Consider the following 56890-nt stretch of genomic DNA (forward strand, 5'->3'; position numbering starts at 1 on the left):
GCTTTGCAAGGATTATTGATAAATTTTGGCCAAAATTTTTATCACTAAGGTTATGGAACTGGGATTATTATCCTGGAAGTGCATAACTACTGATAATATAGTAGTTTTAACTTTAGCCAGTTTAGATTATCCGTTTTACATTTTATTATAGCAAGAGCAATGAAATCGCACATGCGGACTGGGGCGGTGATTCTATGCAAAATAAAAGTGAAAATAATGTTACATTAAAAAATCCTAAGAAAACTATAACTCCCTTCGAAAAGCTTAAGAAGCGTATAACAAGCCAATTTCAAAAGAAAAAATTTATAGGGGATATACCCATTACTGACCAAGAATATGAAATGTTAATTGATTATTTTAAAACAAGATGCAAGGCATTAATAAGCTCAAAGAAGAGCATTGCAAATGATCCGATTTTTGCAATAGCTCTTGTTCAAATAGGAATTAAGTTTTATGATGGCAACTATTGGTCACATGTTTCAAAGATCTTAGGAACTGAAAAGATAAATCCAGTTGACCAGTGTCTGATTGGTAAGACGTTCATTAACACCCTTGCAGCTCATAATAAAATCATGCTAAACAAAAATGAGAGAGTTAATAATATTCTGATGCATGGTATTGTATCGGATTATTATGCTAATGAGCTCCTTGATTTCTTATTTAAGTATTACAACATTGATTTAGAAAGAGATTTACAACGTAACAATACTGAAATGATGAACAATCTGATTGAGGTTACTCAAAGAAGTGATAATACCGGCAGAACATATCTACTAGTAAAGCAGACGGCAAATGCTATTGGCATAAATATTCGAGGGGCAAAGATTAGGATAAGATATCTACTAAAGTTAATAGATAAATGTTTTTGGGAGCAGATTAGCCCAGAAAATTCTGGAAGTAGATTTGCCAAGCTATTTATTAAATGGCAGGAGAACTCTGAGGATTTTAAAGTCCAATATAATAAGTATCATAATTTACTTGGTGGTGGAAAAAAGAATTATGCCTCCCCATATTTAAGTTGTGGTTTTAAAGAAACAAACTTTAAACTAGTTTTGCCAACCCAGCTAATAAAAATGGACCATCAATCTGATTTACAATGGAATATATATTTTAATGGTAAGCATTTAAAGGATAATGCCGTTTCTTATCAAGCTGTAACAGGCTACAAAACCGAAGAATTAAAGGTAACTATAGATAAAGAAGATATCTTTAACGATTTTTTAATCGAACTAACATGCAATGAAAAGCGCCTCAAACTTTTCAAGATTAAAGCCAGCTGCATTAGATTTTTTGATAGAGATGGAGACTATTTAAATATTGATAGTAGCCTGCCAAAAGGTGAAGTATATGCATTTACTCCAGAAAATGAAACCATACGTTCTGAAGCACTAATTGAAAATGAGTTGGTTAATGGTTTAGTAAGGTGGTTTTTTGAATTTGAAGAAGGGGATATCATTAGGCTTCCAGATGGGAAAACTATAGCCATTGGGAAAAAACCAGAAGAAGGGTTGCTGCTAAGAAAGACGCTAAATGGAGCACGTGTCATCTATAATGGTAATAAGATTCCTATTTACTATGCCCCGCCAAGCATCTTACTTAAGTTGCTACCCAACAGAGCAACGGGTACAGTTCTAGACATTGATGGCATTAGATATCGATTATTTGATAAAGAAACAACAGTAATTAATTTAGATGATGGAAGCGGTGAAATGGGTTATATAGTAAATCTAGGGGATTATGGGTGCACCCATGATAATATATATACAGTCCTAGTGGATGTTCCCAATGACCGTACCAATCGTTATTGGCAATTTGCTCTTATCAATTCAATCAGCTTTCAATTTGAAGATGCTCCTTACATATTCAAATCAAAGGGAACAATTAGTTTTAATGAAGAACTAGACATATATCCTAGTGACAGTTTAGTGGAAAAAAATAACGATGAAAATTCATATAACTTTGAGATAAAACATGATGTTGATTACCTACAGTTTAAATATAAAACACCCAAGAATCTAGAGATAAACTTTGAATTCTACATTCCTGCACTAAAATGGAGGTTTGACAAAGGTCAATGGAATTTGCAGAGACCTCAAGACATTTGGCATAGTGATTTTCCAGCATTTATATATATAAAATACCACGAAAATAGAATCAAGCTTTCTTTGGATGAAACCCAGGAAGACTTTGATAATAGGTATGAACAAGGAATTACCTATGCTAAATCCAAATCAAAGGATATGTTTGAATGTGATACAACACGATTTAAATCATGGTTTGGTAGAGAAAAAGTCATAAGAAGGATTTATATAGATCTTCCTAAAAACAAAATTGAATTTATCAAAGTAATTACCCAGAGCACTATCAACAATCATATCTTCAAAACAGATTACGCGTCAGGAGAGCTAATTGGTGAGCTTGATATTACTGGAAACTCAAACTATTTCGTGGACGTAATACGGGTGGATACAAAAGAACTATTAGCAGAAAAAACACCAGTAATAGATGGTAAGTTTATAGTAGAAAGCCGCTTTGCGAGTGGCATATATCAAATTAGAGTTTTTGAAGACGAAGAAGATGAAACAGGTTTTGGAGCATCATATTATTTGCCCATAGGAAGATTTGAGCTTCAGCTAATAAATCCTTATAATTTAGAAGGGAAAAGCCTTTCAATTAAACAAATTAAAAAACATGAGAGTATATTCCAAGTTCAGCTAAGCCGCAAATATATCATTTACGACTTAAAGAGGCATGAAGATACTGATAAAAATAATTATACCGGACAACTATTAATTAAAAACATGTCTGGTTATAGTCTTATTGCTAACAATGTGAAAATAGAATTTATGAATTTAAATAAATTGCATTTAACTTATATATCATATTATGATGGGTATGATTATGTAGAATTCTTATATGACACCAGCCTAAACCAGATAGTAAAAGAAGAAGAAAAAGGTCTGAAAAGAGCTGTTAGATATCGTAGATATGATAGTCTTTTTCCAGAAGATTATGTATATATTGTTGAATTTACCGATGAATCGCCCATTATTAATGAAGCGAATTTACAATCTAATCCAGTAAATTATAATGATATAAAGAAAACCTCACGAAAAATAACAATTGAAGAAATGGGACTATCTGTGAAGGCCTATAATTGCCTAAAAAGAGCGGGTATTTATACTGCAGAAGAGATTAATAAGCGTAGTATAAAGGATCTCCAAAGAATTAGAAATATGGGCCGTAGTAGTCTAGAGGAAGTCGTTTTTAAAATGCAAGAACTTGGTTTTACTATTAAAGGTCTAGACATAAAGGATAAAGAGACATCCAAACCAAGTAATACTAATAGTTCAAAACCAAACCAGGAAGAGGTTCAAACTCAAAAGCAAGTATCAGTTAACAGAACCCCTGTAATGACGAAAAATATTAATGTGGAGGTAGAGGAGATAGAAAATACAGATCCACTAGACACACCACTATCAGAAATAGGTCTGTCAATGATGGTACTTAATTGCCTTAAAAAGGCCAATGTTCTAACAGTTAGAAATGCTGTAGAAAGAGGAACAAAGAGACTAACAGGAATACATGGTTTCAATAAAAAAATGTGTAAGGAATTAATAGACAAGCTGTATTGCTTTGGAGTTTCAATTAGGTAGGGGGAGAAAAAATGAGCTTTTCACCAGTAAATGCATCTAAGAACATTCTGGATAAGTATAAAAGGTATCTACAAACAACATTTAGTATTAATGATGAATATTATTCTAAACAGTTTAGCAAAGAGCTTAATAAGATAAACTTGCTTGCAAAAGGGCCATTTTTAGATGTTAATGACTCATTTGTAAAGGGAAGAAGTATTGAAGAGTTAATTAAAGGTGGCCTTCTAGCAAAGGGATTCCAAAAACTAAAAGTGCCATTAACCAGGCCATTATATAAACATCAAGAAGAGGCAGTTTCTAAAGTGCAAAATGAAAAAAATATTGTAGTCTCTACAGGAACTGGATCAGGTAAAACTGAAAGTTTTCTAATTCCTGTATTTAATTATTTATTCCGTCAACATGAAGAAAATAAACTAGATCCTGGAGTGCGTGCACTAATAATATATCCCATGAATGCACTTGCAAATGATCAAACTGAAAGACTGAGAGATCTTCTAGCAAACTATCCTGAAATAACCTATGGGAGCTATACTGGCCAGACAAAAGGAAAATTTAGCGATGCACTTGTAGAATACAAAAATCTTAACAACGGGGAAATGCCCATAAAAAATGAGCTAATTTCTAGAGAACAAATGAAAGATACTCCACCGCATATTTTAATAACAAATTACGCAATGCTGGAATATTTGATGCTAAGACCCGATGATAATGTTTTCTTTGATGGAGAGTATGCTGAGAACTGGAAGTTTATTATTCTGGATGAAGCACATGTATATAAGGGTTCAACAGGTATTGAGGTTGCAATGCTTTTAAGAAGATTAAAAGCTAAACTGTCAAAGGATAATTTAAGATACATCTTAACTAGTGCAACCCTTGGCGAAAAGCATGACAACCCTCAAGTTGCACAGTTTGCTCAACGCTTATGTAATAGTGATTTTTCAGAAGCTTGGAGTGCTCAGGCCTAGCTGGACACGCATAAAGTTCCCTTTTCTCTTTATTTCATACAAATGCTCTGTTTCTCTTTTTATCTATTTTGTGGGCTCTGCCCACACCCGCCCTCGCCGGTAGGCAGGTGGTCATGCTTTGCAAGACCACCTAACAATAGGGTATTGGCTTCGTGGCAGTAAAGGGTAAAGCTTCGCCCGGCTAAAGCCGGCCCTTGACTGCCTGCAATGTCTGTGGCTCTTTAAGCTACTAGTGACTGGGTCTCTCTGTGATATCTTTCATATTCCATGGGTGACATGTAGTCTAAGCTGCTGTGAGACCTTTTTGAATTATACCAAGTCTCTATATAGTTAATTATTGCTAATCTTGCTTCTTCTCGGGTCTTAAAACGCCTTCTATGAACCAGGTCTTTCTTTAATGTGGCAAAAAAGGATTCCATACAGGCATTATCATAGCAGTCTCCTTTTGCACTCATGCTTTGTCTTATGCCATTTTCTCTAAGCTTGTCCTGATAATCATAGGCTGCATACTGTGAGCCGCGATCTGAATGAAATATAAGTCCTTTTTGAGGCTTCTCTCTTTTTATTGCCATCTCTAGTGCACTAATTGTTAGCTGTTTTGTCATTCTGCTATCTAATGCCCAACCAACTATTTTTTTGTGGTATAGGTCTTCAATTGCAGCTAAGTAGAGCCAGCCTTCTTGAGTTGCTATAAAGGTAATATCTCCAACCCACTTTTGGTTAATTTTTTCAGCTTTAAAATCTTTGTTTAATAAGTTAGGAGCTACTGGATAGTTGTGATTTGAATTGGTAGTAGCTTTGTATCTAGATCTTAGAACACTAATTAACCCATATTCCTTCATAAGTCGTCTTACTCGCTGGTTGCTTGTTTTTATGCCTTTTTTTCTTAATTGTCTTTTTATTCTTCTGTGACCATAGGTGCTATCTGACTCATCAAATATTTCTTTTATGTGAGTAATCAGATCTCTGTCGTTTAATTCACGATGACTTATAGGCCTATTAAGCCACTCATAGTATGTGCTCCTACCTATTTCTAAGATTTGGCACATCTTCTTGACGGGAAATTCGGAGCTAAGTTCTTTTATTATTAAATACTTTATTTCACGTCTCTGCTGAAGATGGCCATGGCTTTTTTTAATATTGCATTTTCAACCTCTAAGTCTTTAATCTTTTTTTCTAATGCTTTTTGATCGGCATCAGCTGGCCGAAGATTTCCTTTGCCGGGAAAGGCGTCTTCTCCATGTTCACTATATTGCTTGACCCATCTTCTAACTGCTGTAGCACTTACTCCTATATCTTTGGCTACATCTACTGGCTTTTTACCTAATTCTGTAACAAGCTTTACTATATCTTTTTTATATTCTTCTGTAAATTTACTCATTGCCTTAACACGCCCTTTCTTATCTTTTATTATAGATCCTTTCTGCGTGTCCGGCAAACTCTCTACAGTCTAGCTGACATTGTCAGGGCAACGAGATTAAAACTACAGGTGCCAAAAGAACTAAATGAATTATCATCAGACTTTTATAATGAAATTGCAGATATGATTAATAATCTAGAAAATGAGAAAAAGATAGTGGAAGAAATCCAAAACAGCACTAGTCTTTGTTATAAAGGTAATCTTGAAGAAGTCTTATATGATGTACTGCTTCACGAAGGAAACTATTGGAACATAAGAAACTGCTTGCAGTCAACCAGAACCGTATCAGAATTGGCAGACTTAATGAACTGGTCACAACGGGACATTGAAAACTTTGTCACTGTTGCGTCAAAAGCTGAAAAAAACGGAGATAGATTATTTGATGCTCGTTATCACATGTTTTTAAGAGCCACTGAAAGCGTCTTTATAACCCTAAATCCAAGCAGAAAACTATTTTTAACAAGGAAGCACGTTCATTTTGAAAAAGACGAAGACTACAAAGTATTTGAAATAGCTACCTGCTCCTTTTGTCATGTCATTTATATAGTCGGCCAAATAGTAGATAATAGGGTTGAACAATCAAGTGTGGTTGATGAGGACAATATCAGGTCAGTATTTATGCTGGGCAATAGTATTTCTGACATAGATGAAGACCATTCTCTTGAAGATGAAAATATCAAAGCTGAAGAATATGAGCTTTGTTCTAGATGTGGCTTATTATGTAGACCTGGTACCCCTGACGAGAAACGCTGTGGGCACGAAATGAGCTATTTTGTTAATGTTTTTAAAATTAAGATCGAAAATACAAGCAAAGTATTAACCAAATGCTTATCTTGTGAAAATACCAATAACTTTGGCATACTGCGAATGTTTTTTTCAGGACACGAAGCTGCTACCAGCGTAATAGGCACAGCATTATTTGAACAGCTGCCGTCATATTCTATTAAGATTGAAACCATAGAAGAAGATGATGATACAGGATTTGTTGTTGGCAGTGGTAGTATAACAACCGAAACAAAATTAAATATGGCCAAACAATTTATTGCCTTTTCTGATAATAGACAGGCTGCAGCATTTTACTCCAGCTACTTAGACCAAACCTATAAAAATATTTTATACAAAAGACTTATTATTGAAACCTTAAAGGATAAATCATATTTATCCAGGGGAAAGGGCTTATCAGATTTTATTGAGGATCTAATCTATCAGTATGAGAAGTATAACATAGCTGTTAAATCAACTGATTTCACGCAAAAAGAGGCTTGGAAGGCTGCACTACATGAAATAGTTGATAATAATGGCAATACCTCATTATTTAGGATGGGTTTAGTAGGAATTTCATTAAATACAGAATTGATGCAGGGAAACAGTAAACTAAACCTCACAGCAGATGATGTTGCTACCATCTGTAATGTAATTGCATTGGGAATTATGTCAGATGCAGCAGTATCCTATGCCGCCAACCTAAACACTGCTGACAAGCAATATTTTACTCATAATGGAGTTGAATATAGCTATACCCTTTCAGACGCAGATCCTAAAGCCTATAAACGCTCATTTATTCCAACCAAAGCAAATATGACAAATAAAAGGCTTGATTATTTTATAAAGGTGTTAAAGAAGGCGGGCAATGATATAACTGAAGATGAGGCTAGGAACTTGTTAGAAAGGGGTATATGGAAGATCTTTTTAGCCATGAGGTATTTAAAAGCAGGCGATGGTAAGTACAAGATTGATGCAGAAAAAATAGTAATGTCTAGGCATGATGACTGGTATGTCTGTCCCAAATGCCAAAAAATTACAATTCATAATGCATTTAACGTATGTCCCTCCTTCAAATGTGATGGAGAACTTCAATCAATAGATGTTGAAAAAACTTTTAACAACAACCATTATTATAGAATATACCAAGAACTTGATATAAGAGAACTTAGAGTAGTAGAACATACCGCTCAACTTAATAAGGAAATGGCTTATGAATACCAGAAGAAGTTTAAACTTAAAGAAATTGATATTTTAAGCTGTTCCACAACCTTTGAAATGGGGGTTGATGTTGGCACCCTTGAAACAGTCTTTATGAGAAATATACCGCCTTCTCCGTCAAACTATGCACAAAGGGCAGGACGAGCAGGAAGAAATAAGCATTCGGCGGCTTATGCCATTACTTTTTGCAATAAGAGCTCGCATGATTTTTCTTTTTTTAAAAACCCGGAAAAAATGATTAAAGGAAGAATTGAGCCCCCTAAATTCAATGTGGAAAATGACAAGGTAGCCATTAGACATCTGTATGCATCAGCGTTGGGTTTCTTTTGGAAGGAATACCGGGATTATTTTGCAAAAACTTCAAATATGGTTGAGAGTCTAGAAGGCAAACCTAGTGGTTATGATTTATTTGAACAGTACCTAAAATCACACCCTGTTGGCCTAAAGAACTATTTGTCTGCATTTTTGTCGAATAGCTTAGCTAAAAGATTTGGTGTAGATAAATTTGCTTGGATAAATGGTCTACTGTCTAAGGAAAGTGGTGAAGAGGGTGTTTTTACAAAGGCTGTTCTAGAATATGAATATGAAGTTAGTATTCTAAAAGAAGCAATTGAGAGAGCCATGGCAGCCGAGCATGGAAGGATTGATAATTTAAGGCAGCGGTTAAAGGTATATAGAAACGAGGACGTATTATCATTTTTGTCTAGGAAAAACGTACTCCCCAAATATGGCTTTCCCGTGGACACAGTAGAAATGACTATAGTTGACAGAACAAATAAGACCAGGCTGGGTCTTCAGCTTCAAAGAGATTTATCAATGGCAATATCTGAATATGCACCGGATTCACAGATTGTTGCCAATGGCAATCTAATTACCAGTAGATACATAAGAAAAATACCTAATATGAGCTGGAAACAGTATGACTATATTTTGTGTGAGTGCAAAACCCTTAATATCGATCCTCACACAGAGGATGATGAGTTTTCCAACTTGGACAGCTACAAACAGTGTGGTAAGCTGCTAAACATAGCTTCAAGAAAAGTCTTCTTAATACCTCAGTTTGGCTTTGAAGCAGATGGCGATAGAATAACAAAACCTGGTCTTAAAAAGCCAGTAAGAACTTATAAGGGTGAAATAGCCTATGTAGGTTACAAAAATGATATAGCCATGAATAGATTTGAAATCAAAAAAGCAAGTATTGAGTTAGGACTTAGTAAAGCTGATGAGATGGCTGTACTCAACGAATCTAACTTTTATGTTTGTGAATACTGTGGTTATACAGTTTTAGATAATAAAGAGTTTAAGAAGACAAAGCGGGAAAAACATAGTGCACCTTCTGGGTATTCTTGTAGAAATGATGGATCAAACAGACTGAAACAATTTGCATTAGGATATAGATTTGAAACAGATGTAGTTCAAGTGAGGTTTTTAAACCCTGATTTAATGGATCGGGAAGTTGCATTGTCAGTTCTCCATGGTTTTTTAAGAGGCTTCAGCAGTTTTATGTATATTGAGCAAAATGACATTTTTGGCTGTTTAAATTACTTTTTTAATAATATAACCCACCGGCCTAATTATGCTCTGATTCTATATGATAAAACACCAGGTGGTGCAGGTCATGTTAGGCGTTTAGATAACGAAAAAACTATGGAAGGTGTATTACTAGAGACAGCTAGACTTATGGCCCAGTGTGATTGTGGTGGTGAAGACAAAGGTTCATCCTGCTATACATGCTTGCGGGGATATTATAATCAAAACTACCACGATAGATTAAAACGTAGCTATGTCATTGACTTTATTAATGATTTGTTTGAATGATTTACTAAACATCACATTTATACAGCAAATTATGAAAGCTGTGCAGAAATCTCTAGGTGTTGTCTAGCTTGACAGCTTTTTCAATTAGTTAAGAGAAAGAAGGACTATAGATTTTGCGAAATTGTTCAAATTGTTGACCAATGGTTTATTTCAAAACCTTTTTGTCAATACCTACGATACAAGCTAAAATATAATTTGAAATATAAACCCATAAATGAATTCTAAAATAAAGAGCATAGAGGGGGAGGAATATGGCCACTAAAGATGAAATATTAGGGTGTATCAATAAACTAGACTCCCACTATTATAAGCTTATCCTGTTGGTTGGCAAGACCGGAAGCGGTAAGACTAGAATGCTTAAAGCTTTAGCAGCAGCCACAGATGGGGCGGTAGCTGACCTGAATGTAGAATTATCTAAAATGCTAAAGAACCTTCCTAAAATGGAAAGATGCCATTATGTTCAGGACTTTTTAGATGTGGTTTTGCGACAGAGCAGTGGACAACCTTTATTCTTGGATAACACAGAAATATTATTTTCAAGTCACTTAAAAGTTGATCCAATAGGAATGTTAAAGAATGCTAGTAGGTATCAACCACTAGTTGTTACTATAAATGGAGTGATAGACAATAACAAGCTAACCTATGCAGAACCAAATCATCCTGACTTTATTGTTTATAAAGTAAGTGAATTAGGCTGCAGATACTACTCTTTTAGGGGGGAATAAATTGAAATACAAAGACTTAGTTCAGTTTGATCCTATTGAATCCATTGTAAAATTAAAAGATGCAGACCTCAAAGTGGAGGCAGAAAGGCTTGTCAAGACCTACGTGATGTCGCAGCACATGGCAGGCAGTCTGATTGATATTGTTTTACCACAGCTGCAGTTTGATCAAACCATAGATAATAAAGGTGTATTTATAGTAGGTAATTACGGCACAGGGAAATCTCACCTCATGTCAGTTGTTTCATCCATAGCAGAAGATGAAAGCATGCTGGAGTTTCTAAAAAATGAGGAATTTAAAGAATCTGTAAAAACAATAGCAGGCAGGTTTGAGGTTTTAAGATTTGAAATTGGCGCAAGCAGGATGACCTTAAGGGATATTGTTTTAAGTAATATTGAAAAGGACCTTAAAAACAGGGGAATAACCTATAAATTTCCTAAAGCAGAAGAAGTAACTGATAATAAACAGTCAATAATTGAGATGATGGGAGTATTTGAAGAGCAGTACTTAGACAAGGGTTACCTGATTGTAGTAGACGAGCTTTTAGACTACTTAGGTTCAAGGATGGAACTTGAGTTAAAATTTGATTTAAGCTTCTTAAGAGAAATGGGAGAAATAAGTAAACACTGCCGACTTCGCTTTGTTGCCGGGGTACAGGAGACTTTATTTGACAACCCTAACTTCTCCTTTGTTGCCAAGACCATGCTAAAGGTAAAAGACAGGTTTGAACAAATCATGATACATAGAGAAGATATATCCTTTGTGGTGTCTCAAAGACTGCTGCAAAAAACGGATGAGCAGAAAGCATGGATTAGAGAACATCTTCAGAAATTTAGCTTTCTATACAAAAACATGGCTGATAGACTTGAAGAATATGTAGATTTGTATCCTATTCATCCCCAGTATCTTGTAGCTTTTGAAAAGGTATACCTAGCTGAAAAACGAGAAGTATTAAAAACTATAACCACAACCATCAAGAACATTATTGAAAAGGAAGTTCCAGAGGATGAACCAGGTGTTATATCCTATGATACTTACTGGAGCTTTGTCAAAGAAAGCCCTTCAAAGAGAACTGTTGCCGATGTAAAAGAGGTAATTGATAAAAGCAGTATTCTTGAAGGCATAATAGAGCATTCATATACAAGGCCGCAGTATAAACCCATGGCCCTTAGGATTATTTATGCATTAAGTGTTCATAGATTAACTACAGGTGAGATCCATGCTCCTATTGGAATTACAATTGAAAATATGAAGGATGATTTGTGCCTATTTGACCCAATGCTGCCTGAAGTTGAAGAGGATTTTCTAATATCCCAAATTACCACCGTTATGAAAGAAATCTTTAACACAGTCTCCGGCCAATTTATTGAATACAATAAGGAGAATGAACAGTACTATCTAAACTTAAAAAAAGACGTGGATTTCAATGCAAAGATACAGCAAAAAGCTGATGTAATGGACGATATATCCTTAAATGCCTATTATCATAATCTAGTATTAAAGGCAATGGAGTTTGAAAGAACCCCATATTATCCAGACTTTAAAATCTGGGAATACGAACTGATATGGGAGAGCAAAAACATCGAAAGGGAAGGTTACTTGTTCTTAGGTGGGCCAAATGAAAGACCTACGGCACAGCCACCTAGAGATTTTTATCTTTACTTTATTCCACCATACGGGGCGTTTCAGTATGATGATTTAAAGGCCAATGATGAAGTGTTTGTAATGTTTGATGGCTCTAATGATGAAGTTAAAGAAAATATCAAGATGTATGCTGCTGCATTGTCCATGGCTGAAATTGCTTCAAAAGAAAGTAAGCCAGCGTATTTGACAAAGGCAGGTGAATACCAAAGGGAAGTTGCTAATTGGATTAGAAAAAACGCTAACCAATGCTTCACAGTTAAATACAAAGGTGAAGCAAAAACACTTCCAATGCTTCTAGCAGGCAAGAGATTATCTGACAAGAGCTTAAAAGATCAAATAGATATGGCAGCATCAGAATGCTTCAACATATATTTCAATGAAAAATACAAAGACTATCCTAAATTCAAATTAACAGTAACTAGGGCAAATCAAATTGAACTTTTCAAAAGTGCTCTAAATTATCTTGCAGGCAAAAAAACAGAGCAGGGTGCCAAAATATTAGATTCCCTTGGCTTATTTGATAATGAAAATATTAAACCTGAAAAATCCCTATACGCAAAATACTATATTGATATGATAAGCAACCTGGACCATGGTAAGGTAATCAATAAAGATGACATAATTGAAGAAATAAATGAAATTGAAGTTGATAAGAGGTTTAAGCTGGGAATTCATTGGATGCTGACAATACTAGCCTCCCTGGTTTACAGTGGAGATATTACATTGACTATTTCCGGCAAAAAATTTGATGCCACCATGTTAAAGGAATTGGCAGCTGAGAACACCTCTAACCTAATTGAGTTTGAACACTTTGAAAAGCCAAAAGACATTCCACTGAATGTACTAAAAAAGCTTTTTGAATTCTTAGAGATACCCCAGGGCACGATTGTCAATTCTCAAAAAAGAGAAGAAGCTGTTACAAAGATGCTGGTAGAATCTGAAAAAATGATTGGAAGCACCATCTTGGCACAACAGCAGTTAGGTGGTGATACCAGTATTTGGGGTAAAGACACTCTAGAAACCTTTAAGAAGGATAGTTATAAGAAGGAACTTAAGGAATTAAAGGAGTTTCTGGACAGCATAGGCAGATTTAATACTGTGGCGAAATTAAAAAATGTCAGCTTTACAATTGAAGAGATTGATAGACATCAAAAATCCAAAAGTATTATCAAAGAACTAAGCAGGATTAAGGAGTTAAAAGAAGCTGTAGACAGTAATGTTCAGTATTTATCTAACACTGAAATCGTTATGGATGATGAATATTGGAAAAACAAGCTGACAGCGACTAAGAAAAACTTAAATCTTGCTATAAGTGACCTAGATGCCATTGATAATGATTTTATCAGGAAATTCAACTTGGAACTGCAGGAATTAAAAGGTGAGTATATTGATTTATATTTAGAGCTTCATAAAAAACATAGATTATCTTTTAATGAAGACACACGCAAGAAGGACATTATGGCAGGCAAAAAGCTGGACAACCTTAAAAAACTTAGAGCTGTTGAGGGTATCCTGCCCATAAATAAGCTGGATGCTGTGTTAACTAAACTCGGTTCTTTAAAAACCTGCTATAACCTGACAAATAAAGATATGGAAACCAGTTTTGTTTGTCCCCACTGCCATTTCAAACCCAACGAAAAGGGAGATCCTGTCCACGGTGTAATTGACCATGTTGAAAATCAAATCGATAGTCTTGAAGGTGATTTCAAAGAGATTATTCTAGGCAGCATAGAGGACCCAATGATTAAGGATAATATTGCCTACTTAAAACCTGACCAACAGAGGCAAATTAATGACTTTCTAGAACACAGGCGTCTACCTGAAACAGTAGATAATAACTTTGTCATATCAGTTAACACATTATTAAAGGGCCTAGAAAAAATAGAGATTGAACTGGAAACATTACGTCAGGCTATCACAGGCGAGGGGCCGGTTACAGTAGATGATATGCATAAAAAATTCAAAAAGTACATGGATACAATTATTCAGGGTAAAGATGAAAGCAAGGTTAGAATTATACTTAAATAATGGGGGAAGAAGATGAAACTAACAAAAGAAATCTTAGACTCTGTAAGACATATAGAAGGCTTTCCTATTGGTAAGGATGAGGACATTATAGAGCTTTCAGATCCACCTCACTATACAGCATGTCCTAACCCTTTCATAAATGACTTTATAGAAAAGCATGGTACACCATATAATGAAGAAGAGGATTATTATGAAGTAGAACCTTACTCAGCTGATGTTTCAGAAGGGAAACAAAATCCCATTTATAATGCACATTCATATCATACAAAAATTCCACATAAGGCGATCATGAGGTTTATTCTTCACTATACTAATCCCGAAGATATTGTATTTGATGGTTTTTGTGGCACAGGGATGACAGGAGTTGGGGCACAAATGTGTAGCAACCCTGACAAAGATTTTAAGATGCAAATAGAAAATGAGATGCCAAAAGTAAAGTGGGGACCAAGAAAATCAATATTAAATGATCTTTCACCTGCTGCAACCTTTATTTCATATAACTATAATAGTCCCGTTCAGATAAAAGAATATAAAAAACTATTAAGCGAGATTATTGTTGATATAGAGAAAAAATTTGGATGGATGTACGAAACGCATCACACACTAGGCGAGGAAACACAATACGACAATAAAGGTAATATAATTAAGGGCAAAATAAGCTATATAGTATGGTCCGATGTTTTTATCTGCTCCAGTTGCAGTGAGGAAGTGGTTTTTTGGGATGTTGCAGTTAATAAAGAAAGCGGCAAAGTTTTGGAAAGCTTTAAATGTAGCAATTGTAGTGCAACTCTAACAAAAAAAACGGTTGAAAAAGGTATAGAAAACGCACATGACTATTCTTTGAAAAGGAATATAAAAGCTGTGAAGACTGTGCCCGTAATGATTAGCTATAATGTAGGAAAAATGAAGTATTATAAGAGGCCTGATGCTAACGACTTTGATGTATTAAGAAAAATTGATTCTATAAACATACCATTTTGGTATCCTATTGATTCAATGATGTTGATTGGAGAGAGATGGGGAGATAGTTGGAGAGCAGGGTATCACTTTGGGATGACTAATGTACATCATTTCTTTAGGAAGAGGACCCTTATAATATTAGCTAATTTTTATAATGAAGCTAAGAAGTTATCCATAGGTAATAAGTTATTATACGTCCTCACTGGTTCATTGCAAGGGCTAAGTAAACAACAACGTTACCGACTGTTTTCTTCTTTTCCCAATATGATTCTTAGCGGCACCTTATACATAGGATCATTACAGCGAGAATGGAATGCTACAGACTGGATGCTGGGTAAAATCAGAGGAATAGTCAATTCTAAAACAAATCATATGAGTGATGACAATTACATTGTAACCTCACAATCCACGTCTAATATGAGTAACATGAAAAGCAACTCCATTGACTACATATTTACAGATCCTCCATTTGGGGATAACTTAATGTACTCAGAGTTGAATTTTATCTGGGAGTCATGGCTTAAAGTATTCACAAATAATAAATCTGAAGCAATTATCAATAAGACGCAAGGAAAAAACTTATATGAATACCAGGCTCTTATGGAAAGATGCTTCAGTGAATATTACAGAGTACTAAAACCAGGTCGCTGGATGACAATAGTATTTCATAATTCAAGTAGTGGTGTCTGGAATGCAATACAAGAAGCTATCTTAAAAGCTGGCTTTGTAATTGCAAATGTAAGAATACTTGATAAGCAGCAAGGAAGCTTCAAACAAGTTACAACAACTTCAGCAGTTAAGCAGGATTTAGTCATATCTGCTTATAAACCCAAAGAATCCTTCGTCGAAAAGTTTTTAATGGAAGCTGGCACTGAAGAAGGGGCCTGGGCATTTGTTAGAGAACACCTTAAAAAGCTTCCTGTTGTCATTGAAAATAACGGTGTGCTTGATATTATTTCCGAAAGACAAAACTATCTGCTTTATGATGCTATGCTGGCTTTTCATATTCAAAAAGGTGCCTCTATACCAATGGGCGCAGCTGACTTTTATAAAGGTTTAAAGCAGCGTTTTTCTGAAAGAGATGGAATGTATTTTTTACCTGAACAGGTAAACAGATATGATGAAAAAAGGATTAGGATGGATATAGCCGGGCAGCTTTCTCTATACGTATTCGATGAGAAGACTACCATTCAATGGCTGTATAAGGAACTGGAAACACCTCAGACATATCAGGACATCCAACCCAAGTTTTTAAGAGAGCTTCATCAAATAAAACATGAAAAACTTCCTGAATTAAAAGATATACTCACAGAAAACTTTTTACAAAATGAGAAAGGTCAGTGGTATGCGCCAGACCTGAACAAGAGATCCGATCTTGAAAAATTAAGAGAAAAGAATTTACTCAAAGAATTTGAAGAGTATAGAATCGGCAAGGGTAAGCTGAAAATCTTTAGAACAGAAGCCGTCAGGACTGGATTTAAGAAGTGTTGGAGAGATAAAGATTATAAAACTATTGTAGCTGTTGGCAACAGACTTCCTGCCAATGTAATCCAAGAGGATAGTTCTTTATTAATGTATTATGACAATGCCTCCACAAGAATAGGTGATTAATTTGTACCAAACTGGCCAATGGGTTTTTGATAAAGACAACAACCGAAAAGTAAAGATACTTGATGTGAATGAATTATGGGACTACCGAACATTCCATGTGTATGAACCAATCCATAAATCTACTTATTATATATCGGAAGACTCCATTGGGGAGAGTATTGGCCATTATGACAATCTATTTTACTTAAAATACCTCCTTCTTGCAGCAAAAATAAAAAACGAACTGGCTGGGGGTATATTGTCTTCAGTTGGGGACAATATCATACCCCTGCCTCATCAAATTTATGCTTTAAACAGAGCCTTGGCAAATAATGAGGTTCGTTATCTAATTGCAGACGAGGTTGGTTTAGGAAAGACGATTGAAGCCGGATTAATTATCAAAGAGTTAAAAACAAGAGGATTAATACGCAAGGTATTGATCGTAGCACCCAAAGGTTTAATAACCCAGTGGCATCACGAGATGAAGACCAAGTTTAACGAAGATTTTAAGGTGCTGCTTCCAGAAGACTATGATACCATAAAAAGACTCTATGGAAACCTTAATCCATGGGACAATTTTGCACAGGTGATATGTTCAATGGATTCTATCAAGCCTCTTGAAAAGAGGCTTGGCTGGGATGCAGATAAAATTGCTGCCTATAACAAGGATAGAATAGAATCTCTGCTCAAAGTTGACTGGGACATGATTATCATTGATGAGGCCCATAGGGTAGGGGGAAGCAGTAGTGATGTGGCAAGATACAAAATGGCCAGAGCCTTAGCTGAAGTCAGCCCTTATTTATTGCTGTTAACAGCCACACCTCACCAGGGAAAGACAGAGCCTTTTTTACGGCTGATAAGACTTCTTGATAAAGATGCGTTTCCTGGTGAACAAGCAATTGTTCGGAGTCAAGTTGCCCCATATGTTATAAGAACAGAAAAAAGAGAAGCAGTCGATGCTGAAGGTAACAAGCTTTTTAAAAACCGTAAAATAAATACGTTAAACATTGGCTGGGAACTAAGACATGATTTACAAAAGCAGCTCTATGAGGAAGTCACCCAATATGTGGCAACAGGTTATGACAAGGCAAGAAAGGAAAAGAAGTACTACCTAGGCTTTCTAATGATACTCATGCAGCGTTTGGTCAGCAGCAGCACCAGGGCTATTAGAGAGTATTTAGACAGAAGATGGAGCATTCTTGAAGCACAAGAGGCGGAACTAACTGGATATAATGAGGATGATTTCTATGATAATGAAGCTGAAGAAGCCATTGAAGAGTTGATTAAGGCAAAGTCGCTAAATATAAAAAAAGAAAAGATGGAAATACAGGATCTACTAGCCATAGCACGCTTAGCAGAAAACCAGTATCTTGATGCCAAGGCAGAAAGCTTGCTTGACACCATATTTAAAATAAATATAGATGAGCAAAAGTTTAAACTGCTGATCTTCACCGAGTTTATAGCCACACAAAATTACCTTAAAGATGTATTAGAACAGAAAGGCTTTAATGTAACCACATTAAATGGTTCTATGAATTTAGAAGAAAGAAGTGTGGTTTTAAAAGATTTTAAAGAAAAGGCTCAGATCCTTGTATCTACTGATGCCGGAGGAGAAGGCCTTAACCTCCAATTTTGCAATACAGTAGTCAACTATGACCTGCCATGGAACCCAATGAAGATAGAGCAGCGTATAGGTAGAATTGATAGAATTGGCCAGACAGAAGATGTTCAAGTGTTTAATTATATGCTCAAAGATACTGTTGAGTATCGTGTCAAAGAAGTCTTAGAGCAAAAACTGGCCACTATCCTAGAACAATTTGGTGTAGATAAAATGGGAGACATTCTTGATACAACTCAATCTGAAGTTGATTTCACTAGTGTCTATATGGAGAGCATTAATAATCCAAAAGGAATAAATCTCTATACTGGCAACTTAGAAAAAGAGATTAAAGAAAAGACAGAAAAGATTACTGAAGTTAAGGATTTATTAATGGATGAAAAGGTATTAGACAAAAGTTTGGCAGCAAAAATAAATAAACTTCCCATTGACCACTGGATAAGGTCAATGTATCAAAACTATCATCTGTCACTGGGTAGAGAAGTTGGGCTGTTTGAAATAGCGGAGTTAGATTTCAACAACAGTAGTGTTCAAGAGATGTTAAATAGAAATGAAAGCTGGATATATACAAATACAATTCCCGTATTAAGAATTGATGGACTAAACTATGATAATGGCTGCTGGTCTCTCTGGGAAATCGGTATAAATGAAAATGAAAAGGAAAGAAGATATTTTCCAATATTTCTAAACGAGAATTTGGTTTTTAGAGGACCTTCCTCTAAAATCTTATGGGATGCACTAATAAATGACCAGAGTAAAATCGAGGCGCTGTTACCAAGGCCTTTTAGTGAAGACCAGTTTAAAATTGTTTTAGACAAGGCTAAAGACGTTGCATATGGCCATTTTCAGGAGATTAAATCTAGCTATGAAAACAAATTGGACAAACAGAGGGGAAAACATGAATTAGCCTTTAAGCTCCGCAAGGAAGCAATTGACAGGATCGGACTTAGCCATGTTAAGAACTTCAGGAAGAAACAACTGGAGCAGGAAGAACTGGTTTGGAAAGAAGAGCTGGCAAAGAAAGAAAGGATTATTCCAATCCTAAAGCCAATCTACATTGTTTATTTGGAGAGGTAAAGATGTTAATGGAATTATTAAGCAGGCTTCCTTTAAAGGACTGCGATAGAATACTAGTCTATGATATAGATAATCTCTTTCAAGATGAGATGATTATTCAGGAGGTAATGGATAATGGTTTTGACATTATCCATTATGAAGACCCTGAAGTCTTTCGTTATTCTTATGAGAAAGATATCAAAAACCATGAAAACATGAGTAAATACATGGTCTTAGTAAAGAGTGAGATTTATGTTCCCTACGATATACTAGAACAGTTCTATCATGAAAGGGTTTCCCTGAGAGATATTTTTCCAAAACTAAGTTACACAGTAGTAAAAGAAATTTATGTAGACTGCATAGATCGTCTCTACAAAGTGTATCAAAGTTATAGCGGTCAAGAACTTGGTGATAATGGTACCAGGGACTATGTCCTAAAATCTGTTTATGGTATCTATGTTGAATTAATTGAAGACTTTATGACACTAGTAAAGCAGCTTACATCTATCTACTATCAAGGGCTGTCCATACCTCATGTTATTGGTAAGCATCTTATAGAAGAATTAGAGGAAGACCACAGAATTAGAGAATATCCATTACACAAATTAATAGATGGACCGCATAGCTTTTTCCAGTTTGTTCAAAGTCAATGGAATCTATATGTGGAGAGCATTAAAAATCCTGTTTGTAAAGAGAAGTTAGTAATTGATTTTGAAAGTCATGAAATAAGAGTATATATGGATAATTTGTTCCAGGAGGATTATTTATACCCAGTAAAAGTTAATGAAGCCTATGATGTCCCTGTGTGGATGGAAGCTGGTGTTCAATATGACACAGCCCAGGGACTAAGGAATACCATGCAGGATAAGCTGCTGATTACCGAGAGTAAGCTTCACAGAGCCCAAAGTTACAAGGATTGGTTTGTCATTAGCCAATTATGGAGTGACATTCTAGTTTTATTCCATGATCATAACCTGGATTATTATTTTGCAGCAGATTTCAGTAAACTGAAGAAAAAGCTGGTATCTGGATTTAAAGAATGGATGGCGGCAAATTATAACAAGCTTCACTCTCTGTCCTACATAAAGACCCCTGTAGTAGTAAATAAAATTCCCTGGCATCTAGAAAGTCAGATTAGGCGAAAAGGCCTTAACAAAATTGCGTTAATTGTAATGGACGGCATGTCCTTGGATGACTGGAAGGTTATGAAGTCTACAATGGCAGATGGATTAAGTTTTAATGAAAATTTAACCTTTGCCTGGGTACCAACAGTGACTTCTTTTTCTAGACAGGCCATTTTTTCAGGGGAAATTCCAGCTCACTTTGAAGATACTGTATTTTCAACAAACTACGATGAGAAGCATTGGAAAAAGTTTTGGATTGAAAAGGGGTACAGGGATAATAGTATTGCATATATAAGAAACATTAGAACACTAAAGGAGGACGGATTAACTAACCTAGTAGAAAACGACAGGTTGAAAATACTTGCAGTTGTCATTAATGCCGTGGATAATATCCTGCATAATGCACAGCTTTCCACAAAGGAAACATACAACAGCATAAAGTTTTGGGCTCAAACAGTTGGTTTTGAAGGCCTGCTAAAAAAGCTGCTGGATAAAGATTATGAGGTTTTCATTGCCTCTGATCATGGTAATATTGAAAGCACGGGAATTGGTACTCCCAAGGAAGGTTTAGCCGTAGATACCGCAGGCCAAAGGGTAAGGGTGTATGACTATGCCTTTAACAGTGATAAAATTATGAAGGACTACGATACATATCTATGGAAGGGAATGGGCCTGCCAAAAAAGTATCACTATTTCCTATGTAGTGAAAGCTTTTCATTCACAAAAAAAGAAGAGAAGATAATGTCCCATGGTGGTATATCAATTGAGGAAGTAATTGTACCGTTTATTCACATCAGAAAGGAAGATTAGCTTGCTAAAAAGGGTAGGATTTGATAGACAGATAAAAAGAGAATGGCTGGATAAAACAGTAGAACTATTGATAAACAAAGAAGATTCTAAGGACATCAAAAATATTTTGGACGGAATAGTTAAAGAAGATATAGCCAGTAATGATAATCGTAGAAAAGCCATAAGCATATTAATGCACAGCTGGATTAACGTAGAGACAGACCACATAGCCATAAGGAGTAAAGCATTAAAGCTCTGGGAAACGGGCAACAGCACTGAACGATTAGCTATCCATTGGTGCATGCTTTCACTGGCATATCCCCTCTTTTTTAATATTAGTGAAATTATAGGAAAACTGATTAACCTGCAGGATGAGTTTTCTTTAAATATGGTACGAAGAAGGGTCTATGATGTATGGGGAGAAAGAAGCACCTTGGACTATGCTATTAACCGTGTAGTATGGTCTATGAAAGACTGGGGAACTATTGGGCAAAATGGAAAGGTTGGCGAATACAAAAAGATTGAAAGAATTGTTATTGAAGATAAGGAAGTTCAGCTTTTGCTGCTGGAAGCCTATTTTATAGCATCGCAAAGGAGTAATATTCCATGTGCTGAATTAGAAATGATTAATGCCTTATTCCCTTTTAAAACAGATATTACTATAAATGACTTACAGTCAAATCATCGCTTTAAAATAAACAACATGGGGAATAATTTGGTAGTTAGTTTATAACTTTAACTTTTGGGAACTATCTGTTTGCTTCTATGTAATACTAAGTGCCTTGGGGGAGTTTGTTATGGACGAAAAGCTTTTTCAACAACTAATTGAAGTAAATTATCTTACTACAGAAAATGCTTGGCGCTATCGGTCTATTCTGCGGTTTTTTTATGAACAACATGAAAGGTTGCGCCATTATTTATTCCCTGAGGAAGTCTATGTGCATTTAAAGAAAAATCCGTATTTTCATAAATATACTATGGAACAGCTCCAGCAGGATTTAAATCAACTGGTCGAGTGGAAAAATCTGATTCCTCGTCAGGACATGGGACGAGTTACTACAATTGAAGAGTTTAAGAGGAAAAAGTTTCGTTACCAGTGCACCCCTTACACAGTTGAGATTGAAAGAATGGTTGTTTCCCTTGAGGACAAAGGTGATGCGTTTGGAGGATCCTTGGAAAAGACCCTTTTTGATCGCCTGCTTAACTCGTTAATGAAAATTACTTCAAAAGAGGCAGTCAAGGATTTGCCTTTGGAAAACCTATTTAGTTTATGGGAAGAGATGTATGACAATTTTCGCAAGTTAGCAGAAAATGCTACAGATTATTTAGCACATTTAGAAAGTGAAAAAGTAGAAGAAATAATGATGACAGAAGCCTTTTTGGTATATAAAGACTCTGTTGCCAATTATCTGCGCAATTTCATGACTTCTTTACAGAGAACAGCTTTTCGAATAGAATCCTTGATTGCAGAAACCCAACAGGATTCTATTAAAGAAGTGGCACAAAAGTTGGCCGAATATTATCTAAGCATACCTCGTTTAGAGGAAAAGGTAAGCAAAGAGATTCTGGTAGAGAAGTATCTAAACCAGTGGCAGAGTATATCAGCATGGTTTATGACCCAAGAAAGGCAGGAAAGTGACATGGCTTATTTACAGAAAGCCACTAATGAGACTATTCGGCGCATGACCCGTTTCGCCCAACGATTAGGAGAAAAACACCATAATTTTAAAAGCAGGCGTAAGGACTACCTTCACCTGGCAAATTGGTTTTACCGATGTAATACCATAAAAGAAGCTCACCTACTATCCTCTTATGTATTTGGATCTTTTCACACCCGACATTTGTATGCTGATGTCAAGAAAACTGAAGACATATATGCAGAAGTCTGGGACGAGCCACCTATCAAAGTGACCCTTAAACCACGCATCCGGAACTATAGAGAAAAGACACGAACAGGCGCAATTATTAGTCGTAAAAAGGAAAAGGAAGAAACAATGGAAGTATTTATGCAAGAAAGGGAGGCAGAGCAAAGGTTAATTGACCAAGTGGTCAATAACGATAAGATAGATTTAAAGAATATTACTTCTAAAGATCCTTATATACGTAAAACACTACTGAATTGGATCGGAAAGTGCATGGGAAGTAAGGATATGATGGCTAAAACAGAAAATGGCCGCACAATTAAACTGGTACAGGTAAGTTGTAAAGAAGTCACTCTAGAATGGAATGATGGGGTTATTAAAATACCAGATTTTCAGATAGAATTTCTATAGGTTTGAACCTATAAAGTTGGTGAGTTAATGAAGCAGGAAAATAGACGACAAGAATTTGATGAAACTGCCAAGGAGGCATCTCAGTATCTGTTGGAACAGTTTTGGATTCTGAGAGATGAACAACCAGAAATATATCAGATGGTACGTGAAAGAGAGCATGCTCTTCGAGCCTATTTTATGGACAAATTAGGTCTTCATTTAATTGTTCATAGATATTTTGCTAAACTGGAGAAGATTCCAGCTGAACCTGAGGTATGGATGGGTATTGATGCTTTTAAGGAAGTAAAAGACTACAGCATACTATGCTGTCTCTTGGCTTTTCTAGAAGGTAAAAATGTTGATGAGCAATTCCTTTTATCTGATTTATGTGAAGAACTCCAAAGCCTATTTCCTGGGGAAGAAGGTCTTGATTGGACTCATTATGAACATCGGAAGTCATTGGTTAGGGTGTTACAACTGGCTGCAGATTTGGGTGTAGTAAAGCTTGTAGATGGTGATATTTCTGGATTCAGTTATGCCGAAACTTATGAGGTTTTATATGAGGTCCCTGTGGTTAGTCGTTATTTTATGCGATCTTATCCAAAGGACTTACATAGGCTAAATAGCAAAGAAGAGTTATTTAAATCAGAATGGGATGGAAACGACGAAAATTCTGGTGTAAGTAGACGACATAGGGTCTACCGCCAGCTTTTTCTTTCCCCTGTTATGTATTCTGCGGGCTCAAATGACCAGGACTTTATTTATTTGCGAAACTTTCGTAATCGTATTTTGGAAGACCTTGAAAAACATACTGATTTCCAATTTGAGCTCTATCGTAATACGGCATTATTATCTATGCCAGAGAGAAAGGCTAGATTGACACTTTTCCCTGAGAATAAAGCAATAGCAGATATTGCTCTACAGTTTGGGGGGTATGTTAGGGAGCGCCAGCAAATAGATGAAATACCACTCCAATATGATGGATCCTTTTATATAATGCCAGCAGATTATGAAAAATGGATAGTAGTTTTAAAAGAACGTTTTGGAAAAGGGTGGAGTAAGCAGTATAGAGAGGCTTTGATATCAGAAATAGCTAAAGATCTTTTAGAATACATGGTTAGCTGGAAAATGGCGTCTAAGGATAAAGAGACCAAGGTTATTTCTTTACACCCATTACTGGTGCGTATTGTAGGAGTTTATCCTGAGGACTTTGATGAGGCAGGTGCTTGCAATGGTTAATAACGAAATGAGATGGCAGCTGAACAGAGCTGGACTTGTAAACTTTTGGTATTACGATGAGGAGGATTTCTATTTTTCCGATGGAAAGCTGCTTCTTAGGGGCAGCAACGGTTCTGGTAAATCTGTCACAATGCAGAGTCTCATTCCTGTTCTATTAGATGGTCGTAAAGCACCTGATAGGTTAGATCCCTTCGGTTCCAGATCCAGAAAAATGGAGGATTATCTGTTAGGTGAGAAAGATGTTGTAAATAGAGACGAACGGACTGGTTACCTATATTTAGAATACAAGCGCAAGGGGCTTGAGCAGTTTATTACAACAGGTATAGGATTACGAGCTAAGCGCCACAGCCCTATGGATTTCTGGGGTTTTATTATACAGGATAACAGAAGAATTGGCCATCAGCTGCAGCTTTACAATATTGAATATAGTGGGGAAGATGGCAAGGAAGTAAAAGTTCCATTATCTCGTCAGGAATTAGAAAACCGAATAGGCCAGGGAGGACGATTAGTTCGCGGACAAGGGGAATACATGGAACTAGTTAACAAATACATATTTGGTTTTGAATCAATTGAGGCTTATGAGGAACTAATCAAGCTTTTGATTCAATTGAGGAGCCCCAAACTTTCTAAGGACTTTAGGCCTACAGTAATTTATGATATCCTAAATGAATCTTTGCCCGCCCTTTCTGATGAAGAACTTAGACCTTTGTCCGATACCATAGAGAATATGGATCAGACAAAGCAGCAGTTGGACCAGCTTCAAAGAGACCAACAGTCATTAAAAAGATTGTGCCGCCAGTATGATAAATATAACCAGGTTGTGCTTGCTGAAAAGGCTGACGGCTTTATTAAGACAGATAGAGATTTGCGTAAAATTCAGAAGGAAAAAGAAAAACTCGCTACAGAACTATCTGAGCACGAACGTCAACATGAAAAATGTGACAATAAACTAAAAGAACTTGATATAGAAAAGCAAGCATTAGAAGCAGAAGCCAATGCTCTGAACAAGCATGCTGTCTTTGATGCTGAAAAAGAACGAATTAGTTTGGAAGAAGTTATTTCACAGATGGAAGAACAACGGCAGCAGAAAGATAATACCCTTACACATAAGCTATCCAAGGAAACTGAGCTGCGAAAAAGAATCGACAAGGAAGAAGAAAGCACTGCTGGTTTTGAAAAGGAAATAAATGACATTCTCATAGATCTAGAACATGAAGGGGAGGAAGCAAAATTTCAGGAACATGAAACGGCAGCTACTGAGTTTAAGGAGAACTACAAACAAGAATTTTACTTTGAACTTTGGAAAAAGGAAAGCAAGGAGTATCTTAGGAAGCTAGAGACTGTCTTGAAAGTTCTTCAGGAAGAGACTAGGGCGATGAATAGGTACCAGGATACAGACAGAGAAGTTGGGGAAGCCCAAAAAGAGTTAGATAGGCTGCGACAGGAAGAAAAGAAATGGTATAACTATTTCGAAGAAGAAAGAGAAAAGCTCCTAGCAAACATTCACCAATGGTTAAAGGCAAATAAGGAACTTATAATGACTGATGAGGAAATTTTAAAACTCATTCGAGCCTTTACTAATCTGTATGAAGAATACTCTTTTGAAGAAGCACGGAGTCCTATGTTTCAAGCCAAACAGCGCAGTTTAAACAGTATTGAGAAGGAAAAAATTGAGCTAAGTCATAAGATCGGAGAGAAAGAAAAGGAAAAAGGCAGAATTGAAAATGAAATAAGTGAATGGAAAAACAAGAAAGATCCAGAGCCAGAACGTCATTTGGATACTATGAAATATAGGATTCAGCTTGAAGAAGCAAAAGTTCCTTATCTACCGTTTTTTGCAGCTGTGGAATTTAAGGCGGATGTTCCCTTGGAAATTAGAGAACGTCTTGAAGGTGCTATTGCCTGTATGGGATTATTAGATACATTAATTATACCTGAAAAATACACCAAGAGACTAGTTGAACATGATAAGGTTTTCAAACCAAAACCCCATATACTTGCTCATACTTTGGCAGACTACCTATATCCCACTCCTATGGAGGGTGATAACAGAGTAACAGCTGAAGATATTGACGGTGTACTTAGGAGCATTTTAGTAGGGGAAGCACAAGGTGAAGCAACTGCTGCAGCATTGGATAAAAATGGTCACTATTGTATATCTTTGCTAAAGGGACATGCACCACGAGAGGAACAGGCAATTTACATTGGTAAGGAAGCAAGACTTCGTTATCGAAGGCAGGTTATAGCTCGTTTGACAGATGAGCTAGCAATGGTGATGAGAGAGCTTGATGCTTTAGGCATAAATCAAAATGTTTTAAAAGTTCGAGAAATGAAGCTGGAGGATGAATATTCATCCTTTCCAATGGATACGGATACCAGATATGCATTTAATACATATCTGGACTTAAAGCGGAATGTAAAAAATCAAATTGGTGTAGTAGAGAAAGTGAATGAAAAGCTAAAGCAGGATTTAGATAAGCTTAATGAAATTAAGGAAATATTACGTAATTTGGTCATTGGCATGCCCTTGTCACCGAAGGAAGAAGTATATGTAGATGCGTTGGAACATATGAAAGAATACTTATCCTATCTCCAAAGCCTTGAGATTTCCTATCAAAAATATTTAAATGGTGTCAAACTTTTAGCCCAGTCTAGAGAAAATCTGAATGGTATAGAATTGGATGTTGATGAGCTTAAAGGTGAGCTTAATATTCTGCAAGGTAAATTAGAGATTAATAATAGGCAGCTTGGAGAAGTATTTAAAAAGCTCCAGGAGCTAGGTGCAGAAGAGATTAGAGAAGAAATCAACAGGGTGGAAAAGCGACTTAAGGAAATACCCAAAGAAATGATTGAAATGACAGAAAAAAAGACCAATGCTTACAATGCAATCGGAACTCTTAATAAAGATATAGGGGATAAAGACCATAGAATTCAAATAATAAAAGAACTACATCAGATTTGGGAAAAGGTGTTTTTAGAAGAAGTAAGTTTAAATCTAATAAAAGATAAGAATCTTCTTTTCACCGAGAAGGAGGACAATCCTTTAAAATATGCCGGCAGATTATTACAAAAAGTTGGCCATTTACTGCAGGAATCAGATAGAGAAAAGGTTTCCGATAGCTTGCATAAAACTTTTCATCAAGAACATGGAATTTTGGTGGAATATCGTCCATCCCAGGATGTGATTTGTGAATTAAAGATTAATACTGACGAGCTTTCATGGCAAACAGATGATGATACCATACAACTGAAGTTTAAGCAGCTTGCTCAGACGTCACGTCGATTTCAACTGATGTTAGAATATGCTGGGAAAAGGGTAAGCCCATACTTTGTACTTGAAGAAATGAATAATGATATAGAGCTGCAAGAGACTATCCTTAGCAAAAAGGATCGGGAACTCTATGAAGAGATTATTTTGCACAGTGTTGGTAGGATAATTCGTTCACGCATCTACAGGGCAGAAAAATGGGTTAGTCAGATTGATGATCTAATGGCAATAAGAGATACATCAAACGGCTTAACCTTTTCACTGAAATGGAAGCCAAGAACGGCAGAAAGAGAAGAAGAATTGGATACCTTAGAACTGGTTGAAATCCTAAGGAGAGATTCTCGGCTTCTTGGGGGGAATGATATTGACCGGGTCACCAGGCATTTTCGTTCGCAGATTGAGAGAGCCAAAGAGTCTATGATTGAGAAGGGGTTTGGTGAAACGTTACACCAGGTCATAAAAGAGATGTTGGATTATAGACGTTGGTTTTCCTTTACCCTCTACTATAAGAAAGCAGGGGAGACAAAGAAAGAACTTACAAATCATGTTTTTTTCACCTTTAGTGGTGGTGAAAAGGCTATGGCAATGTATATACCACTTTTTTCAGCTGCTTATTCCCGTTACTTGGAGGCTAAAGATGATGCCCCATTTATTATCTCCTTAGATGAAGCTTTTGCAGGAGTGGATGAGCAGAATATTCGGGATATGTTTGACTTGGCAGAGAGTCTCGGCTTTAACTATATTATTAACTCTCAATCACTTTGGGGCGATTATGATACAGTACCTGCCTTATCAATTAATGAACTTGTTCGACCTCAAAATGCCCCTTATGTCACAGTAATTAGATACTATTGGAATGGCAAAGTTAGGCGAATATTGAGACCGCAAGAGGAATTACCTACAGATTAGTCTTGTATAAGATGTTGTGGAGGTCATTATGAGTAAATTACTTATGGAAGCGGTAATGTTTTTTCGCAGTGAAGAGGGCTTTAAAAGGCTTATGGATAGTTTTGTTAAGAATTATATTAGTTTAGGTAGAATTGGAGGAACTGTCAAGCTCACTAAAACAAGCATGGAGGAGAGAGAAGCTTTATCAGGGATTATGGGAAAAGACTATAGTAATCAGGAAGATATTTCTATTTCTCTGGCTGATTTTCAAAAAGCCTTGAATAATACAAAGTTTGCCAACCTGGACTTAAAAGACCTTCTTATCGCTTTTACAGGTGGTAATTTGCTAACACGTATGCAGAAAGAAGAGAAATATGGCCAGGAAAAAGAATCTTTTTTCGCTGAATTAAAACAAATTCACAAAGGTAATAATAGCAGACTAATTTTAGATTACATACAAAGCAAAGGTTCCAGCACCAGGGGAGTTCACCAGATTTATGATAAGGACCATTCATTTCTAAAAGCTCTGCTTGACACGGTTTTAAATGCGGTGGAAGAATTGCCGGAGGGATACGAAAGATTACCTGTCTTTGCAAGCCGAATAACAAAGGATCCCCATGCTTTTGACCTGAGTTCAGATAGGGGACGTTTACTTGTTCTAGCTTTACAAATTATATTATCAAACAGAGAAAAATCATATAGAATTATTTCTACTCCCAGTGCAGAACAGGTGACGGAGATTTTGGGTAATTTTAATATTATTCGGGATGATCTCCTTAATTTTGTAACCTGTGCAGGTCTTTTGGGGCATAAAGATGGATTGGTTATTCCTATGTGGCAGGAGGCTATAAAGGATAAAATTGTATTAAACGTTCCATTAAGAGAAATAGTCAGGATTGCCTCCTTTGTTCCAGTCACTTATGGAAACTGTGCTGCTATTCGTAGTGAGCAGACTGGAACCAGTAGTGAGAAAGCAGTATTTATTGTTGAAAACTCTGGTGTTTTTTCTGAAATTGTTGATTGGTTTATTGATAAAAATGGAAATCTACCGCCCATAATATGCACACATGGGCAATTTAAGTTAGCAGCTCTATTGTTAATGGATAAGCTAGTTAAAAACGGAATCGACCTTTATTATTCAGGTGACTTTGACCCAGAAGGGCTGCAAATGGCCCAGCGACTTATAGAGAGATATCCCACAGCTCTAAAACTATGGCGCTATACAGTTGACGATTATGAACGCTGTCTTTCTGATATCGCGCTAACGCAATCACGGGTGAATAAATTAAAAGCTATTAATTCACCTAATTTAATTAGTTTAAAAGAAAGAATGGTAGCAAACTGCAGAGCAGGCTACCAGGAACATTTACTTCCATTATTAATAAGCGATTTGGACTGCTTCAAAGTGTAAACAGATTAATGGGTAATACGAATGGAGGGAGAAAGATGGACAAAGAATTTCATTATTATATAACTTATTTAGTAGCATTAAGAGCTGGTTTTAGTTCAACGAATTCATATTTGTTAGCCTACTCAAGTCAGTATGTAGATGACAATGACATTATTTTTGAGATTAACATTGGGTCCCCTAATTACTACAGTAATTATATTAGTCAAACAATCAATATTCTCAAACCAAAAAACAGACTGTTCAGAATTTATCCTCTTTTTCACTTTATACCTGGAGAACCTTTGGAAGACAATGCTAGACGAAAGGACGGTAAACTTCATACACTAAATACGACTCCTGATAGCAATAACGCTAGAAAAATTCTGGAACTAGCATTCAATAGTAGAAATATTTATAGAATTGGTATAGCCAGCCATGCTTTTGTAGATACATGGGCCCATCAAAATTTTACAGGATATTATGATGAATTTAATGCAATGAAGAATTTACTACAAAAACCACTTCCTAGAATCGGACATGCTGGTGCTGGACATAAACCAGACCGACCCGCCATTACCTGGGAGGACTGCAGACTAGTTAATTCTTTAGAAATAAGAAATAACAAGGATCTCTTTTTAAAAGCTGCTGGACGTTTATTCGAAGAACTCCGTTTATATGTCAAACCAGAATGCCGAAAAGATTTGATAACTGAAGACAGAGATGAATTAGTTAGAGATATTAGTGAAGCAATTGGGGAAGCAGATCAAATAAATAAATATAGAGATGCTAGAATTGAGAGATACAAAAAGATTGCTTTAAGTAATGAGTATGGAAGGATAAAATTAAAAGAATATGATCCGGATGATTGGATGGATGAGGCAGTAAACGAGAATATCAAAGGGTTCCGAATGAGGGGGAAAAAGGCAGTTTTTAGATTTATTAAGAGTTCGATTTCTAATACAATTACTTCATTTAAGGATGTATACTCCTGGAAAAAACCTGGCAAGTATGAGGAAACAAACTGGTACAAATTTCAAGAGGCTGTTAAGGCTCATCAAAAAGAAGCTGAAGCGCTTTTGTTTATGTCAACCTTTAATAAATTGGAGTTAAAAAACTGGTAGATCTTATATATACTCAAACTAGCGTACTCACAAGCTGTTACATTTATAGTGTTATTTATAGCTGGTAGAGTAACATTTATTAAAATTTATCAAGAATATATTCCAATTAGAACATGTGTTTGATATACTTAAACAAACAATCGTTCGTAGTATTATCAAATGTATCAATTAGTAATAGAATTATACTAATATTATTGCTATGTCTTTTGAAGAATAAATCAATGTTCACGGTTAACTTAATTTGCCTCAAGCTATTTGGTTAAGCTGTTTACCTGAATATTAGGTAGGTGTTTCGATATGCCAAAAGAAGTAACTAGGAATATAAAAAAAGAAATCGAACGAGAATTATGGGCTCGTGCAGCAGGACGTTGTCAGTTTGAAGGATGCAATCGTCTGCTTTATAAGTCACCAATAACGCAAGAAAGAGTCAATATTTCTGAAAAGGCTCACATTTATTCTGTTTCGGAGGATGGCCCGCGTGGTTGGGGTCCGTTTAAAACTAATATAAACGGATTAAATAATATAGACAACCTCATGTTAATGTGTCACGACTGTCATAAAACTATTGATCAAGATAAAGAAGGAGCCAAATACTCGAGTTCTCTACTACAAGAATGGAAACAGAATCACGAGCTAAGGGTTGTAGCTGTAACTGGGATTTCCTCCAATAAAAAGTCTTATGTTGTTTTCTATGGAAGTAATATAAGCGAGCAAAAATCTTCCATCGATAAATATGAGGCTTTCAGTGCAATGTTTCCCAATCGATACCCCGCAGATGAACGGCCAATAATTCTTTCAATGTCATGCTCTCACCAAGATAATTCTCCTGATTTCTGGCATACAGAAACTCACCATCTTAAGACAATATTCTCAATACATATTAAACAGAGAATAGAGGAACTAGATACTGTACATTTTTCGGTTTTTGCTTTAGCACCAATGCCATTATTAATTCAAATGGGAGCTCTATTTACAGATAAAGTTGAGGTTGATGTGTATCAACCAATAAGAGAACCAAAAACATGGCAATGGCAGGAATACCCTGAAGGATTTGAGTTTATTATTAAGGAACCAGCCACATATAGCCATCAACCTGCATTAGTAATTTCCATAAGCGATAGAATTAAACATGATCGAGTTTTTAGCGTATTAGGTAATAATGTATCAATTTGGGAACTGACAGTTGACCACACTTTTATTGGTAATGACACGATTAGAGCACAAGCTCAACTGTCAATGATGAGAAATGCAATAAGAATGACTGGAATATTAGCAGTCCTGAAGGTTATGCCAAATGGTTAGAGTATCAGATGAATATGAAACAAAATAAAACTATTGAAATGAAAGAAACTGGCTCATGGAGAAATTGGTATTATTAATGATTACAGTGAATTATTTGCACTTAACACTCCAGAGCAGGTTATTGATGCAATAAATTTATTAGGAATGAAAAAACGACTTGCAAACAAAAAACTATGTCCTTGTGGTTGTAAAAAGCGACTAGGTGCATGTTCATTTCGGCATATAGTAAATAGTTTCAGAAAAATGGCTCCGAGACAGTGGTTCAAATATCATGTCGATAATCTTGGAAGCGGAATGTAGTATTTCTAATTTGACTTCATGATATCATATGTGATACTATATTTACAAGGAGGTGACCTTGTGGTGGGAGTGGAAAGTATAATAGACAAGATGAAAAGGCAGCCTAACGGGATAAAATACAATGAAGCTGCTAGAGTTTTAAAGGAATATGGTTATCAATTAGTTAGAAAAAAATCCTTTAAAAGCTGTCTATATAAAAGATATTCTTAGAAGAATAGAAAAGTAGGAACTCCCATCCTAGAAACAATGGACAAAAAAGACATTAAGTACTTTATGAGTTTACCGTATAATTATATAATACAACCAATTACTGATGAAAGTGGAAGTTATTATTACGGAAGGGTGTTAGAGCTAGATGGTTGCCATAGTACAGGAGAAACGTTTAATGAAGCTTACGAAAATCTACTAGAAGCAATGGAGGGTTGGCTAGAGGTAAAATTACAGTATAATGATCCAATACCTGAGCCTGTGGTTGATGATGGATATAGCGGAAAGTTTGTTGTTAGACTACCTAAAAGCCTCCATAAAAAGTTGGCCATTGAAGCAGAAAAGGAAGGAATATCTCTGAACCAATATGCAATGTATAAGTTAAGCAAGTAATAAGACTTTGCTGCTGCAAGAGGTGCATTATGACTAATGCAATTGTGGGAAAAAGCGACCACTTAATTGAATACCTTGATGAAGCTTTTGCCAAGGCAGATAAAATAAGAATTATTGTTTCATTTTTTATGGAATCTGGAACTAAGCTTATTACTCCACTTTTAAAAGATGCATTAAATCGAGGGGCAGAAGTGCAGATTATAACCGGAACATACATGTCCATAACAGAGCCGTCAGCTATATACTATTTGTTCGATAAGTTAGGCGACAATCTGAACATTAGATTCTATAGTGACAGATTCCTTTAAAAGAGTTAGACCTTATGCACCTCTAGGCTATTTTAGTGGTACAGTCAAAGAGATTAATACAGATATCTGCTTTGCAACTGTTCAAACACTATCTAGATATGAGAGTTTGATGGCATCTGGGCATGCGCAACGCTGCTGCATCTGCCTCGAAACCATATCAATAACGTTATTTCAAAGCTTATTAAGGCGCTCAAGATAAATGGCATCATTTATGCTTCCTTTAAGCATGGAAGTAAAGAAGAGTTTAGAAACGGCAGGGTTTTTAACTACTATAATGAAGGCACAATTAGTGAAGTGTTTAATAAACATGAGGAATTGGAATTAATAAAAATTTGGGTGACGGAGGATGTTAGACCTGGAAGAAGCACAACAATGGCTGAATGTTTTAGTGAAAAGAGTTTCTTAAGAATAAATATTTATAGGGGCAAATTATATAAGAAGAAGGTGCAATAATGTTAATAGTTAGAAATACAGAAAATCTAGCAGGTGTTAGTATAAGTGGTGATTTCTATGATTTAGATAAATTAGTGGAGGCACTATATACTATAACTATTGATGAGTTTTCAGAAAAGCATACAAAGCATATTAGGATTTCAACTCGGGTATTAGGGCTTTGCTATGATGTCAGACACGCTTTGCAGGGTGATAGAGAGGTAGAGCTATTAGATAATGAAATGGACGAAGACAAAATGAAGTTCCACTCAATCATTACCCCTAAAAAGAACGTTTATTACAAGTGTAATTACCTTTACCCTGAGATGTTTTTTGTGATGCTTGCCTTAAATGAGCTTGTTAAAATTAGGTATAAGGAGCTATCAAAATCAAAAAGTTATTTTACTGATGCATTTGATAAGAATGTTATCTGGGACGACACTATAGCAACGATTAGAGGATTTCAAGGAGAGGTAATGAAGTGTGTTAAAGAAATACTTTCTGAGAATGCATTTGCAAGATGGTTAAAGCTTATGAACAGTGACTATATTTATATCCAGAATATTGCAGGGCAATATATTGACTTGTTAAATATCAAATATATTGCCATGGATAGGGAAAAAAGACTAAAGAACTTTAATAAGATTGCCAAAAGAATTGTAGAGTTTAGCAGCGATACTGACCATAATGAAATAAAGAAGGTTGTGGTAGAGGCAGCTAAAGAATATGGCACCTGTGAGGGAAATATACGTATACAGGGTGTTGAATACCCAGATGATGTTACTTGGTAACATAGTGACCTGAAATTTAGAATCATAAAGACCTGACACCTCTTGCTGGAAAGAGGATAATTATGATGTAAAAATTTTAAAGGAAGCGTGCAATAATGTAGGTAGACAAATGAAGAAAGGCGTTAGGTCAGAACTGTAGAAGTTCTCTGGTATTTTTATAAGAAGCAATATAACTGGTATAATATTACATTATGATAAGGTAACAAATAAGATGCTGAAAGAAATGCATTTAAAATGAAAAAGTTAGGTAAAGCTGTTTGCAATTCAAGCCCTATAATAGGCTTGGCGATATTAGATTCTGTCTATTTATTATGGGAGGTGTTTGATGAAGTTTATGTAACAGAAGCTGTGTATAAAGAGGTTGTTAGTCGTGGGAGAAATTATACTGGTTCCAATGAACTGAGCAAGGCTGTTAAAGATGGAAATATTAAAATCTATTCTGTTAAAGATACAGTTCTTGTTAACCGTTTTACAGGAAAGCTACATAAAATTAAATAATATCTTGGATAAGACTAACGAACGCTGCGAGGAAGAACCAATGTCTTTTGAAGATATTACTAAAGAAGTTGAAGCAGTGAGAAGGAAAAGGTATGAGCAAGGTTAAAATAGTAGTAGATGCCGCTTCTGTTCCTTATCCGATCATATTGACAATATTGTTACTAAAGATAAAACCGTAAACACTTGTGTAATATCGGTGTAGGAATACAGCAAAGGAATTGGAAGGGAAGTGATATTATGAAGCTAGGTGAAAGTATCATTAAAGGTTTAAGTGAAGCAGTTGAAAATGAAGAATTAAAAGAATATGATTCCATAGAAGCAAAACAATATATTACCCGGCGCATGGGAGGCAGGCCGGAAACTGAAGATTTATCCATGAACCTGGCGGAAGCAGTGAGCCAGGCAATTGATTGTGCAGAGGACTTTTTTGAGAAGATGGATAACGAACAAAGAAGCTATAGCAGTGATGACGAATTGGAGTATATCATGGAAAAAACCGGTTTGGGACAAGGATTTCTTGAGCTGCTCCTCTGGTATAAAATGTGCTATGAGATGGAACTGGATATATGGGAGCATGTAGAAAATTGCCTTACTTGTGGCGGTGGACCATTATATGAAAAAGAAATCCCCGGAGAAGACTTTACCAGCAAAATTGTTTGCCGGGAATGTGGGGAAGAAATGATATCTGGAGAATATGGCGATTTGGAATTATTAAATCAGGAACTATTGTGTAATGAAGAAACAAAGAAAGAAAATGCAGAGAAATTTACAATAGACAATGATGACAACCTGGCTATCGTCAAAGATTTTGACCATTTTTGCCGGTTTATCGATGATAATAAGCCGCTGTTATCTAAAAAGAAAGAAGTACTGGGTAAAAAAGATGCTTTTAACTTGAACTCCCAGCTGCATTTTAAAAGAGAAGTGGCTGCTCCTACTTACCAGCAAGAGCACTACTACGCGCTGGACTTGTTGTATCACCTGGCCCTTGCAGGCAACTTGTACAGGAAAATCGTCGATGACTCGGGCAAAAAAAACCTGGAACGAACAGAGGGGTTGGACAGCTATGAGTGGTTAAACGATTATGAAAAGTATGTTTTTCTCCTAAAAACCTACTGGTGTGATTACGATTTAGAGAAATCGTACCATGATTTTTCATTACATGACTTGATAAATTTAGTCCGTAACTTGCTCATTATTTTTGCAAAGTCGAATCCTGGGGAAAGAATAGAATATGACAACTACGATAAATCTAAGTATATTTGCAACTGTTTCTCTTTTGATTTTAAAATTGTCGTCAGGTTTTCTTGTTTTGGATTTTGTACTTTTGAGTGGGCTGAAGAAGCTAAAAACAGCTATGACCTTATGATAAAGACAATCATTCCTACCGAGTTGGGTCGGAAAATTAGCCATGTTCTGGTAATGGAAGGGATGCCCTACTATAAACATACCAAGAGTTTTTCGCATTTTCTGGATATTGAATCAACTAAAAAGAAAATAGAAAACGAACCTGCATTTTACCACCTCCTAGCCGGTCTGTTTCCGCAAGGTGCCGTGCAAAAAACGGTGTCGGAAGCTCGCAGGAAAAAAACTGCTGGTGCATATATGTTCAAGGTGGCTCTGACGAAGAAGATTTGGCGAAAAATCAAAATATCCTCTCAAAGCACCTTGGAAGATTTGCACCTGGCTATTCAGGATGCTTTTCAATTTGACAACGATCATCTATATGCTTTTTACCTCAATGAGGGTAAACGTCCTGTCAGTGGAGTAAACAGCATGGGATATGAAAATGGGCCTTTTACCGACGAGGTTATTCTGGAAGATTGCCACTTCTATCCCGGAGAACAATTTTCCTATCTGTTTGACTTTGGCGATATGTGGAAATTCAAGATATCTCTCCTTGAAATTGATGAAACCGGACCAGTTCCATTAAAGCCTGAGATAATCGAGTCTAAAGGAGAGGGGCCAGAACAATACGCGTGGTATGATTAATTACATTGTCGGGCATCTGAATGATGAAAGTTCTTTTACAATGGCTATAGTTATTGAATTTTTTTTATGAATACTCAGAAGATGTTACTTGATAACATAGTGATCACAAATAATGTTGAAGAATTTGAATTTTTTTGAAAAAGGGAGTTCCCTTTATTAAAGAAATAGTGACCTAGCAGGATTTTCCACATGTAAGAAGAATAGGAGATGAAACAGAAGTTTATTAAAGAATAACAAGAAGTGCAAACGATGTGGAATATTGCTACATAGATAAAATTATTAGCTAAGGAAGTGTGATCCATGAGGAATAGAAAAGATTTGTTTATAGCTTCCCTGCTGGGTGGAGCAATTGGAGATGCTCTTGGTTATAGTGTTGAGTTCATGTGCTTGGCCGAAATAAAATCTAAATTTGGAGAGCAGGGGATAACTGATTTACAAATAAACCAAGCAATTGGTAAGGCAATTATTTCTGATGATACACAGATGACATTATTTACTGCGGATGGGTTAATGTGGGCATATGATCGCTGTAGTCAGAGAGGAATTGGTTCTTATGCAGGAAATGGAGTATACCAATCATATCTTAGATGGTACTACACTCAAACCAGAAAAATGCCTACTGAAGATGATATGTTTTGGCTCAGACGACACCCACATGAAGAAATAGATAGTATCCTTGACTATAAGCAGTTGTTTTATCAAAGGGCACCAGGAAATACCTGTTTAACAGCACTTAGTAGCGGTCAAATGGGGACAATAGAACAGCCTATTAATAACAGCAAAGGCTGTGGAGGAGTAATGCGAGCTGCACCAGTAGGGTTATTTCTACATAGAGATTCAGAACATGCATTTAGGATTGGTGCTGAGACTGCGTCAATTACCCACGGTCATCCTACTGGCTATCTCTCGGCTGGAGTACTTGCAGCATTAATTGCAGAGCTAATTAATGGAAAGAGCATAATTGAAAGTGCAATGTCGGCCATAAAAATATTAAAGAGTTATACTAATCATCAAGAGACATTAAGTGCAATGGAGAATGCCATTACACTTTCTAATGACAGTACAAACACCGAAATGGCAATAGAAAAACTTGGCGAGGGTTGGATTGCAGAGGAGGCAATAGCCATCGCTTTGTATTGTGCATTGAAAAAATCTGACTTCCAGAAAGCACTAATTATGGCTGTAAATCATGATGGTGATAGTGACTCAACAGGATCTATTTGTGGCAATATTCTAGGGGCGTATTATGGAATGGAAGTTATACCAAAAGAATGGATAGAAAATATTGAACTCCAGGACTTGATTGTAGATATGAGTAGTAAACTTTTTAATATGTCGGAAAAAGCTTTTAACCGTGAATAGGTAAATTTACTTTGAGAATGCAATTCCTACGATCTATAGAGGTCAAAGATGTATAATAGCAGGCGATGATAAACAGTTAAGACCAAGTTCTACCTTAGTAATTTGCTGAGTTTTGGTAAAAGCGAAGTTGCTCATGAACTTGTAGGATGTAGAGTATTACGATTGATCCTATAAAAGGGCAGCAGTTAAGTTAAATATATTAAGGGGACACCTCTACCTTTGCGGTTTGATTTTTGGGAGTAATTTTTTAAGAATTCCGGACAACAAGGACTTCATCGGACTTAGCACAACAACTATCGATGCATGCCACAACAAAAACACGACCCAGAGTACCTGGGGGTACCTGCCATAGAATCTCAGCAACTCCAGAAACAGCACTGGGACAATCTATACCGATGAGACTGGCAAGTTCACAGGTTTCAGTACCAGTAGGCTCGAGGAAAAAGAAGGCTCGGGAAACAGGACGATTGAATGTAGGCCGAATAATTACTCGAGCACTGAGCTGGACAGCTCCGTCAACTACAGGCAGTGGTTGACCATCTTCTGTCAAGAAACTTAGTGTAAGTACACGGAGATCGCAAACAGGTTTGGGTTTAGGCGTACCAGCAGGGATGCATATTAATTGACCCACAAAAATAAGATCTCGGTTTACAATCTGTGGGTTCGCGTCAAGAATATCTTCAGCTGTTACTCCGAATTTGTGAGCAATACTAAAGATTGTCTGGGTAGGCTTTATCTTATAAAGCTGACCGTAACATTTTTTGGGCGGTTGCGGGATTTGGTCATCTCTTACAGGATGTTTCGTGCGTGTAAACTTATCATTACCCAAAGGTATCATCTCCTTACAAAATGCTTACTACATTGTATGTTAAAATATGTTAATAGTTGAATAAAAAAGATAACACCAACACAGACACACTTTAGCTTCCTTTTTTAAACTGAAGAATTACTTCTGTCCCTTTTCCTTTTTGGGTATTAACTGTTAAAGACCCTCCTAATCGTTCAGTTCTATAGTGCATATTTGTTAATCCTTTTCTATTAGAAAGGCCGTTTTTCAAATACTCTTTAGGGTCATAACCAATACCATTGTCAATTATTCTAATAGTTATTTTGTTACCAGTCCCTTCCTCAAGGATAATCTTTACTTTTGAAGCTTTTGCATGCTTTATAACATTAAACAAGGCTTCCTGGACTATATGAAAAACGTTATTTTCTTGTGCTTGTTGTAAATAAAGCACCTCTTTTGTTTCATCTATCAGGTCAATATTGATCATGGAAATACTACGAAACTCATGAATTAGATTTGTTAATAAATGCTGTAAACTACCCTCAGTTTCTTTGTCTAAATCTACAATATAGCTTCTAAGCTCATTTAGAGCAGTATTAAGCCTTTTCTTAACGGCTTCCAGCTGCTGATCTGCCTTTTCTAAATCTCCATGCTTAAGTGTATTTTGAATGGTTTCTATGCATAAACCTGCTGCATAAATTGACTGAATAACACCATCGTGTAAATCAATAGAAAAACGTTTCCGTTCTTTCATAAGTACGCTAAGCTTTTCAGCTTCTTCTAAACGTCTATGCTGTTCCACATTAAAAATGTTTATTGTACGAATAATAGTATAGACCATTAATAAGCCTAAAACAGCCCTGATGTGTTGAACAGATATACCAGTTTGTTTTACGAAAGTAACAGAATTTAAAACAGTTCCTGGCCAAAAGTCTACGGGAAAGGTTATTAGACCTGAAAAAAAACCATAAGCAATAAATGTGACAGCGGCTCCCAAGCAATGGTAATAAGCTGATTTTAAATGTAACCTTTTTAATATAGGTAATTGAAGAATTAAGCCTATACTTACTAAAATAGACCCTGGAAGAACTAATAAATATCTTGACCAGGCTATACTTTCAGCATTCCAAAGACGAAGATTATCTGTGGGAAAAATAATTAGATCTAATACTATAAATTTTGCAAACCATAAAATTGCAATTAATAGAGGCAAATATTTTAACTGAAAAAACTTGCCCCGAGAAGCAATTATTAGGTGAATTCCAAATAAAAAAAGGAAAGCAGCAGAAATTCCAATAGTTAAAACATCAAGAACATGGAGTGTGAAAATATCTAACAGGGCAATGCCATAGATATGAAGTAGTTTTGCAACTTTACTCCACTCTGCAAGGGCCTGAAATAAGCCAAATAATGATAAAAACCAGAGTGGTTTAGCTAAAATAAAGCTGCTGTCTTTTCTGACCTGGGATGCAATTACAATAAACATTGTAAAGAAGGCTAGTCCGTAAAAAGAATATGTTATTATCATTTTATCAGTAAAAATCCCCATTTTCTTCCTCCAGCAATATGATGTTTGTTTAATTATATTATTGATATTATGAAAGTTCAATGAATTGTAAAATTATGATAGTGTTATGCTAAAGAAAAGAATGAGTACCATGCCAATCATGTTTAACCTTTATTGTTGCAAAAATAAGGGTTAAAAGATTAAAAATAGGTTAAAAATTTCATATTTTTCCTTTACAAATTACAAATACCTGATATTATATCTTTATAGAACATTTGTTCGTGAAAGGAGGTTGAAGTAATGGCAGATTTTAAATTTGAAATCATTAAACACTTGGGTTCGTTATCAGAAAATGCAAAGGGATGGAAAAAAGAGCTAAATTTGATCAGTTGGAATGGCAGGGAGGCAAAATACGATATTCGAGAATGGGATCCTGAGCATGAAAAAATGGGAAAGGGAGTAACACTTTCTAAAGAAGAGATAAATCAATTAAAAAATATATTGTCAGATTTAAAGAACTAGTTCTCAATCATGCTAGTTAAAATTATAACGGTAAATCCTCCTATTTAATAGGAGGAATTTTTTTTATCTGTTAAGGAACTTTTCCTTATAAATACTGAAATTATTTTTAAATTCATGGTTTTCCTGCATAAAGCTTACCAATGCTGAAATTACCTCAAAGGTATTATAGCTTATATAATGCTCCATGGTTTCAACATCCTTTTGAAGGTTGTCATTAGCTCCAATCAGGTTTAAAAATTCCTTAAGGGTATTATGCCTCTCTAAAAAAAACTTTCCCAGTTTTTTACCCTCATCTGTGAGATGGATCATACCATATTTTTCATAATTTAATAGAGCTTTTTCATTTAGCTTTTGAATCATTTTTGTAACTGAAGGAGGCTGCACATTAAGCTTATCTGCAAGCTCATTTACCCTTGTATATCCAATGTCATGGCTTAGTCTATAAATCATCTCTAAATAATCCTCCATGCTAGGAGTTAATGCATTTTCTCCTGCACTGATTTCATAGCCACGAGCAGTATAAAACTCTTCATTTTTCTTATTCATTTTATCCTCCAAAACAGTTTTCTTACATTTGTTTTATTCGAAAAAATTGTTAGTCAGAACTAAAAATTTTAGCTTTGTGTCTGCAATTTCTGCCATTATTAAATTATTAAAATAATAAAATTGTTTGTCATATCAATGATTTACTGGAATAACCATAGCATTTTTTTTTCATGTTTAGAACTTTACCACAACTAATGAAAAATCTTCATACATATTGGCTAAAAAATCATGGGTATATTAGTAATGAAAAGAAAAGTGAGGTTATTAAAATGACTACATTTAAAGTAATGCATATTTTGCGTCCTGCTGAAGGCGGCATGAAAAACCATGTGGAAAATTTGCTAAAGCATGTCAACCAGGGTATTTATGAATCAGTACTGGTATGCCCAGCCACAGTTGCTGCAAAAATGGACACAGCATGCAAGGTTTATAATCTGGAGTTAACTGAAAATCTGACTCCTGGCAGAGATATAAAAGCTCTAAATAAACTGATGCACATTATTAACATGGAAAAACCAAATATTCTTCATACACATGGAACTAAGACTGGTGTGCTTGCAAGACTGGCAGCAAAAAGATTCGGTGGAACTCTTTGCACAGTTAGTACTATACACAATTTTGTTTATCAATTCCCAACATCCTGGTTGAAGGGCAAGCTATTTTCCTATTTCCAAAGACAGTTGATTCCACAGGCTGATCATTACATTGCAGTTTCCAAAGCTTTGGCAGACAATGTTTGTTTTCATGAAAGCATTCCAGCAGACAAGATGTCTGTTGTATACAATGGTGTTAATTTAAAGGACTTTGAAATGATGTTGGACTGTAATGCTGCTAAGGAAGCGTTACATTTAGATATTAGGGAGCCAGTAGTTGGTGTGATAGCAAGGTTAATACCTCAAAAGGGAGTGCAGCACTTTTTAAAAATGGCTGACACAGTAAGTAAAAAGCTTCCAGGCTGTCAATTTCTTATAATAGGAAGCGGGCCACAACGGGATGCCCTAGTTGACCAGGCTTATGATATGGGTATTGAAGCCCGTATAATATTTTGTGGTTATAGAAAAGATATACCTATGCTGCTTCCTATAATAAATGTTCTTGTAATTCCATCCTTAAGCGAAGGACTGTCTATTACAGCCCTTGAGGCAATGGCGTCCAGAAGACCAATTGTTGCTTACAATACCGGAGGTCTTTCAGAATTGATAATCAACGAAGAAACAGGCCTTGTTGTTAAAAAAGGTGATATTAATGGATTATCCCGTAGTGTATTAGAGCTGTTAATTCACAGACAAAAGGCTGAAAGACTGGGGAACACGGCAAGGCAGATAGTTGAAGAAAGATTTACTTTAGATAAAATGATCAAGGATACTGAAAAGATTTACGAAAAGGTTTTATTATCAAAGGGTCTAAAAATAGCAGAAACTATTGAAAAAGAAGCTGCTGCTAATTTAAACTATTGAGGGGTTACAAATGAGAATGATATTGCATAAACTATATTTGTTAGCAATTCTTATTTTACTGGTGTTGGGAATTAACAGCCCATCTCCTGCTAAAAATGCTGACTTAGAAATACGTGCCTCCCGAGTAATTATTATTGATTTGGGAGGTTTAACTATTGAAGAAATAAAAAATTACCCCTTTTACAACCTTAGAAAGATCATTAGAGAAGGCTCTATTGGTTTAATGAATACCAGTACAGCTGGACCTCGAACCAGAGAAAATGGCTTCATAACCATTGGTTCAGGCATAACTAGTCAATGGGGTAATGCATCACCTCTAATATACTCTACATCTGATTTATATAATGGAGAGAAGGCAGGCCGCATATATGAGCGATTAGTGGGAGAAACGCCTCACAATGGTGGAGGTGTAGTCCTGGATATTGCACAATCATCCAAGAAAGTTAGAAATTCAGAAAAACGTCATTGGGGAAGATTGGGCAATATATTAAACGAAAATGGTCTTTCCTCGGTATTTATTGGAAATAGTGGTTATATGGGTCTAGTTCAGAATCAAATGGCTTTGATGTTTATGGATAGCACGGGAAGAATCCCAGCAGCTTATTTTGATACAATTAGTGAGATGGATTTAGGACCATTAAGCTATATTAGTGATTATAATAGAATACATTCAATATTTAAAAATTCTAGTAATGCTTCTGTAATTGGAGTTGATCTAGGGGATTGGAACAGACTTCATCTTGTACAAGAAATGGCCGATGAAAAACAGTTTCAAAAAACTAAAAATGACATTGTGCAATTGCAGGACTCGTTTCTATCTGATTTAATCCAAGATTTAGACCCTAATAAAGATTTATTAATTATATTAAGTCCAGCACCCACTCGTGAACAGAATAGACTACGTAATCTTATGGTCCCAATAATATTATGGGGAAAGGGAGTAGAACCTGGGTTATTAACAAGTGCAAGCACAAGAAGAGAAGGGATTGTATCAAATATAGACATTCTGCCTACAATTATTTCTAGTCTTAATTTGGATAGCAAGCATCACTTTATAGGCAGACCTGTTACATCACAGATGGTGGGATATGAAACCTTAGATTATTTGGCAGACATGAATCATACCATGCAGTTTATTTATAATACACGCCCAACCCTGGTGAAAGGGTACATTTCTTTGCAAATAATTACTCTATCCGCAGCCATGATAATGATGTTGTTTATCCCAAGACTTCTGTTGTATTTAAGGCTTCCCTTACTATTTTTAATGTCTATACCTTTTGGGCTTCTTCTAGTTGGTTTGGTTCCTACAACATCACTATTTGCATATACTACTACATGCCTGTTTCTGACCCTTGGCCTATTGTCTGTTTCTCTGCTGCTGGAGATGCTTTTGAAAACAAAAAAATACAACCATTCTCTCAGCCCATTTATTTTAATAGGTCTTTTTACATCTGCAGCAATCTTGATTGACTTGTATATGGGAGCACAATTGATAAAAAAATCTACATTGGGTTATGATCCTCTGGCAGGTGCCAGGTATTATGGAATTGGTAATGAATTTGTGGGAGTATTAATAGGATCAAGTATAATAGGTATTAGCGGTCTTCTTGATAGATTTAAAGACAATAAATATGTACTGGGAATTAGCAGCGTATATTTACTTGTGGTAGTCTATTTGATTGCCTCTCCAACATGGGGGAGCAACCTGGGAGGAACAATTGCAGCAGTGGTGGGGTTTAGTTATTTAATACATCAATTATTTTTGGAAAGGTTAACAATCTTCCAAGTTGCAGCAGCAGGGGCATTTGGCATAGCCTGTGTTTTGTCACTAGCAGTAATAGATAGTATGAGAGATGCCAGCCTACAGTCCCATTTTGGCAGAACAGCTTCCATGGTATTAGTGGAAGGTATTCAACCAGTATATGAGATAATTGTTAGGAAAATAGGCATGAATATAAAGCTATTTCGCTACACAATATGGAGTAGGGTTTTCCTCCTGGCCATGGCAGCTCTAATTGTTGCTTTCTTTAAGCCTATATATTTAATTCAAAAGCTTAAAGCCAGCTTTTCACAAATATATCATGGGTTGTATGCCATTATATTGGCAAGTATTGCAGCTTTACTAGTTAATGACTCTGGCATAGTGGCAGCTGCTACCATGTTAATCTACGCTGTTGCACCCTTATTGTATCTTGGAGGACGACTGTATAATAACGAGAAAATTGTACAATAATCATAAAAATTTCATTGACAGTAATATTTAGGTGGTTTAAAATTGAGCTTGTATTAATCTTGGATAGGAGGAATGATAATTGAACGCATTGGGTCGCCATATCCTGGCTGAAATCTATGGATGTCAATTCGACATTTTAAATGATGCTGAAAAAGTGGAAAGAATTATGGTGAAAGCTGCCTTAGAAGCTGGAGCAGAGGTAAGAGAAGCAGTGTTTCATAAGTTCAGCCCACAAGGAGTAAGTGGTGTTGTGGTTATTTCAGAATCACATTTGGCAATTCATACCTGGCCAGAGTTGGGTTACGCTGCAGTGGATGTTTTTACATGTGGTGAAACGGTTGATCCGTGGGATGCCTGTAATTACCTAACGGAGATGTTTAAAGCCCAATCTGTGGAATGCAAGGAAGTACTAAGGGGTATTGATAATAGCTTCTCCTGTGGTAAAAAGGCGGTAAATCAATAGGAGGGATATTTATTTTATTCATCAAATACAATGAAGGTTAGTTTTGCCTTATGGTACCGTATAAAATGGTATTGTAGGGCTTTTTATATTAAGGAGCAATGTAAAATTTAATAAATAAAGCAGGAAACCTTCCTCATTAAGAGAATATATATTTACTTAAAGATTATGTTAGTAGGGGGCGGCTGAATGGCCACAATAATTAATTTTTTAGACAATCAGCTTACATTATCCGACCAGATGCTGTTAAAGGATTTTAATATAAGAAATAAGTGTATCTGGGATTTAACCCAGTTTAACATAGACAATAAAAAGAGACATTTTTACCCAAAATTATTCCTTTTAAGTTACTCATTATTCAAAAGAGACACAAATGTTAAGGTTATTAGCATGGCAGCTATAATTCAATTAATATACCTGGCTTCAGAGATTCATAAATATGAAGGTGATAAGCCAGAATACCCTGTACTAGTTGGAGATTACTTATTCTCCATGTTTTTCCAAAATCTTTGCAAATATGATATGATAGAGTGGTTGGGTCCCCTTTCACAAACCATTAGCACAATGCAGCTTGGAAGTATGGAACGTTTTGAGAATAATTCCATTAAAAGCAGTAATCTTAGCACTATTTCTAAGGAAAGTGCTTCATTAGGAGAAATATCCTGTGCCCTGGGAGCCAATTTCGCAAAAGCACCAGATAGAGCTGTTAACTCTTTAAAAGAAATCGGGTTTATTTTGGGGTTGATTTTTGGTTTACTCGAAGACAAAAAACCAGCTGTATCAAAGGTATTAAATTATATAGAAGAAGTAGAAGAACAAATACCCATTATAAACTCTTTAAGTAAAAACAAAGAAAAAGTTATTAATTTTCAACAAATGGTGAACAACTTTAAAGCAAGTATATTGGAAGTCAATAGTAAAGTATGCTAGGGGAATCACATGACTAAAGAATTCAAACTACCAAAAGGCTATAGCTCAAAAGAAGAATATGTTCACTCTATATTTTCAACAATTGCTCCAAAGTATGACCTGCTGAATACAGTTCTAAGCTTCAATAGAGATAAGGTTTGGCGGAAAATAACTGTTGATAAAACAGGTCTAAGTGAAGGTAATAGAGGAATAGATGTTTGCTGTGGAACAGGTGAGCTCGCCTTTGAACAGGCCAAAAGAGTAGGCAGCAAAGGGGAAGTTGTGGGAGTTGACTTTTGTGAAGAGATGCTGGCAATTGCCTTAGAAAAAACTCCCGAGAAATACAAGAATAATATTAGATGGCTTAAAGGTGATGCTACAAATCTACCACTTCCAGACAATGAGTTTGATGGTGCTACAATTGGTTTTGCTTTAAGAAATGTTCCATCTATCGAAAAAACTATTAAAGAAATGAAAAGGGTAGTCAAGCCTGGTGGAAAGGTTGTTTCCCTTGAATTAGCAAAGCCATCGGCACCTGTGTTTAAACAGTTATATTATTTATATTTTAATCATCTAGTTCCCATAATGGGTAAACTAGGAATAGGCAAGGATGGCCCTTATACCTATCTTCCAAATTCACTAAAGGTTTTTCCTCATCAGGACAAAATAAGAGATTTATTTGGGGATGTGGGACTGATTAACCCCCATTATATTGAGCTTACAGGTGGAATAGTTGCTGTACATGTAGGAACTGTACCAGAATAAATGAGGTGCCCTTTGGCGCCTTTTTCTGCTTCTGGCCAATAGAAATTGAAGGGATGATTGATTATGTATGATATTATATTGGATGCCAATAAACGAATAAAAGGGATAGCCCACAAGACTCCTGTATTAACCTCTAATAAGTTAAATCAAAGAGTTGGCAGTGAGGTTTATCTAAAATGTGAGAACTTCCAAAAAATAGGTGCATTTAAATTTCGTGGCGCTTATAATGCCATTGGAAAGCTTGTTGAAAAGGGAAAGGGTAAGAGCATCTTAACATATTCCTCAGGGAATCATGCACAGGCAGTTGCTCTGGCTGGCAGGATGTTTAACCTAAAAACAACAATCATTATGCCAATGAACGCGCCTAAATCCAAAAGGGAAGCTGCAGAAAATTATGGAGCTGAGGTAATCACCTATGATCCTAATAAGGTAACAAGGGAAGCATTGGCAAAGAATCTAATGGAAATTAAAGACTATGAACTCATTCCACCCTTCGATAATATTGATATTATTGCAGGACAAGGTACATGCGCAAAGGAATTTATTGAAGATTACAACAACCTGGATTATCTTTTAGTACCATGCGGCGGGGGAGGCTTACTGAGTGGTTCTGCCATAAGCAGCAAAAACCTATTACCTTCCTGTAAGGTAATAGGGGTTGAGCCCAAACTTGCAGATGATGCTTTTAAATCATTTAAGAGTGGTATTTTGCATGAAGTTCATAATCCACCCACCATTGCAGACGGTGTAAGAACCCCTTTTTTAGGCTTGCTTAACTTTGACATTATAAAAAAATATGTAGATGATATTGTCACTGTTTCAGAAGAAGACATTGCACAGGCTATGTACTTTGTATGGAGCAGAATGAAAATCATAGTAGAGCCAACAGGGGCATTAGCGTTATCTGCACTATTTTGCAAAGAATATGACCTTTTCAAGGATAAAAAGGTTGGTGTTATAATTAGTGGCGGCAATGTAGATATTAAGTCAGCATGTGAGATTTTTTCCAGATTTATTGGTGATAGTTTCTGAAAGCAGGACAAAAAAATTGCCCTAGATTGTCCTAAGAAGTAACTTACGATCGATTCATATTGAGCCAAAGAGACAAATTGTTGATATTACAAGGAATATGCAGGAATTTTATGGAATAAATTCCTGCAATTTGGCAGGAAAACCACCCTGAAAAGTAAAATATGTAATTTTATAGTTTACTGACTTTGGAAGGGTGGTACAATAGTGACAAAACTACATTCTTTGGTTGATTTACTTAAAAAGAACCTTTATTTTGCAGAAGGCCTTACAGTCATTGAGTTAACAAGGTATATTCAACAGAAAATGCTCCAGGATTATACCTTTCAACAAGCCCAAAGCTTTGTAAATTCATGCCTCCATCAGTGTGCTTGTTTTAATTCCTCTGATGGCTATATTTGGTATATGGACAAGCAGGGACTAAGGGAAAATGATCAATTCTTTAACATGTTATTTAAACATCAGAGGCCATTAAAATTTTCCTCTACAAACACTGTAAAAAAAGGCCGTAAAAATACTAAAATTGTTAGCCATCCAACTAATCTTAATTCTGACGGACGCTTTATTCAATTGGAGGGTGGAAACTGGGGTCTTACTGACTGGGAAGTTGATGTTAATGATTATCGTTTAAGACATGTTATAATAAAAGTCTTATATAAAAATACCAATGGGTTAACATATGATGAAATTCAGGATAAGGTTGAAATATGGAAAAAGGCATGCCCCTATGCGGTTCGTGACCTTTTACATAAGTATCCCTATTTTCGCAAGCAGGATGACAAGTGGTTATATTTTACTGAAGCCAGGTCCGCTTATGAGAAGACACTAGAAAAATACCTCAAAACTTTACATAGACAACAGCTTAAGCATCTTTCCCAAAAGCATAAACTATCAGAAAGAATTAAGACTCAGGAACTGCAATTTAGAGAAATTTATACAGCAAAAAAGCAAATTGCTGCTTCTCTGGCAGAAAAAAATCAAAACATGGAAGATTATGATCATCTTATACAAAGATTTGCAGAAAAAGACTTGTTGCTATCACTAAGAAAACGAGAATTATATAGAGTTAAAGAAGAAAAACAAAAGGCAGAGAAAAAAGCCGATTCTATTCTTTACCAATGTAGACTATGGATGAATAAAGCAAAACTTAGAGAACAAGAGAATGAGAATTTGACACAGGATATTATTAAACTAAAAGGTGAATTAGCTGAGTTAACTGAAAGAGAGAGGCAGCAAAGATATATATTTGCTCAACAAAAAGACAAGAGTGCTACAGAAAAGGCTGAAGTAATTAGAGAGAATGTTAATCTTAAGCATCAGTTGGAAAAAATAATGACTAAATCCAAAAAGGAAGAAAAAGAACTTAAAAATGAGATTGGCAGGTTAACTGCTGAGCTGCGTAGGATTATACAAGAAAATGAAGAACGAAGGTATTCAATGGAAATGCTGGAGTTAGAATTTCATGACCTCAGGAAAGAAAATAGAATACTAAAAGCAAGTACCAAGCACCCTTTGGTACGTTTCAGCTTAAAAATAGCAGCTTTTTTTGGACGGTGATGATACCGTCTTTTTTATTCCTTTAAATTGCTTAAAATTTTTTTATAGGCATTCAAATCTATTAATAATTTTAGCAGGACATATCTTCGCCATGTAGAATATTAGAATATAGATATATTTTAATTATGCGTAAAGGGGGAATAGTTAGTGGAAAAGGAAGTAATTTTTACTGATAAGGCTCCAGAAGCAATTGGACCTTATTCTCAGGCCATTAGAATAGGTGATTTTTTATTCACCTCTGGACAGATTCCAATTGATCCACATACTGGAAATATCATTACTGGCGATATTCAAAGAGAAACAATTCAAGTGCTTGAAAATTTAAAGGCTGTAGTAGAAGAAGCAGGTGCTACCCTTGACAATGTTGTTAAGACAACAGTATTTATTAAAGATATGAACCAGTTTGCTTTAATAAATGAGGCTTACTCCAGGTTCTTTTCTGAAAGACCTCCTGCAAGATCATGTGTGGAGGTAGCAAGATTACCAAAGGATGTAAACGTAGAGATAGAAGCAATAGTTGCACTTAAACCCCAACTAAATATTTAGATGGGACTATTAAATTTTAATGACAAGTTGACAATTTGATTATATATTAGTAATAACACCTAATCTTCGGAGGTAAACATGAGTGAATTTAAAAACATCCATCCTAGACTAAAAGGTATATTTCCAATAGCAAAGGGGATATCTGAAACCTTCGGTAAAAACTGTGAGGTAGTTATTCATGATTTACAAAAGCCGGAAAAGTCATTGATTTATGTTGCTGGAAAGGTTACAGGTAGAAAACCTGGTGCACCAACTACAGACTTAGTCTTACAAACTTTAAAAAGCAAGGGCAATGATGCCAATGACTTGATTAATTATCAGACAAGCACTAAAGATGGTAAGATTTTAAAATCTTCAACAATATTCATAAAGGATGATAATGATATTATCATTGGCTGCATGTGTATAAATTTTGACATGTCTGAATTTTTGACATGCCAGCAGATACTAGAAAGCTTTACAAATTTCAGCAAGGAAAATGAATATATGGGTGGAGAAAGGTTTTTCTATGATGTTAATGAGGCTATGGATGAAATTATTCATTCAACTATAAAAGATTATCCTACCCCTAAACAGCTCATGCAAAAGGATGACAAGCTACTAGTTGTGAAAAAGCTAGATGAAAAGGGAGTGTTTTTAGTAAAGGGGTCTGTAGACCAGGTTGCAAAAATATTAGGGGTATCCCGTTACACAATATATAATTATCTTGAGGAAGCCAGGTCAACATCCTTTAATAGTGCAATGTAAATTTGCCCCTGATATTTTTCAGAGGCTTTTTTATTATAAAAAGAATTAAAGTACGTTTTTATGTGGATAATATAGGAAAAACATAAGGAGGTTGTTTAATCATGGTACAAGGATTTAATGGCAAAAATACTTCAAGAAAAAGGCGTAATCCCTACTGGTTATCTGCCCGGGGAATAAATCTGGGAGCTTTAAGTCAAAAATCTTATTCTTTATTGGATGACGATGATGAAATTCCAAAAAGAAGCTAGTTATAGGCTCTTGTTGGATAAAGGGGAATTGGAGGAGAGGGTTCAGCAAGCTTATACACTTATGAAAAACTGCCAGCTATGTCCACATTTGTGCAGAATTAACAGGGACCAGAAAAAAGGTATATGTAGTGCAGGAACAACTGCCATGGTATCCAGCTATGGACCACATTTTGGGGAGGAAGCTCCACTAGTTGGAACAAATGGTAGTGGAACAATTTTTTTTGCTTTTTGCAACATGAAATGTGTATTCTGTCAAAACTATGAAATAAGCTGGGGTGGAGAAGGAGAGCTAGTTTCTCCACATGAATTAGCAGAAATAATGCTGCATTTACAAGGCCAAGGCTGTCATAATGTTAATTTAGTGACTCCAACCCATTTCGTTCCACAAATTGTCGAAGCCGTTTTTATAGCTGCAAAAATAGGGTTGAATGTTCCACTTGTTTATAACTGTGGTGGCTATGAGAGAATAGAGACTTTAAAGGTTCTAGATGGAATAATAGATATTTATATGCCTGATGCAAAATATAATAATTCAGAGATTGCTAAAATGCTGTCTGGCGTTACTGAATATCCTCAAGTTATTAAATTGGCCCTTAAAGAAATGCATAGGCAGGTGGGAGACTTACAGGTAGACCATAGAGGTATCGCTATCAGGGGATTAATTATTAGACACCTGGTACTCCCCAGGGGACTAGCTGGCACAAAAGATATAATGACTTTCATAGCTGAAGAAATATCTCCAAAAACCTTTGTAAACATAATGAAACAATACCGTCCCGAGTACAAAGCATTTGAATATGAGGATATTAACAGACCAATATCCACTAAGGAATTTCAAGAAGCCTTGAGTTTCGCAGAAGCTGCAGGTCTTAAATCTAGAAAGATGTGACTCAAACTTATTCTTTAAAGTTATATTTTTTAGAAGGACTTAAATTAAAAGTGGAGAAGGGTATAACTAAAATATTGGAAAGAGGTGGGTTTATTGGTTAAGGTAACTTTTCATGGTCATGCCTGTTTTGAAATTGAAGGAACTGGTGGGAAGATTATCCTGGACCCCTTTATACAGGGAAATCCTCTAGCTCAGGTTGAGCCTGAGGACATTAAGGATATATCAGCAATACTCCTTACACATGGTCATGGAGATCATATAGGTGACACAATAGAAATAGCCAAGAATAATAATGCCCAGGTTATTGCACCTTATGAGCTGGCTAGTTATTTAGGGATGAAAGGAATAAACAATCACCCCATGCATATAGGAGGATCCCATGGCTTCAACTGGGGATGGGTCAAGCTGGTCCAGGCTTTACATGGATCAGGGTTAGTAGAAGAAGATGGCATTACATATCTAGGAAATCCATGTGGATTTTTGTTGGATATAGATAATATAATCATTTACCATGCAGGTGATACAGGGCTTTTTGGGGATATGAAAATCCTCAAAGACATGTTAGGTGGTAAGGCTATTGATGTTGCCCTTTTACCCATTGGTGACAATTTTGTTATGGGACCCGATGATGCTCTAACTGCCATACATTGGATTAAGCCTAATTCTGTTGTACCCATGCACTACAATACTTTTCCCATAATAGAACAGGATGCAAATAAATTTAAAGAAATTGTAGAAAAAGAAACTCCCTCTGAAGTTATTATTTTGGAACCAGGTGGCTTTTTTGAAATAGAATAGTAATAGTAAGTACTATATAGACTCCAAGGGGTTTCTATAGTAGTGGAGTTAAAGGAGTTGTTAGTGTGCAGGAAAAACTTAAGGCAATTACTAGTTATTTGAACAATAAGTCTGAAGAGTTAGAATTTCTTCTAAGCACCTTAGTTAATATTGATAGTGGATCATATGATTATGGAGGGGTTTCCAGGGTAATTCAAACCCTTGCAGTAAACCTAAAAGAGCTAGGCTACCAAGTATTCATAAAAAAAACATCTGATGCTCCAAATTTAGTAGCAAAAAAATATGGTACAGGGGATAAGAAGATATTATTAGTAGGTCATGCTGATACTGTCTTTGAAAGAGGTACTGCTCTAAGCAGACCATACAAGATTGAAGGCGATAAAATACTTGGCCCTGGAATAGCAGACATGAAGGCTGGATTGGTGACAATGGTTTATGCTTTAAAAGCTTTAGAAAGCATTCAATTTACAAGTTACAAAGAGATAACAGTTATTGTGGGTGGGGACGAAGAAATTGGCTCCCCATCATCCAAACAGATCTATGAAAATGAGGCCGCCGATGCAGATGCATGTTTTGTATTTGAACCTGGCAGGGCTGATGGGAGCCTGGTTTCAGCACGTAAAGGTGTTGGGTCTTTTAATCTTACCTTGCTAGGTATACCAGCCCATGCAGGTGAATCTCCAGAAAAAGGGGCTAGTGCTATTAGAGAGTTAGCACACAAAATCCTAGCTCTAGAAGAGTTAAATAAGCTTTATAATGGAGTAACTTTAACAGTTGGTGTTATAAGTGGTGGAACACGGGCCAATATTATACCTGAAAAAGCCACAGCTGAAATTGATGTAAGACTCCCAGACCTACAAACAGCCCATGAGGTTATTGATAGAATAAAAGAAATTAGTGAAAAGACCGCAGATTCTAGAATCCAGGCTATTTTGGAAGGTGAATTAAATCGTCCTCCCATGATAAAAACTGAGGGGACTAAACATCTGCTAAACATTGTAAAAGACATGGGATCTATTTTAGGTATGGAGATAACAGATACCGCCACAGGTGGAGCATCTGACGGAAATTTTGTTGCAGCTCTGGGAGTACCAGTCCTTGACGGAATGGGACCTGCTGGGGGCAATTATCACCGGGATGATGAGTTTGTCTATAGAAAAAGCCTTTTGCAGAAAACTAAATTAACTGCTCTAACCTTATGCAAGCTGGGAATGGCCTAAAAAGAGAAAAGAATAAAAATAGAAATGGGATTATACAAGTAACACAAAGCTGTTACTTTTTTATTCTTTGTATCAGTAACGTTGCAAAAAAACATTTAGAATTTGTCAAGTTATAATAAATTTTGATAATCAAAGAAATGCTGCGAATTAAGAAGATAAAATAGATATTTTGCTGTATTTGCATTAAAAAATCCTTTATAATAGAGATAACAAGGTAGTCCTTGCCAAATCCCTAATATAAAGGAGTTATAAAATGCAAGGCAAGGATATCAAAAAATCCACTTTTTTGCAACTGTTTAGTCCTATAATTAATGAAAAATTTTTAAATTTGCTGTCAGACATGGAGGTAGATAAGTATTTAAAAAAGTTATCTACAGTAGAACTTATTGAACTGCTAGCCAATTCTCAGATTAATCAAAGAGCTAGCTTAAGAGATATCAGCAAGGACTTTAATAATGATGAATTTTGCGAAGCTTTTGATTGTGAATCCTTTAGTCCTTCACAAATATCTCGTAGATTAAGAGATCTACCAGTAGAGGTAGTAGCTTATTTATTCAAAAATATCACTACGCAACTTGGTAAAGAACTTGGTCATGATAGAATACGTCAAGAAATGGGACGGTTGCTAATACTTGATTCTAGAACCATAAGCTTATGTTTATCCCAGTTTAGATGGGCTAAATTCAGAGAAACTAAAGCAGGGATAAAGCTTCATTTACTACTTGAATTCTGCAATGGTGTGGTTATACCAGAAAAAGCAATAGTTACACCAGCAAAGCCTGCAGATAAAAACATGATGGATGATATGATAATCTATGAACAAGGAACCATCTATGTTTTTGACAGGGCGTATGTTGATTATGAGAAATTTGATGCATACTGTAAAGAGGGTATTTACTTCGTCAGTCGCTTAAAAAGCAATGCAATAGTAGAAGTAATAGAAGATTATCCAACCTCTGGTAACATAACAAAACATCAGCTAGTACGCCTTGGTAAAGATGGCTCTACAAAAATGGAGCATCCCCTACAGCTTATAGAGACACAAGACAGTAAAGGCAATAAGATAATTATCATAACGAATAAGCTAGAACTATCTGTAGATGAGTTAAGTAGTATTTACCTCTATCGCTGGCAAATAGAAGTATTTTTCAAATGGCTCAAACAGCAGTTTTGCATTAAGCACTTTTATGGGCAAAGTCCCCAGGCAGTGGAAAACCAGATACTAATAGCACTAATAACACATTGCTTGCTGATGCTGCTTAAATTAAAAACTGGCTATCAGGGTTTAATGCTAAATTTTAAAAGAATGCTAATCACTTGCTTATTAGAAGCATTTAGTACATTTATTCGCAAGCTTCATCGAAAACCTAAGCGGACCTCGAAGGGGCGACGAAAAATTGACCACGAACTAACTTACAAAATGACTCTAAGGCAGGTGATAGCAGGCGAATCAGATCATTTAGATGATCTTACTTATGACCCAGTACTACTGTAAAGCGCATACTGTCAAAATGTGGATAAGGACTACCCCTTACTTCGCCTTTTTGGCA

General features: G+C 35.9%; 41 protein-coding genes. 37 read left to right on the forward strand and 4 right to left on the reverse strand.

Annotated features, from left to right (window positions below; all coding sequences use genetic code 11):
- The first annotated feature begins 194 nt into the window (after positions 1-194).
- Positions 195-3656 (forward strand): DNA-directed RNA polymerase subunit alpha C-terminal domain-containing protein, encoded by a 3462-nt coding sequence (locus K364_RS0120590; RefSeq protein WP_028309570.1) that lies wholly within the window; start codon positions 195-197, stop codon positions 3654-3656.
- 11 nt (positions 3657-3667) lie between these two features.
- The gene (locus tag K364_RS0120595) at positions 3668-4621 is read left to right on the forward strand and encodes a DEAD/DEAH box helicase (RefSeq protein ID WP_028309571.1); all 954 of its coding nucleotides are present in this window, start codon (positions 3668-3670) and stop codon (positions 4619-4621) included.
- A 221-nt stretch (positions 4622-4842) separates the two neighbouring features.
- Here K364_RS0120595 and K364_RS0120605 read toward each other — a convergent pair.
- A protein-coding gene (locus tag K364_RS0120605) for an IS3 family transposase (RefSeq protein WP_156946389.1) occupies positions 4843-6002 on the reverse strand; the annotation gives its coding sequence in 2 pieces (ribosomal slippage) (positions 4843-5762 and positions 5762-6002; 1161 coding nt in all).
- A 108-nt stretch (positions 6003-6110) separates the two neighbouring features.
- Here K364_RS0120605 and K364_RS0120615 point away from each other — a divergent pair.
- The 20 genes from K364_RS0120615 (at position 6111) to K364_RS0120715 (ending at position 39117) form a co-directional block, all read left to right on the forward strand.
- Positions 6111-9842 (forward strand): helicase-related protein, encoded by a 3732-nt coding sequence (locus tag K364_RS0120615; RefSeq protein ID WP_028309572.1) that lies wholly within the window; start codon positions 6111-6113, stop codon positions 9840-9842.
- Between the two features lie 251 nt (positions 9843-10093).
- Positions 10094-10567: a BREX-3 system P-loop-containing protein BrxF gene (gene brxF, locus K364_RS0120620; RefSeq protein ID WP_051534279.1), complete on the forward strand. Its 474-nt coding sequence runs from the start codon at positions 10094-10096 to the stop codon at positions 10565-10567.
- Position 10568: 1 nt separating this feature from the next.
- Entirely contained in the window at positions 10569-14237 is a 3669-nt protein-coding gene (locus tag K364_RS0120625; RefSeq protein ID WP_028309574.1) for a DUF6079 family protein, read from the forward strand.
- A 12-nt stretch (positions 14238-14249) separates the two neighbouring features.
- The gene (locus tag K364_RS0120630; protein WP_028309575.1) at positions 14250-16808 is read left to right on the forward strand and encodes a DNA methyltransferase; all 2559 of its coding nucleotides are present in this window, start codon (positions 14250-14252) and stop codon (positions 16806-16808) included.
- 1 nt (position 16809) lies between these two features.
- Positions 16810-19482, forward strand: a complete 2673-nt coding sequence (locus K364_RS0120635; protein WP_028309576.1) for a DEAD/DEAH box helicase — start codon at positions 16810-16812, stop codon at positions 19480-19482.
- Complete coding sequence (pglZ, locus tag K364_RS0120640) at positions 19404-21395, forward strand: BREX-3 system phosphatase PglZ (RefSeq protein WP_156946541.1); 1992 nt, start codon at positions 19404-19406, stop codon at positions 21393-21395. Before K364_RS0120635 ends, pglZ begins: the two co-directional genes overlap by 79 nt.
- A 1-nt stretch (position 21396) precedes the next feature.
- Positions 21397-22107 carry a hypothetical protein gene (locus K364_RS0120645; protein WP_035270489.1) on the forward strand — a complete coding sequence of 237 codons (711 nt, stop codon included), beginning with the start codon at positions 21397-21399 and terminating at the stop codon, positions 22105-22107.
- Positions 22108-22171: 64 nt separating this feature from the next.
- Complete coding sequence (locus tag K364_RS0120650) at positions 22172-23647, forward strand: TIGR02677 family protein (protein WP_028309579.1); 1476 nt, start codon at positions 22172-22174, stop codon at positions 23645-23647.
- 27 nt (positions 23648-23674) lie between these two features.
- On the forward strand, positions 23675-24865 hold the full coding sequence (locus tag K364_RS0120655; protein ID WP_028309580.1) for a TIGR02678 family protein: 1191 nt from the start codon (positions 23675-23677) through the stop codon (positions 24863-24865).
- Positions 24858-29042 carry a TIGR02680 family protein gene (locus K364_RS0120660; protein WP_028309581.1) on the forward strand — a complete coding sequence of 1395 codons (4185 nt, stop codon included), beginning with the start codon at positions 24858-24860 and terminating at the stop codon, positions 29040-29042. Before K364_RS0120655 ends, K364_RS0120660 begins: the two co-directional genes overlap by 8 nt.
- A gap of 28 nt (positions 29043-29070) precedes the next feature.
- Positions 29071-30432, forward strand: a complete 1362-nt coding sequence (locus K364_RS0120665; protein WP_028309582.1) for a TIGR02679 family protein — start codon at positions 29071-29073, stop codon at positions 30430-30432.
- A 35-nt stretch (positions 30433-30467) separates the two neighbouring features.
- Entirely contained in the window at positions 30468-31532 is a 1065-nt protein-coding gene (locus K364_RS25080; protein WP_051534280.1) for a DUF6765 family protein, read from the forward strand.
- 297 nt (positions 31533-31829) lie between these two features.
- Positions 31830-32834, forward strand: a complete 1005-nt coding sequence (locus K364_RS25085) for an HNH endonuclease (protein ID WP_051534281.1) — start codon at positions 31830-31832, stop codon at positions 32832-32834.
- Positions 32835-33194: 360 nt separating this feature from the next.
- Positions 33195-33344, forward strand: a complete 150-nt coding sequence (locus K364_RS26470; protein WP_169734774.1) for a hypothetical protein — start codon at positions 33195-33197, stop codon at positions 33342-33344.
- A gap of 63 nt (positions 33345-33407) precedes the next feature.
- The gene (locus K364_RS0120685) at positions 33408-33734 is read left to right on the forward strand and encodes a type II toxin-antitoxin system HicB family antitoxin (RefSeq protein ID WP_242841761.1); all 327 of its coding nucleotides are present in this window, start codon (positions 33408-33410) and stop codon (positions 33732-33734) included.
- Positions 33735-33763: 29 nt separating this feature from the next.
- A complete protein-coding gene (locus K364_RS0120690) occupies positions 33764-34042 on the forward strand; it encodes a phospholipase D-like domain-containing protein (protein WP_028309584.1) in 279 nt (92 codons plus the stop codon).
- A 452-nt stretch (positions 34043-34494) separates the two neighbouring features.
- Positions 34495-35265, forward strand: coding sequence for a DUF6904 family protein (locus K364_RS0120700; RefSeq protein WP_028309585.1), 771 nt, complete (start codon positions 34495-34497; stop codon positions 35263-35265).
- Between the two features lie 234 nt (positions 35266-35499).
- On the forward strand, positions 35500-35763 hold the full coding sequence (locus K364_RS25090; RefSeq protein WP_035270582.1) for a PIN domain-containing protein: 264 nt from the start codon (positions 35500-35502) through the stop codon (positions 35761-35763).
- Positions 35764-36000: 237 nt separating this feature from the next.
- Positions 36001-37755: an IS1096 element passenger TnpR family protein gene (locus K364_RS0120710; protein ID WP_028309586.1), complete on the forward strand. Its 1755-nt coding sequence runs from the start codon at positions 36001-36003 to the stop codon at positions 37753-37755.
- Positions 37756-38055: 300 nt separating this feature from the next.
- A complete protein-coding gene (locus K364_RS0120715; protein ID WP_028309587.1) occupies positions 38056-39117 on the forward strand; it encodes an ADP-ribosylglycohydrolase family protein in 1062 nt (353 codons plus the stop codon).
- A gap of 247 nt (positions 39118-39364) precedes the next feature.
- Here K364_RS0120715 and K364_RS0120720 read toward each other — a convergent pair whose 3' ends face one another.
- Positions 39365-39955, reverse strand: coding sequence for a LysM peptidoglycan-binding domain-containing protein (locus tag K364_RS0120720; protein ID WP_156946542.1), 591 nt, complete (start codon positions 39953-39955; stop codon positions 39365-39367).
- An 82-nt stretch (positions 39956-40037) separates the two neighbouring features.
- Complete coding sequence (locus K364_RS0120725) at positions 40038-41453, reverse strand: sensor histidine kinase (protein WP_028309589.1); 1416 nt, start codon at positions 41451-41453, stop codon at positions 40038-40040.
- 258 nt (positions 41454-41711) lie between these two features.
- Between K364_RS0120725 and K364_RS0120730 the strand changes: the two genes are divergently transcribed.
- On the forward strand, positions 41712-41933 hold the full coding sequence (locus K364_RS0120730) for a YdbC family protein (RefSeq protein ID WP_028309590.1): 222 nt from the start codon (positions 41712-41714) through the stop codon (positions 41931-41933).
- Between the two features lie 63 nt (positions 41934-41996).
- Here K364_RS0120730 and mntR read toward each other — a convergent pair whose 3' ends face one another.
- Positions 41997-42479, reverse strand: a complete 483-nt coding sequence (gene mntR / locus K364_RS0120735) for a transcriptional regulator MntR (protein ID WP_028309591.1) — start codon at positions 42477-42479, stop codon at positions 41997-41999.
- A gap of 269 nt (positions 42480-42748) precedes the next feature.
- On the opposite strand from mntR, the gene K364_RS0120740 reads away from it, so the two are divergent.
- From K364_RS0120740 to K364_RS0120805, 14 genes are all read left to right on the forward strand, one after another.
- Positions 42749-43936: a glycosyltransferase family 4 protein gene (locus K364_RS0120740; RefSeq protein ID WP_028309592.1), complete on the forward strand. Its 1188-nt coding sequence runs from the start codon at positions 42749-42751 to the stop codon at positions 43934-43936.
- 10 nt (positions 43937-43946) lie between these two features.
- A complete protein-coding gene (locus tag K364_RS0120745) occupies positions 43947-46172 on the forward strand; it encodes a hypothetical protein (protein WP_156946543.1) in 2226 nt (741 codons plus the stop codon).
- 79 nt (positions 46173-46251) lie between these two features.
- On the forward strand, positions 46252-46635 hold the full coding sequence (gene speD, locus K364_RS0120750) for an adenosylmethionine decarboxylase (protein ID WP_028309594.1): 384 nt from the start codon (positions 46252-46254) through the stop codon (positions 46633-46635).
- 186 nt (positions 46636-46821) lie between these two features.
- Positions 46822-47562, forward strand: a complete 741-nt coding sequence (locus K364_RS0120755; protein WP_028309595.1) for a polyprenyl synthetase family protein — start codon at positions 46822-46824, stop codon at positions 47560-47562.
- Positions 47563-47571: 9 nt separating this feature from the next.
- The gene (locus K364_RS0120760) at positions 47572-48306 is read left to right on the forward strand and encodes a demethylmenaquinone methyltransferase (RefSeq protein WP_028309596.1); all 735 of its coding nucleotides are present in this window, start codon (positions 47572-47574) and stop codon (positions 48304-48306) included.
- 63 nt (positions 48307-48369) lie between these two features.
- Positions 48370-49338, forward strand: coding sequence for a pyridoxal-phosphate dependent enzyme (locus tag K364_RS0120765; protein ID WP_028309597.1), 969 nt, complete (start codon positions 48370-48372; stop codon positions 49336-49338).
- 204 nt (positions 49339-49542) lie between these two features.
- A complete protein-coding gene (locus K364_RS0120770) occupies positions 49543-50892 on the forward strand; it encodes a hypothetical protein (protein WP_028309598.1) in 1350 nt (449 codons plus the stop codon).
- Positions 50893-51039: 147 nt separating this feature from the next.
- On the forward strand, positions 51040-51438 hold the full coding sequence (locus K364_RS0120775) for a RidA family protein (protein WP_028309599.1): 399 nt from the start codon (positions 51040-51042) through the stop codon (positions 51436-51438).
- 78 nt (positions 51439-51516) lie between these two features.
- Complete coding sequence (locus K364_RS0120780; RefSeq protein WP_028309600.1) at positions 51517-52185, forward strand: helix-turn-helix transcriptional regulator; 669 nt, start codon at positions 51517-51519, stop codon at positions 52183-52185.
- A gap of 101 nt (positions 52186-52286) precedes the next feature.
- A complete protein-coding gene (locus K364_RS26875; RefSeq protein WP_156946544.1) occupies positions 52287-52433 on the forward strand; it encodes a hypothetical protein in 147 nt (48 codons plus the stop codon).
- Positions 52411-53322 (forward strand): radical SAM protein, encoded by a 912-nt coding sequence (locus tag K364_RS0120790; RefSeq protein ID WP_035270497.1) that lies wholly within the window; start codon positions 52411-52413, stop codon positions 53320-53322. The genes K364_RS26875 and K364_RS0120790 overlap by 23 nt, the downstream gene beginning before the upstream one ends.
- A 93-nt stretch (positions 53323-53415) precedes the next feature.
- A complete protein-coding gene (locus tag K364_RS0120795; protein WP_028309602.1) occupies positions 53416-54120 on the forward strand; it encodes a metal-dependent hydrolase in 705 nt (234 codons plus the stop codon).
- 65 nt (positions 54121-54185) lie between these two features.
- On the forward strand, positions 54186-55340 hold the full coding sequence (locus K364_RS0120800; protein ID WP_084296135.1) for a M20 family metallopeptidase: 1155 nt from the start codon (positions 54186-54188) through the stop codon (positions 55338-55340).
- Positions 55341-55593: 253 nt separating this feature from the next.
- Positions 55594-56835, forward strand: coding sequence for an IS4 family transposase (locus tag K364_RS0120805; RefSeq protein ID WP_028306951.1), 1242 nt, complete (start codon positions 55594-55596; stop codon positions 56833-56835).
- Positions 56836-56890: the final 55 nt, after the last annotated feature.

This window comes from Desulfitibacter alkalitolerans DSM 16504 (genome assembly GCF_000620305.1).
Classification (GTDB): Bacteria; Bacillota; DSM-16504; order Desulfitibacterales; family Desulfitibacteraceae; genus Desulfitibacter; species Desulfitibacter alkalitolerans.

What these genes read in the sequence shown, in the direction of transcription:
- K364_RS0120700 (WP_028309585.1), top strand. Translation starts at nt 34,495, where the DNA reads ATGTTAATAGTTAGAAATACAGAAAATCTAGCAGGTGTTAGTATAAGT.
- K364_RS0120595 (WP_028309571.1), top strand. Translation starts at nt 3,668, where the DNA reads ATGAGCTTTTCACCAGTAAATGCATCTAAGAACATTCTGGATAAGTAT.
- mntR (WP_028309591.1), bottom strand. Translation starts at nt 42,479, where the DNA reads ATGAATAAGAAAAATGAAGAGTTTTATACTGCTCGTGGCTATGAAATC.
- K364_RS0120730 (WP_028309590.1), top strand. Translation starts at nt 41,712, where the DNA reads ATGGCAGATTTTAAATTTGAAATCATTAAACACTTGGGTTCGTTATCA.
- K364_RS0120650 (WP_028309579.1), top strand. Translation starts at nt 22,172, where the DNA reads ATGGACGAAAAGCTTTTTCAACAACTAATTGAAGTAAATTATCTTACT.
- K364_RS26875 (WP_156946544.1), top strand. Translation starts at nt 52,287, where the DNA reads ATGGTACAAGGATTTAATGGCAAAAATACTTCAAGAAAAAGGCGTAAT.
- K364_RS25085 (WP_051534281.1), top strand. Translation starts at nt 31,830, where the DNA reads ATGCCAAAAGAAGTAACTAGGAATATAAAAAAAGAAATCGAACGAGAA.
- K364_RS0120665 (WP_028309582.1), top strand. Translation starts at nt 29,071, where the DNA reads ATGAGTAAATTACTTATGGAAGCGGTAATGTTTTTTCGCAGTGAAGAG.
- brxF (WP_051534279.1), top strand. Translation starts at nt 10,094, where the DNA reads ATGGCCACTAAAGATGAAATATTAGGGTGTATCAATAAACTAGACTCC.
- K364_RS0120760 (WP_028309596.1), top strand. Translation starts at nt 47,572, where the DNA reads ATGACTAAAGAATTCAAACTACCAAAAGGCTATAGCTCAAAAGAAGAA.
- K364_RS0120715 (WP_028309587.1), top strand. Translation starts at nt 38,056, where the DNA reads ATGAGGAATAGAAAAGATTTGTTTATAGCTTCCCTGCTGGGTGGAGCA.
- K364_RS25090 (WP_035270582.1), top strand. Translation starts at nt 35,500, where the DNA reads ATGAAAAAGTTAGGTAAAGCTGTTTGCAATTCAAGCCCTATAATAGGC.
- K364_RS0120765 (WP_028309597.1), top strand. Translation starts at nt 48,370, where the DNA reads ATGTATGATATTATATTGGATGCCAATAAACGAATAAAAGGGATAGCC.
- K364_RS0120790 (WP_035270497.1), top strand. Translation starts at nt 52,411, where the DNA reads ATGAAATTCCAAAAAGAAGCTAGTTATAGGCTCTTGTTGGATAAAGGG.
- K364_RS0120745 (WP_156946543.1), top strand. Translation starts at nt 43,947, where the DNA reads ATGAGAATGATATTGCATAAACTATATTTGTTAGCAATTCTTATTTTA.
- K364_RS0120685 (WP_242841761.1), top strand. Translation starts at nt 33,408, where the DNA reads ATGAGTTTACCGTATAATTATATAATACAACCAATTACTGATGAAAGT.
- K364_RS0120725 (WP_028309589.1), bottom strand. Translation starts at nt 41,453, where the DNA reads ATGGGGATTTTTACTGATAAAATGATAATAACATATTCTTTTTACGGA.
- K364_RS25080 (WP_051534280.1), top strand. Translation starts at nt 30,468, where the DNA reads ATGGACAAAGAATTTCATTATTATATAACTTATTTAGTAGCATTAAGA.
- K364_RS0120805 (WP_028306951.1), top strand. Translation starts at nt 55,594, where the DNA reads ATGCAAGGCAAGGATATCAAAAAATCCACTTTTTTGCAACTGTTTAGT.
- K364_RS0120660 (WP_028309581.1), top strand. Translation starts at nt 24,858, where the DNA reads ATGGTTAATAACGAAATGAGATGGCAGCTGAACAGAGCTGGACTTGTA.
- K364_RS0120755 (WP_028309595.1), top strand. Translation starts at nt 46,822, where the DNA reads ATGGCCACAATAATTAATTTTTTAGACAATCAGCTTACATTATCCGAC.
- K364_RS0120630 (WP_028309575.1), top strand. Translation starts at nt 14,250, where the DNA reads ATGAAACTAACAAAAGAAATCTTAGACTCTGTAAGACATATAGAAGGC.
- K364_RS0120690 (WP_028309584.1), top strand. Translation starts at nt 33,764, where the DNA reads ATGACTAATGCAATTGTGGGAAAAAGCGACCACTTAATTGAATACCTT.
- K364_RS0120780 (WP_028309600.1), top strand. Translation starts at nt 51,517, where the DNA reads ATGAGTGAATTTAAAAACATCCATCCTAGACTAAAAGGTATATTTCCA.
- K364_RS0120720 (WP_156946542.1), bottom strand. Translation starts at nt 39,955, where the DNA reads ATGATACCTTTGGGTAATGATAAGTTTACACGCACGAAACATCCTGTA.
- K364_RS0120590 (WP_028309570.1), top strand. Translation starts at nt 195, where the DNA reads ATGCAAAATAAAAGTGAAAATAATGTTACATTAAAAAATCCTAAGAAA.
- K364_RS0120710 (WP_028309586.1), top strand. Translation starts at nt 36,001, where the DNA reads ATGAAGCTAGGTGAAAGTATCATTAAAGGTTTAAGTGAAGCAGTTGAA.
- K364_RS0120740 (WP_028309592.1), top strand. Translation starts at nt 42,749, where the DNA reads ATGACTACATTTAAAGTAATGCATATTTTGCGTCCTGCTGAAGGCGGC.
- K364_RS0120655 (WP_028309580.1), top strand. Translation starts at nt 23,675, where the DNA reads ATGAAGCAGGAAAATAGACGACAAGAATTTGATGAAACTGCCAAGGAG.